We start from the raw sequence: 50,409 nt of genomic DNA on the forward strand, positions 1-50,409 counted from the left end.
CCGTGCTCATGGGCGGCCACGGCGACACGATGGTGCCCCTGCCCCGCTACACCACGGTAGGCGGCATCCCCGTTACCGAGCTGATCGGCAAGGCGGAACTGGACGCCATTGTGCAGCGCACGGCCGTGGGTGGCGGTGAGCTAGTAAAGCTGATGGGTACTTCGGCGTGGTATGCCCCCGGCGCAGCCGCGGCGCAGATGGTGGAAGCCATTGTACGCGACCAACGCCGCGTGTTCCCCGTGTGCATTGAGTTGCAGGGCGAATACGGCATCAATGGCGTGTATTTGGGTGCGCCAGTTATCCTCGGCAAAAATGGCATCGAGAAGGTAATCGAGCTGCAACTCAACGACGAGGAAAAGGCCATGCTGGAAACTTCGCGCGGCCACGTGAAAGAGGTGATGGACGCCCTGGACAACATGAGCAAGGCTTCGGCCTAGTTCCAACTTCAGCCTACCAAACAAAACCGGCCGTTCCGCTAATGCGGAACGGCCGGTTTTGCTTGATGGGTGCTTTGCAATACAGTAAACAACGTCGCTCTTATATACCTGCCGCTGACTTCGAAGCTGTTACTCACACCGTAGCCTGCAAGTGCCGGCTTCTGTTAATTTTTCACGAGTAGCTTCCTCTTCAACCACCGCCTCACGGGTTCATCATACAACTTCAGGCAGGCGTAAGCAAGCAAAACAATGGCGGCAAACGTGAGCAACGCCACTGGCAATGCCTGCTGCCAAGTAGGTTTATGCGTACTCACCCAACCCGTATAGGTATAAATGAGGGGATAGTGCGTGATATAAACGGGATACGAAATATCACCCAGGAACTTGCATAGCCGGGCGGCACCCGTACCGGCTAGTTGCCTGCTAGCTCCTAGCCATACAATCAGGGGGAAAATCAATATAATGCTGAGCGAGTCATAAAGCCCATTCAACCATAGGTGCTCGGCCCCGCCCACTCGGGGGAAGGCGAGAACCAAAACCAGCAGCAGGCTGCACCACAAGAAGGCGTGTTTTACCGAGGCCAGGGTGGCCACACGGCAAAGTAACAGCCCGGCAAAAAACGGATACATCATCCGCGTAAAACCAATCCGGAGTTGGATAGGGTCCAGCGACCAACCTCCAATTACATCCCCGGTCGGACTGGTGACAGCTAAGTGAATCAGGGCAGCACCGGCCAGAATTACCAGCACCGACAGCGCAGTTTTGGAAAGCCTCCGGACGCCAAGCGCATACAGCAGATTGGCGATGTACTCGAAAAACAACGACCAAGCCGGTCCGTCGAGCGGATGCATTTCCTGCCAGCCCCGGATGTCCATCGAGACCGGCACCGGCAGTAAGGTAAACCCGATGAGCATCACCAGCAGCGTTTTCCAGACCGGCACTTCACTGATAGCGGGCCACAGGGTGGAATCCTGGGAATAGAAACACAAGGCCCCGATAACCATGCCTAGTACCACCAGGGGTTGCAGCCGGATAAGACGGACGGTAAAGAATTCCTTTAGCGTCATCCGGCTCCACCGGTCATCATAGGCATAGCCGATAACAAAGCCGGAGAGCAGAAAGAAAAAATCAACGGCTAGATAGCCGTGGTTGATAACCTGGTCGAGGTGACTAGTGGCGTGTGCCTCGCACAAATGAAAAACCACCACCACTAAAGCGGCTACCCCGCGTAGCCCGTCCAGAATCGCATAATGCGGTTTGGTGCTTGATGCCGTTGTTTGCTGCTCCGAAAGTAGTTGTGCCTTCATTTGCCACTTCAACAAGTCTGCTGTTTAACTGCAAGCATAAGAGTGCTTTGCCCCTTTAAACATACGGACTCGTTTTTATTTGCGCATTCAACTACTTCTTGACTCCGCCTTGTCTACAAGCCTTTGCAAACTAGTTGCGGCTCCGTTGTTACTAGCCGACTTGTAGAGGCTCTACCTGCTCGCGCTGCTTTATAGCAATTGATAGTTTCGGTACTCGCCAATGCGGTAGCCGGTGAGGCGAAATACCACTTGCTTGAACTTGTCTTTCAGGCGGTAGCGGTTCCGGGTCATGTCGTGGTCGTAGCGCCAATTTTGCTGCCGCACCCGCTCTTGCATCACCGCCGGATGGGTGCCCCGGAAGTGCTGAAGCGAATCGATTTCGCTGTAGTCGAATTCCGCAGCGGGCACTACGTGTTCGGCCATCCACTCATCGGAGTGCCAGAGTTTACCAAAGGTTTCCTGCTTGCGCTGCATGGCGGCAGGCGTTTTCACGTAGCCGTAGTGGTGCACGGTGGCATCGAGCAGCTTTACGCGCAGCTTCAAGTTGCCAACTTTGCGGAAGCCCTGCGCATCGCGGTACGAATAGATGCCGACCCCGGGCCGCACAATGCGGATTTCGCGGCGGTACCAGCGGGGCGAGTCGCCAATATAGTCGTAGCTGGCGTAGAAATGCCGGTAGTTTAGCAGCAAGCCGTCCACTTGCTTGTCGGCTTGCCAGCGCGCCATGCCGGCCCGAATGGCCGGATAGTCGGCCTCGTGGAGCACCTCATCGGCTTGCAAGTAAATAGCCCAATCGGCCTCTGCGGGCACGGCGGCCAGTGCTTTATCGGTTTCCACGGCCAGCACTTTGCCGCCTTCCCGCAGGGTATCGTCCCAAATAGTTTCCAGAATGTGGATTTTAGGCGAGTTCAGACTCCTAATCAAGCCGAGCGTATCGTCGTTGGAATAACCCACGGCCACTACCACTTCGTCGCAGAGCAGCAGCAGTGAATTGATGCTTTCTAGCACCGGATAATCGTAGGTGACGGCATTGCGCACGAAGGTGAACCCGACAACTTTCATAAGAAACCTTAAAACAGACGAACCTAAGGCGAAACCTACTAAGGATTCACGACTTAACAGATGCTACCAGCAGGTCGCGAGGCAGCACACCGGAAACTCGGAACCACAAAAAACGGCCAAGCGAAACGCTTGGCCGATCAACAAACACTTACTTCTGACTTGCTCGAAAGAGCTTTTGCTTTTCGTCTTTGGAAAGACTTTCGTAGCCAGAGCGCGAAATCTTATCTAAGATGGTGTCGATATCGTTTTGCTCGGGCTTGGGCATGGCGCCTTTCTTGGCGGTAGCTGTAGTGCCACCGCTGCGGTGGGTAACCCGCAAGCGCGGCCGCCCCGACAGCAAGGCACCCACCCAGTCGCCAACGGCTTGCACTGGCGTGCCTAAGTCGCGGCCCCGTTGTAACTGCTTGATATACAAGAAGCCCAGCAAAGCCCCCCCAAGGTGTGCAATTTCGCCGCCCGCGTTGCCCTTGTCGAGGCTAGCCAGTGATACGAGTACTACCACGGCCGCAATGTATTTGATCTTGACTGGCCCGATAAAGATGACGCTGAAGGTATAGTCGGGCAGCAGCGTGGCAGCACCCACGATTATGGCCACCACGCTAGCCGAAGCGCCGTACAAAATAGAAGGCCGGCCCTGGAAAACGGGCAGCAAGTTGAAAGCCAGCAGATACAGTACCACGCCCGCTAACGCACCCAGCACATAGAGACTAACCAGCTTCCGGTCGCCGAGGTATTCGCGCACCAGTGAGCCAAACCAATACAGGTTCAGCAAGTTGAATAGGATATGAAAAAACCCGATGTGGGTGAAGCTGTAGGTAAGCAGCGTCCAGGGGCGGGTGAGCAGCCGCATCGGCTCCGAAGGCACGGCAATCCATTCCAGGATTATGCCTTGGCTGCTAGAGCCCGTGCTCACGAACATAACAGCGCCGAACAGAATCAACACGACGAACACCAGCGCGTTAATCAACAGCAGTTGATTAAGCGCGTTGTCGCGCCGGCTGAAGGCAGTACGGATATCGTTGATAAAACTCATGGGAAGAGAAGCTTAAAACAAAGAACGCAGATTCCGGAAAGTTTGCTGGCGCGAATCCCGCATAACACCTAGTCTCGGGTGGTTACTAACCGGGCTAGTGGCACCTTACTCAACCGTAATGGGTACCATTCCGTTGCCAGATTTTCAACACGATAAAGCCAATCAACATTCCACCCAAATGTGCGAAGTGCGCCACATTGTCGCCCGGCACCGGATGAATGCCTTGGTACAGTTCGTAAGCAGTATAGAGCAATACGAACAACCAGGCTTTGATAGGAAAAGGAAGCGGAAAGATGAAAAGCGTTTGCTGCGGAAACAGGTAACCGAAAGCGAATAGCACCCCAAACAGAGCGCCCGAAGCGCCCAGCATCCCGGCAACTGGGCTGTTCAACGCCTGGTCATAAATGGCGTCAACCGCCTCAGTAGCCATCGATACCAGCTTTTGGTCGTTGGGCGTGCGTTGGAGCTGAGCGGCAACTTGTTGGTAGGACTCGCCGGCACTAGGGAGATTATCGCGAAAAAAATCGGCAAAGGCAATACCCGAGGGCTCCTGATGAAACGCTATGCGGTCCACATTCATCTGGTGCAACTCGTAGTTGCGCACTCCTTCGTAAAGCACACCCGCCCCGATGCCACAAATCAGCCAATACGTCAGGAACCGCTTAGGCCCCCACACGTCTTCCAAAGAAGCCCCAATGAACACCAAACCGAGCATATTAGACAGCAAGTGCCCAATACCACCGTGCATGAACATATAGGTCACGAACTGCCAAGGCTGAAAATACACAGAACCGAACGGATACAACGCCCCTAGCACGGTGAGCTGCGCGCCAAGCTGACTTTGCAAGAAAAATACCAATACATTGATAATGAGCAGGACGCGGACAGTAGGGGTGAGTCGGAACATGAATCGCTGAGTTGCGCTGATTGAATTGATTTCGCTGATTATTTCCCTTACGCTGATTGTCTTGAATTCGTCGGGCCGTAGGCGCTAGCTACAGTTATGAACACCGCCCGCCTGAAACGTTGGAACCAATAAAATCATGCTAACGAGCACTTATCAACGAGTAAAGAAGCTGTGCAACTGGCTCATCTCCAGCATGACCAGGGTACGGCGGCCATCGGGCGTGTAGCCGGGCACCTGGCAGGCAAAGAGCCGATCCACCAGGGCCGTCATTTCGGTGTCGGAGAGGCGGGCGGTAGCGGCGGTGGTGGCTACGCGGCGGGCTAGCGCGCGAGCCATCTGCTCGCGGCGCTCCAGTTTAACCGGACCTGCGCTATTGCGAAATTGTTCGATGAGGCTTTCCAGCAGCTCTTTCTCGTCGCGGGCGGGCACGTCGGCTGGAATGCCTTCCACGGCAATCGTGTTCTTACCGAAATCGGAAAACCGGAATCCAAGGGCCCGCAATGCTTCCTCTACTTCCCGCAGCACAGCAAAATCTTGCGGCGAAAAGGTAACCGTCCGGGGGAACAACAACGTTTGGGACGTGCCTGTTTCGCGCTCCAATTCCTGCGCATACTGCTCGAAAAGAATTCGCTCCCGCGCCGCTGCCTGATCAATCAGCATCAACCCCGACTTAACGGGCACCAATAGATATTGCTGTTGCAATTGCAACACCTTCCCCCCCGTGTTACCGCTGCTTTCACGCAAGGGCAGCTGCGGTGGCGCAGTAGGCGCTGCCGGCAGCACTGGCGCGAGGACCACGGGCGGTTTGGCGGCAACTGGCTCGGGAGTTTCTGCGGCGGTTTGCGCGGCCGTCAAAGCCGACGCCGACGGGACGGGTACGCCGATGGCCGTCGCCTCACGCTCTACATCGGGCACGTTGAGCTGGCTTAGCGACTTGTAGAATTCCTCTAGTTCGCGCTTGGCTTGCTCGGTAGGCTTGGGTGGCATCTGCCGCTCGTGCGCATCCGAGCGAGTGGCGCCGCTACTGGAGTTGCTACCAGTTCGGGGTTCCCGCGGAGTTGATTGTGCTGCCTGCGAAGCTGCCGACGCCAGGGCATCGGGTCGGAAGCTGCTCAGGTCGAAGGTGCTTTTCTGGTTGCCTCCTAAGCTCAGAGGCTGAATGGGCGCAAAGTTCACATCTCCCTCGAAGTCCAGGGACGGGGCCATGTTGTGCAACCCCAAGGACTGCTTCACCGCAGCGCGCACAATGGCGTACACCGTTTTCTCGTCCTCGAACTTGATTTCCGTTTTGGTGGGGTGCACGTTGATGTCAATGGACTTCGGGTCGAGGTCCAGAAACAGCACGTAGAACGGATACGTGTCTTTGGGCAGCAACCCTTCGTAGGCCGTCAGCACGGCGTGGTTGAGGTAGGCCGAGCGTATAAAGCGGTTGTTGACGAAGAAGAACTGGTCGCCGCGACTTTTCTTGGCCGATTCCGGCTTACCGATAAAGCCCCGAACCGTGATGAACGGTGTAACTTCCTCGCAAGCCGCTAGCTGCTCTTTGTAGCCGTTGCCGAGCAAGCTCACAATGCGCTGGCTCAGCTTACCCGACGGCAGGTTGAATACCTCAAGGTCATTCTGAAACAGCGAAAACGCTATTTGCGGATTGGCTAACGCAATGTGCTGAAACTCGTCGAGGATGTGCCGCATTTCCACGGCGTTGCTCTTAAGGAAGTTGCGACGGGCCGGCACGTTGAAAAACAAGTTCTTCACGCTGATACTGGTCCCGTCGGGGCAGGCTACGGGCTGCTGGCTGGTGATTTGGGAGCCTTCCACGAGCAGCAGCGTGCCGGTGTCCTGGTCGCGGGGTTTGGTGCGCAGCTCCACCTGGGCCACGGCCGCAATAGAGGCCAGCGCCTCGCCCCGGAAGCCGAGGGTGCGGATGCGGAACAGATCGTCGGTAGTGCGGATCTTACTGGTGGCGTGGCGCTCGAGGCTCATCCGGGCGTCGGTGGCACTCATGCCGGCCCCGTTATCAACCACTTGCACCAGCTGTTTGCCGGCGTCTTTGATGACAAGCTGAATTTGGGTGGCGCCCGCGTCGACAGCGTTTTCGAGCAGTTCTTTTACCGCCGAGGCCGGGCGCTGCACCACCTCACCAGCCGCAATTTGGTTGGCCAGATATTCGGGAAGCAGCTGAATTATGTCGGCCATGCCAGTGAAAGAAAAAATGTACGAAAGGTGAAAATGAACACGTTAGTATGTGGAAAAATTGCATTACGGCGGTGCTTCTACATCCAGCCACCAAAATTTATCCGTAGATTTGCAATCAACATTCGTGTGGGAAGCGTTGTTCGGACTTCCGAATCAAGGCTTTGGAAAGAGTAGTGGAATGGATGCCGCGGACCCGTCTCGTCGACCGCCGGATGATCTGGGCCGCTTTCTTTTTCTTACACGGATTCAGGCAAAAGTAGGGCGAATTCCGCTTGCTTTCAACCAGAGTATATCACGCCAGAATTACCACGGGAGCCGATGCTCAAGGATTTTCGGATTAGACTCTTCCTGTTGCTCTTGGCCGCGACGGGTCTACTCATTACATCGGCAGTGCCCTACGACGATGTCGCCCGGCCCCGGTCAGTAGCCGAGCAAAACTGGGTGGACAGCGTGTTCACCTCGCTCACCCCCGACCAGCGGCTGGGCCAGCTGTTTATGGTGGCCGCTTATTCCAACAAAGACAAGCGCCACGCTCAGTCCATCGAAAACCTGATCCGCAACCAGAACATTGGCGGGTTGATGTTTTTGCAGGGTGGTCCGCGCCGACAAGCCGTCCTGACCAACCGCTACCAAGCCGCCGCTAAGGTTCCGCTTTTGATTTCGCTGGATGCCGAATGGGGGCTTGATATGCGCCTGGATTCGAGCATGCACTTCGCCAAGCAAATGACGCTCGGCGCCATGGACGACGACCAGTACGTGTACCAGATGGGCCGCGAAATTGCCCTGAAGATGAAGACGCTGGGCGTGCACATCAGCTTCTCGCCGGTGATGGATATCAACTCCAACCCCGACAACCCAGTTATCGGTAACCGCTCGTTCGGCGAAGACAAAGAGCAGGTAGCCAAGCGCGGCGTGCAATACTTGCGCGGCCTCCAGGACCACGGCATCATGGCCGTCGTGAAGCACTTCCCCGGCCACGGCGACACCGATGTGGATTCGCACGTGGCGCTGCCCGTTATCAACTCCGACCTGGCCCACCTAACCAACGTGGATTTGTACCCGTTTCAGCAGGCCATCCAGTCGGGCGTGATGGGCGTGATGGTAGGGCACCTGTACATGCCGCTTTTCGATACGGTACGTTCCGTGAGTGCCACCGTATCCCACAACCTTGTTACGGGCTTGTTGAAGGAGAAGATGGGCTACAAGGGGTTGGTTTTCACGGATGCTCTCAATATGAAGAGCGTGTCGAACCTCTACAAACCGGGCCAGTTGGATGCCCTGGCTTTGCTGGCTGGCAACGATGTGCTGCTTTTCTCGGAAGATGTGCCGGTGGCCTTAACCAAAATCAAGGAAGCTATTGCCGCCGGCAGCATTTCGCAGGAAGACGTAGACCAGCGGGTGCGCAAGATTCTGCGGGCCAAGTTTTGGGCCGGCCTCAACCGTTTCCAACCCATCAATGTGCCTACTCTAATGGCCAACCTGAGCCGGCCGCAAAGCCGCGCGGTGGCACAGGAGATATTCGAGCATGCCACTACTGTTGTCAAGAACGAAGACAACCTCCTCCCCTTCCTGCGCCTCGACACCCTGCGGGTTGCCACCGTTACGATTGGCGCGGGTACGGGCAGCACGATAGGCGAGATTATGGGTAAGTACCAGAGCGGCCCGGTGTATCCGGTAGCCAACCGCTACGCCCCGGACACGACGTTTGCTCGCCTACTGCCGCGCCTAGCGCCCTACAATACGGTGGTCGTGACGCTGCACAACATGAACAACACCCCTACCCATAACTACGGTATCGGGGATGGGGCGCTGAAATTTATCAAAGAGCTGCAAGCCAACCCGAACTTAAAAACGGTGGTGGTAGCCATGGGCAATGCCTACGCGCTGAAGTATCTTGACAGTGCGCGTACTCTTGTTTGCGGCTACGAAGACACTTATCCGGCGCAACTCGTGGTGCCACAGGTGCTGTTTGGGGCTTTGCCCGCCAAAGGTCACCTGCCCGTCACGGTGACGCCGGAACTGAAAGCAGGTACCGGAGTGCCTACCCTCGATTTGCGCCGCCTCCGCTACGCCACTCCCGAAAGCGAAGGCCTTGATTCAAAAGTGCTAGCCCAAATCGACAACATTGCGCTGGAGACTGTTGCGTACGCGGCGGCCCCCGGCTGCCAGGTGCTTGTAGCCAAGAACGGCGCCGTGGTGTTCGATAAGAGCTATGGTTACTGCACCTACGACAAGTCGCAGCCGGTAAGTGCGAGCACCCTCTACGACCTGGCTTCCGTGACCAAGGTGGCGGGCACCTTGCAGGCCATTATGCACCTCAAAGACCAGGGCACGCTGAACTTGGATAGCAAAGTAGCATCCTATCTGCCCGAGCTAAAGCAAACCAACAAGAAGGATATGACGGTGCGCGACGTGCTGCTGCACCAAGCGGGCTTGAAAGCGGGGATTCCGACCTGGGAGAAGACCATCACCAAAACCGGCCCGAAGCCTACTTTCTACGCCAGCACCAGCGCCACGGGCTTCCCGAACGAAGTAACGCCTTCCCTATTCAGCGTCCAGACTGCCGAAGATTCGGTGTGGACCTGGGTGCAACGCTCCAGCTTGTTGCCGAAAGTGAAAGGCAAATACCCAGTTGAGTATAGCGACTTGAGCTTTATCATCCTGAAGCGCGTAGCGGAGAAGCTGCTGAATCAGCCGATTGAGAACTTCCTGGACCGGAACTTCTATAAGCCGTTGGGTTTGGGCACCATGACCTACAACCCGCTGGCCAAGTTTCCGCAGTCGTGCATTGCTCCCACCGAAAACGACACGTATTTCCGCCGTACGCAGCTGCAAGGCACCGTCCACGACCAAACCGCCGCCATGATTGGCGGGGTGGGCGGCCACGCCGGCTTGTTTGCAAATGCCAACGACCTGGCTATTCTGATGCAGATGAACCTGCAAAACGGCCGCTATGGTGGCCACGGCTATTTTCAGTCGCCGGTGGTAACGGAGTTTGCGCGCAGCACAGTGGCCGGCAACCGGCACGGCTTGGGCTGGGACCATGGCGACCCAAGCAAGCCCGAGGGTCCTACTTCCAACCTCTCGCCTGCCAGCACATTTGGCCACACCGGTTTCACAGGCACCTGCGTTTGGATGGACCCCGAAAACAAAATCCTCTACATCTTTCTTTCCAATCGGGTGTACCCCGACGCGGGCAACAATAAGCTGCGTCAGTACAACATCCGCACCCGCATTCACGACGTTATTTACAAGTCGCTGCTCAAATCATGATTTGTTGTTTGACGCTGCATTTACCCTGACCTGCAATAGGCGGTGAGGCATCCAATGGGGATGGCTTGCCGCCTTTTTTGTTTTTTGTTGTCCTTGCCGCGCGAACTGTCCTTCCGACGCAGGAGGAATCCGAGAGAAGACGCTTAAACGAAATACCTCAGATTCCTCCTGCGTCGGAAGGACAGTTCACGCTGACCCGACGAATTTCCCTCTCTCATGAACATAGGTATCGTTTGTTACCCCACCTTCGGCGGCTCCGGCGTCGTGGCAACTGAACTCGGTAAGGCGCTGGCCCTGAAGGGTCACCGCGTGCATTTTATCACCTATAGCCAACCGGTACGCCTCGACTTCTTCAACGAGAACCTGTTCTACCACGAGGTATATATTCCGCCGTATCCGCTGTTCCAATTTCCGCCCTACGAGTTGGCATTGGCCAGCAAAATGGTGGACATCGTGCAGAATGAAAAGCTGGATGTACTGCATGTGCACTACGCCATTCCGCACGCCTCGGCGGCCTACATGGCCAAGCAGATTCTAATTACCAAAGGCATTCGAGTACCCGTCATCACTACCCTGCACGGCACCGATATTACGTTGGTAGGCAAAGATGCCAGCTACGAGCCCGTCGTCACGTTCAGCATCAATCAGTCAGATGTCGTGACGGCGGTTTCAGCGGACTTGCGCAAGGAGACGTATGCTTATTTCGCCATCGAGAAGGATATAGTGGTGATACCGAACTTCATCAACCTCGACCGGTTCAAGAAGCAAGACAAATCACACTTCAAAGCGGCTATTGCTCCCGATGGGGAGAAGCTGCTTATTCATACCTCCAACTTTCGCTCGGTGAAACGAGTGGAAGACGTGGTACGCATCTTCGATGGGGTGCGCAAGCAGGTGCCTGCCAAATTGCTGCTCGTGGGCGACGGCCCGGACCGGCCGCGCATCGAAAAGCTTTGCCGCGACTTAGGCTTATCTAGCCATGATGTGCGTTTCTTGGGCAAGCTCGAAGCTGTAGAGGAAGTACTCAGCGTGTCTGACTTGTTCTTGATGCCCTCCGAAAAAGAAAGTTTCGGCCTAGCCGCTTTGGAAGCTATGTCCTGCGAAGTACCTGTCATCAGCACCAATGCTGGCGGCATTCCCGAGTTGAACGAGCACGGCATAACCGGTATGGTTAGCAACGTGGGCGACATCGCCGATATGGTAAAAAACGCGTTGTACGTACTGGAGGACGAAAATCTCCCTCGTTTCAAAGCCGCCGCCCGCGCCCACGCCGAGACCTTTGCAACCGATAAGATAGTACCTCACTATGAAGCCTGCTACCAACGGGCTATCGATGCGCAGTTGGCAGTAGTGTAAGCAAGAAGTTGCTGGAAATTAGTAGCTGCTCAATTAAAAGTTCGCGCGCCACTTTTACCCTCAGTTAGAGTAGAAGTGGCGCGCGAACTTTTAGCCTCGATTGCCAACTATAGAAATAACCCCGCTATTTCCTGCCAGTTATGTACGCGCCGGTAGCGAGTTTCGTGGGCGTTGTGCGGCGCATCGAACAAAAGACCTTCGCCGCGAAAGCCGTCGAAGTTGAAGGCATTATCGTCGATGAGGTAATCGGCATTGATGATGCTCTTGTCGCCGCAGAACACGATGTTGCGCCAGGGAATGAAGTCGAAGTGCTGCTTGAGCCAGTTGTACTTATCGACAAAAGAGTTGGGAAACTCCATGGCGGCCGTAGCAATGAACAACTCGTGACGCTGGGCTATTTCGCGCAGTACGCGCTGGCTGTCGGCAATGATAGGGAGGTCCTTGAAGAAGCCGGGCCGGTTGGGGTATTCGCGGAGGGCCGGCCGGTGCTCGGGGGCTACGATATCACGCATCTTTTTGCCGTGCAGCTGCTCCCGCGTTATGATGAGCTCGAAGTCTGTCCCATACCATTCCTGAAACCGGGCGATGGAATCGGCAATTACCTCGTCCATATCCACGGCAATACGTGATTTGATCATAAGTTGAGTTTAAATACAGAGCCCAGTTAGCATAGCAGCTAAAGCGCTAAAACAAGCCTGCCGCTTCGCGCTTCACCGCTTGCAAAGCGCGTTCCGTCGGATCAACCTCCTCGTTTATCAGGTTTTCAAGCACCCGTTTGGCTAGTTCAGTACCGCGAGCCTGCTGCGGCTGCGGTAGCATCTGGTACGACTTGTTGATGACGGTGAGGATGTGCTCTTTGGCACCCTTGACCTCGGCCCACGTATCGGGGCTCATGTAAAGCTGCTGCGAAAGGTTGTGTTCGTATTCAGCGCGGATTTCCTGGAGCAGAAGCCGATAATAGTCGGGCGCGGTTTGGCCGGCACTGCCCAAGCGAATCAGGATGTTGTTGGGCGTAATGCGCTCTAGTAGCAGCGTGACCCGCTCCAGCGCCTGCAAACGCAAGGGCAACGTGGTTTTGGTTGCTTCGAGCCGTAGTTCGATCAGGCGCCGCTGTTGCTCTTTCTCTAAGTATTGCTGGATCAGATAAAAAATGGAGCCGGCCACAATGAGCGCTGGCAGAATAATTTTCAGTAAGTCGAAGAGGTAAGCAGTGGTATTCATTAGGAGTTGGTAGAAACCAGAAGGTAGCGCGAATGCCGGCCGATGGAAATTACGTCGGGGCGTGGCGTATTGTTAAATCTCGAAAGAGTTAATCGGCGTCAAAGCCATGCGTCAACACGTCCCACCAAGTTTTCGGCCGCGCAAAGATACATCGTGAACCGTGGGCGCGGCTACGTTGTTGTTGCTATTGAAGACCCTATTGGGGGTAGTAGTATTTCGGGAAGCTTGTCCATGCAATACTACTCAACTTCGTATCTTTGCTGACATACTTCCCCAAACACGAACATACTATGGCTACCGCCGTTGCTAAGCTTGCTCCTATCAACCTCACGCCCCGCGCTTTGGAAGAGGTTCGTATTATTCTGCGCGAGAAGAATGTGCCAACTGAGTACGGCCTGCGCGTAGGCGTACAGGGCGGTGGCTGCTCGGGCATGAGCTACCTGCTCGGCTTCGACAAAGCCAAGGAGCAAGACGAAATCTTCGACCTTGATGGCGTACTGCTCATCATGGATAAAAAACACGCCATGTACGTAATGGGCATGGAAGTCGACTTCCAGGATGGTCTCAACGCCCGTGGTTTCGTCTTCAACAATCCCCAAGCTAAAAGCACTTGCGGCTGCGGCTCGTCGTTCTCGGCGTAAACACGACTTTCACAGGTAACTGATTTAGGTCGGTATCATCTATAAAAGCAATGAGCCCTGGCTTAACGGTCAGGGCTCGTTGCTTTTACCCCGTGTAGAAGCGCTTACTTTCCTGCTAGCAGCGCTAGTACGGCCGCAGGATCTTCCACTTCCACAATCAGTTGGTTGTATTCACTATGCTCTAGCTCGATAATGACGGCCCTTTCGAGCTTATGCACATCCCAAAAGACACGTTTGTCGTGCTGATAGAAAGTACCTGCGGTTATTAAACCTGGGATATGCGTGCCGGGCGCTTTAAAGCCATGCCACCAACCTTTTAGCGATTCTGCATCTTGGCGGGCACTACGGATATGCTCCATCGGAATCTGGATCTGGCTTTTGAAGGCCCATAGCTTGTGCATCCCTTTGACTTCAAACACGGCGTTATTGCCTTCTACGGTTACTTCGACCATTCTGCCTTTGGTGTTGAGGGGATAAAGGATATTGCTGGTAAGTTAGCGTTTCATTGTTTGGGTGACCTAGCTAAGCTTTCCTTCTCTTTCTACCCATTTGCCTGATGCGCTACTTCATTGCTCTCGGTATCTTTTTGTTTGCCTTCGAGGCACAGGGCCAAGTCTTTACTTCCGCTGAAACAGCCCGCTGGCAGCAGCAAGCCAAGCAAGTAACTATTGTGCGCGATAACTGGGGTGTGCCGCACATCTACGGCAAGACGGATGCCGACGCCGTCTTTGGCTTGCTTTACGCACAGTGCGAAGATGATTTTGCCCGGGTCGAAGACAACTACATCACCTCCATTGGCCGACTGGCCGAAGTGCAGGGCGAGGCCGCCATTTACGACGACCTGCGCGCCCGCCTGTTTATGGATAGCACCCAGGCTATTGCCATTTATCAGAAGAGCCCCGCCTGGATGAAGCAGTTGCTGAATGCCTTTGCCGACGGCACCAACTACTACCTCCACACCCACCCCACGGTGCAGCCCAAGCTGCTGCGCCGGTTTCAGCCATGGATGCCCCTGATGTTCAGCGAAGGCAGCATTGGCGGCAACATCAGCGTGGTATCCGTGGACCGGCTGAAGGCGTTTTACAGCCAGAAAAAGTCGTCCTCATGGCTGCGCAATGATTTAGAGAAGCTGGACCGAGAGCCAGTGGGCTCGAATGGCTTCGCGGTGGCGCCGGCCAAAAGCGCCAGCGGCCACGCGCTGCTGCTCATCAATCCGCACACTTCGTTCTATTTCCGGCCCGAGGTGCAAGTCACCAGCGAAGCCGGCCTGAATGCCTATGGGGCCGTGACGTGGGGGCAATTTTTCGTGTACCAAGGCTTCAACCCGAACTGCGGCTGGATGCACACCTCCAGCAACGCCGACTCTATGGACGAGTATTTGGAGACGATAGTAAAGAAAGACGGCAAATTCTACTACCGCTACGGCGCTAAGGAACGACCCGTGCAGGTGGCTACCGTATCGATTCCCTACAAGAAGGACGGCAAGATGGCACGCAAAGAATTCATTACCTACCGTACTCACCACGGCCCCGTGGTGGGCCAGCAAGCCGACAACAAGTGGGTAACGGTGCGCATGATGGATACGCCGCTGGAGGCGCTGGAGCAGTCGTATCTGCGCACCAAAGCCAGTGACTACGCCAGCTTCAAAGAAGTGATGAAGCTAAACGGCAACGCCTCCAACAACACCGTGTTTGCCGACAGTAAGGGTACTATTGCCTACTGGCACGGCAACTTCATGCCCAAGCGCGACCCGCAGTTTGATTGGAGCCAACCCGTAGACGGCAGCAACCCCAAAACCGAGTGGAAGGGCTTGCATAAAGTAGAAGAGCTAGTACAAGTAATGAACCCGGCCAGTGGCTGGATTCAGAATTGCAACTCCACGCCGTTCACGGTGTCCGGCCCGAGTAGCCCAGCCAAGCAGAAATACCCAACCTACATGGCCCCCGATGCCGAAAACTACCGCGGCATCAATGCGGTGCGCGTGCTGAGTGGGAAAGCTGTTTTCACGCTCGATACGCTGATTGCTGCGGCAAAAGACCCGTATCTGGCCGCTTTCGAGGAGTTGATTCCGGCCTTATCGAAAGATTTTCAGTTTGTGGCCGATGGCACAAACCCGCCGGAAGGAGAAGTGGTGGAGGCTATGAAGTTGCTGCGTACCTGGGACAAGCGCTATAACAAGGCTTCGGTAGCGCAAACAATAGCCATCTACTGGGGCGAGAAAATCCAGCGCCTCGCCCGTACCCGCGTAGCCCCCGAGCAGCGCCTCGACTACATCAGTCTCTTGGCTTTTACCATCGCCAAAACCACTCCGCAGGAAAAGGTAGCGGCGCTGCAAGAAACGCTCGACGAGCTGACCAAGGATTTTGGCACTTGGAAGATGCCCTGGGGCGAAGTCAACCGCTTCCAGCGCCTCACCGGCAACATCCAGGAAACCTACGACGACCAAAAGCCCAGCTTGCCGGTTGCTTTCACGTCTTCGGCTTGGGGCTCGTTGGCCGCTTTCGGGTCACGCACGTATCCGGGAACCAAAAAGCGCTACGGCTACGTCGGCAACAGCTTTATTGCAGTGGTGGAGTTTGGCCCGCGCCTCAAAGCCCGCTCCGTACTGGCCGGCGGCAACAACAACCAGCCCTCTTCCCCCCACTTCACCGACCAAGCCGCTTTGTATGCGGAAGAGAACTTCAAAGACATACTCTTCTATCCCGAGGATGTGAAGAAGCACGCGGAAAAGACGTATTCGCCGGGGCAGTAGCTGGTTCTGGGTACTATCAACAGTAAGATCTCAACCTTTTCGGGGCTCGAAATTTTAGTATACTAAAATCATGTAAGCAGGCGGTTGTTACACTCAGAACTTCAGCCGCTGCCCCTGCTCCGGGAATAGCAACTTCACTCCAAGCTTATTGCCTTCCTTTAGCTGTCTTTTGATGGCGGCTTCATTGGCTGCTGTAGGTTTCACGTGCGTGACCACAACTGGCAAACCGCGCAAGGCTTTGGTACCTGTTAATTGGCTAAGTACGGTTAGCTCCTGCATTAGGCGGGCAGGCGTCAAGTGACCGAATAGCTGGTTTTCGGGTTGCTCGTTTGGGTAGGAGGCCTCGATGAAAATGGCTTTGAGCTTGCCGGCAACCACCAGCGGCTGAATGGCGTGCCACAGGTCAAGTAAGTGGTGGGATTTCTCTAACTCGTCGGCTCCCGTATCACCCAAATACAGCAGATACGTTTCCTGACTCCTGAGCAAGAAGGCAGCGCTTTGGTAAGAAGAGCCATGGCTCAACGGGAAGCATTGCACGCTCATGGGAGTACGTTCGATGGCGGTTTCTTGCCGCGGCACTAGGCGCTGATACTGATATTTTTGCAGTGCTGGCTGGCTGCCTTCGTTGCCAAAGTTCGGCCAAGCCTGCCAGTTGAAATAGCTGGTTTGCAGTGCTGCTATGCACGCTGGCAGCGCGTAAATAGGCTTGGGAGCATCGTCGGGCGCATTAAGCAGTAGGCCGGCTACATGGTCGAGGTGGGCGTGTGAGATTAGATAGCCTTTGATGTAGCGGCGCAAGACCGTATCGGCTTCCACTGAAAACACCTTGTTGGCAATAGCTTTTGCTATGCCTTGGTGCAGACTGCCCGCGTCGAGGCAAACGTAGGAAGTGGTGCCGGCCGGAGCTACCAGATACGCCGAGAGGTTGCCTTCGTTGAGGCCACCTTTCACTCCAAGCGGAACTACAGTGAAAGCGGGCTGCTGCGCAACCGCTTGGTGCGTGAGAAAAATCAGCAGTAGCAGGAAGTTCCAATGAAAGACGCGCATAGCTGTTGCACAATAGCGGTTAGCTGAAACGAGTAGACTGGTTCTGCCACTCCTCTTTGGTCATTTCAAAGCGCACCTCACCGTTGGCCGTCCGGCCGGACTCTCGCCATCCTTGGCGCCTGTAAAATTCCTCGGCGCGGGTGCCGGGGCCCGTGCTTAGCCATATCGTTTCCAACGTCTGGGCAAAGTACCAGTCCAGCAGCAGGCGGTGCAGACGCTTCCCAATACCGTGGCCAACGTATTCGGGGCGCAGGAACAGGGCCCAGATGCTGTGGTCTAGCAAATCGGTAATTCCAAAACCGACTATTCGGTTGTCTACTTCACAAACCCAGCCTTTGCCCCGGCGGGTAAGGTAATCCTCGGTATCCGCCACGGTGACGAGTGCTCGGTTGCGGAGCACGTTTTCGGTCACGGAGTACCGAACGTCAAATAAGGCCGGAATGTCGGTGAGTTGTGCTTCGCGGAAGTGCATGGCTGAATAGGCGCGAGAACTGTTGGCTGGCGGCGTTGCACCCGTTGCCCGCTACCCAGGCTAGCTGAAATCGTAGGGGTAGTCGATTTCTTGCAGGTCGGTTTCTAGTTGTAGCCAGTCGTCTATTTTGTCCACGATGGCCAGCACTATGGCTTTCGTCAGCGTTTCGCCTTGGTAGATTTGGGAAACCGTAGCAAGGTCCATGGTTTGCTTGGTTTCGTCTTCATCGAAGTACTCGCTGGCCCACTCCACATAGGTCTGCGGCTGTCCGTCGAAGATGTAGAGCAAATCTTCGGAGCCATCTTCTTCGTTTTCGAGAGGGCCGGTTTGCCAGCCATAGCGTGGGGTGTACCAGAGACAGAACGTGGTACCGATAGAATTTACTGGCTCACCAAACATAAATTCATCGAATACCTCGGGGAGTCCGCGCGTTACCCGGGCTTTGTCGGGCTGTTCCAGGCCGTCGGCATACCCGTTTATCACGCAGCCTTCTTTTCGGAACAGCACCACCATTTGGTCGCCTTCTCCGTCGTTCATTTCAAAGAACTCCTCTCCCTTATCCCATTTTGCATCGTAGGAATGGTAGCGGTATTCGGCCTCGGGCGAGTTGATAGCATCGAGTACGGCCAGCGCTTTGCAGAGGCGTTGCAGGGCTTGGTTGTTAAAGAGTGCGGTGTGGTTCTGAGTTGAAAGTATGGGTTGCATGGGCTATAGAGCTTGTGCTGACATTAAGGTTGGCAGACTGTTCTAGTGCCGGCTCTCGGGAAAGTCGCTGAAGCTTGTTGTAGAAGCGCAGTAAGTTACCGGACTCTCCACCAAAGAAGTGGCAGGCTAGTACTACCTGGTTAATACGTTTTGGTCATGTCGGCAGGTATCACCAACACAAAATCCGCTTTCTGCTTGTTCTCCTCGTCCAACTTGCTTAGCTGCTCCTGCGAAACGGTGCTAATGGTGAGCACCTTCAGCTTGGGATTGGTTTGACGCAAGTAGGCGATAATGCCGTCGTGGTTGTCGGAGTGGTAGCTGCCGTTGAGGTGGAGCAGCAGCTGGCCTTCGGCGCGGGCCTGGGCGAGGAAGTGGGCCATGGTAGCGTCTTTCAAGGCCTGCGCCTGAATGATGTTCTGCACCCCGGCGGCGTGGGCCGCGTCGCCCCCAAACATCTTCGCCATGTTTTTGTAACCGGGCAGCTCATAATCGACGGTGATGGGCAACGGTGCCATCCAGGCTTTTTCCTCGGCGGGCAGCTCATTGAGGGCTATCAGGCTGCCTTTGGCCACTTGAGAGGCGTAGCGGCGCGGCACGTTGGTACCGACCACTCTGAATTTCTGCTGCTTTGCTAGTTGCAGCAGCGGCTTATAATCGGTGCTGTAATTGGGCCAGGGGCGGCTTTGTTCCTCGAACGCCTTGTCGTCTAGCTCGTTGGTAGTATACTGATCGACCAGGGGCTGCACGTCGCGCTCTAGCATCTCCATGCCCAGCACGAACTGCCCTTGTTTGAGGCGGGCCAAGTCTTTGGTGAGTTGCAGCTCCAGCCAGTGCCCCATCGGGTCGTTGTGCTGCTCGCCGAAGAACACCACATCGGCCTGCGCAAGCTCCCTCAGCATCTTGTCGTAGTCAGCGGCTTTGCCAGCGGCAGTGAAAAGGCGGTAAGCGGGCTTATCGGCAGCAACGAAGCTGGAAAGGAAAACAACCAGCCAGATGGCAAGTGGCCGCAGAAACTGTTGAACTCGGGGTTGTGCGCACATACACGAAGATACCCGCCGACTGCCGGAAATGTTATCAAACAGGCCGGGCTATACACAACGAAAGCCCCGGCACCAATGGTACCGGGGCTTTGCGTTTGTTTCGGTTTTCGTATTACACGAAACCTGCCTTATCCTTTATAAAACATCCAGCGCGACAATTCGCGGTAGTTTACCTTCTTGCCGTACATCAGCACCCCGACGCGGTAGATGCGGCTGGCCACCCAAGTGGTAAACACGAAGCCTCCAACCAGCAAGGCGGCCGACAGCAAGAGTTGCCAGAACGGCACCCCGAAAGGCAAGCGCATGACCATGGCAATAGGCGAAGTGAACGGAATCATCGACAGCCAGAAAGCTAGCGGGCCGTTCGGGTCCCCATTGATAATTACGTTGATGCTGACGATATAACTTAAAATCAGCGGAATAGTAACCGGAAACATGAATTGCTGCGCATCCGTCTGGTCGTCAACTGCGGCGCCAATGGCCGCGAACATCGACGAGTAAAGCAAGTAGCCCCCCAAGAAGAAGAACAGGAAACCCCCAATGATAGTAGCAACCGGCAGACCATCGAGGATGCTCCAGGGGCTGCTGGCTACGGCGGCAGTGGGTGCTTCAGTTGGCCCAGCATCGAGCGTAGCGGTAGCCCCGGCGTTACGAGCCGCAGTTGCTTCCTGAATTCCGGTTGCCGCGGCCGCGGGCGGCGACTTGCGAATCGAGTCTTTGAGCAAAGGTGCCGCCAGTGTTGTCAGGCCCCACGATAACACTATCCACAAAGCGAACTGCGTGAATATCACCGCCGCAATGCCCAGAATCTTGCCCATCATCAGCTGAAACGGCTTCACCGAAGACAGCATCACCTCCATAATTCGGCTGGATTTCTCTTCGCTCACGCCGCGCATCACCTGCACCCCGTAGATGAAAATAAACATATACACCAGAATAGAGAGGATGTAAGCAGCCCCAGTGGTGGCTCCCACATTGTTTTTGCGTCCTCCCTGCTGCGTCAAATCCACAGCATCCATTTCCACATTGGCCTTTAGGTTATCGATGGTGGTTTGATTGAGGCCGGAGCGGCTCATTTTCAATTCTCCCACGGCTTTGTTTACTGCCTTCTTAATTGTGCTTTGGCGCTTCAGGCTCACGTTGCCGTCGGCTAATAGTTGCACGCCGCTGGTGTTGTCCATCGAAAAGCTAGGCGGGAAATAAAGCAGCGCGTTTTGCTTGGGCTTCGCTTTTTTGAAAGCCGTTGTGGCTTCCGATAGCGAGTTACCCGTGGCGGGTACAAACCGCACGTCGTCGGTGGCGGCGAGTTGCTGCAACAGGCGTTGCCCGCTCTCGTCGCGGACGGCTACCACATCGGTATCCGAAGAGCCCGACAGCTTGGCGATGCCTACCGTAGTACCCGCCAGCAGCAGCGGCGTCAGCAATGACATGATCAGGAAGCTTTTTTTCCGCACCCGCGTCAGGTATTCGCGCTGCAGAATCAACCATATTTTATCCATGAGTACTAGCGTGTAATCGTTGAAATCAACTTGAACAAGAAGGGAATGCTCTATACCGGAACCGTTTCCACTAAGCTCTCAGGCATGGTTTCCTGCACCCGCCGAATGAAAATGTCGTTGATGCTCGGAATCTGCTCTCGAAAAGCGTGTACCTCCACGTTGTTGATGAGGTAGCGCAGCAGGTCGTTGGGGGTGGTATTGGCGTGCAGCTTTATGCGGTCGTAGAAGTGGCCGTTCTCACGCTCCTTGTGCTCGAGCACCTCGAAATCGGGGTGCGTTACCATGAGGCGGCCGCGCCCTTCCACCACGTAGGTTTGGGTTTTGAAGGTGTTTTTGATGTCGCGGACCGAGCCATCGAGCACCTTGCGCGAGCGGTTTATCAAGGCAATGTTGTCGCACAACTCCTCCACCGATTCCATGCGGTGGGTACTGAAGATGATGGTGGCGCCCCGCTCACGCAACTCCAGAATTTCGTCTTTAATGAGGTTGGCATTGATAGGGTCGAAGCCGGAAAACGGCTCATCGAGAATAACGATGCTGGGCTCGTGAAGCACGGTGGCAATGAACTGCACCTTTTGCTGCATGCCTTTGCTAAGGTCTTCCACATTTTTGCTTACCCAGGGCCGCAAATCCAGCCGATCAATCCAGCTTTTGATGCGCTGGGTGGCGTCGGCTTTGGAGAGGCCCCGGAGCTGCGCTAGGTACAGAAGCTGCTCTCCTACTCGCATCTTCTTGTACAGTCCCCGCTCTTCTGGCAAGTAGCCGATTTGGCCGATGTGCCGAGGATTGAGCTTTTCGCCCCGAACGCGGATTTCGCCGGAATCAGCGCCCGTAATCTGGGTGATAATGCGAATCAGCGAAGTTTTGCCGGCCCCGTTGGGACCGAGTAGCCCGAAGATGCTGCGCTCCGGAATGTCGAGGCTAACGCCATCGAGGGCGACGTGCGCGGCGTAGGCCTTGTGCACATCAATAGCTTGTAGAATGGGTTGCACGGCTGGAGAAGGGAGTATAAGATGTGAACTTTAAATGTAGGGGTTTTACTATGCTTCCGACACTCGAAATGCGTTAAGCGGCCTCTTCAGTCCTCTAATTCCTGCAAGAGACTTTCCAGCCGGTCGAGGTGCTGACCGTAGAGGCGCTGCAAGTACCACCTGGTAAACCTGCTCATACCCCAATACGTCAGGGCACCCACCACACCGCAGACCAAGCCGAGCACACCCAGACTAAAAAGTAATTTTTGCCCCGTGAACTGCTGCGCGATGCGTCCGCCCAGGAATAGCATAGTAATACCAAGCGACATGGGCACCGACCACATTGTGGCCGAGTAGTAGAGCTGCACCAAGCTGCGCAGCCGGTGTAGCTGTTGCCCCGCGTACTCGCGCACCGCCCCGCCGCTGGCGTCGCCAAGGCTACGCAGCAACGTGAGCTTGCGGCGGAAATAGAAACCGCTGAGCAAGCAGACAAGCCCGAGCCAAGCCACCATGGCAAGATAATAGGGATCCTGCCCCATGGCGGCCGCGGCAACGCAGCCAGCTAAGCATACTACCACTACCCCAATTTCAACCCAAGCATTGCGGCGCATCTTGGCTACTGGGGCCCTAGAGCCCCGGGCTAGCAGCCGGGCCACAGCAGTAGCATCAAAAACAGATGGCGCTTCAGTCGGCGTGGACTGCTGCCACTGGCGGCGGAGGTCATCAAGTTCCATTAGGCAGGTTGGGTAAGCAATTGGCGAAGCTTGTCTTGCACGCGGTGCATTTTCACGCGCACATTATTCTGAGTGATACCGAGAATTTCGGCCATTTCTTCGTAGGTGCGTTCTTCCAGGTAGAGCAACACGAAAGCCTTGTCTACTTCCGACAGCCGATTGATGGCCCGATACAGGGCCGCCATTTCCTCGGGCTCGTAGCCAGCGGGCTCGGTAGCTTGTGTTAAATGCACCGCCTCTCCTTCTAAGCCAGCCGGCTGCGGCCGACGGGTACGCTGCCGCAAGTTGCTAATGGCCACATTCAGCGCGATACGGTAGAGCCAGGTACTGAGCTTGGCGCCAACTCGCGGCACGTAGTTCGGCCAGGCCCGCCAGAGTTGCAGCACCACTTCCTGAAACAAGTCCTGCCGATCATCGGCATTTGCACAATACAAGCGGCACACCCGCCGTAGCAACGGCTGGTACTCATTGACGACGGCAACAAAATCGGTAGAGGGCGCGGCGGGGTCCATGCAGGCAACAGTTTCACAACATATATCGATAGCCCAGCCACGGCATTACAAGCAGCACCACTTTATTTTATAAAATGCAATATTATACATACTGTTCTTGTATAAGTATAATTATAAATGATTTTGCTTACAAAACAATCTTACTTCAGATCATGAAGCTACGTTCAGCAAGTAACATCAAGCTTTAAGCTAGTACAAGCCGCATTCATTATGCGTTTTATACTACTCGAATTCTATATTTTGCATGCATCTCTACCACTATTTATTTATAATTTTAAACTTCAACATTTCTCATACTTATATGAAACACTTATTACGCATTGTACTTACCACTACTTTACAGATGGTGGCTATCAGCACCTTTGCACAAGGGCAGCGGCCTGCTCATCTACCCAAGCTTCAATTTGGCCACGAACACCACTCTGCTTCCAAACGAGCAAGTCACGATGCTGGCCATGCCGCTCGCAACGTTAATTCAACAGTAGTTGTGCCCGGCCGTAATGTGCGGCACCGGTGGGATGATCAAACCAACACTTGGAACAACGGCACAGTCAGTGTCTACACCTATGATGTGAAGGGAAATCCCACTCAAATTATAGAAACTGACTCCGCCACTAGCGTACCACTGCACAAAGAGATACTTAGCTACAACGGGCAAAACCAAGTAACTGAACATGTCTATCAGCAATGGAACGGGACAGCATACGTCAATGACAACCGCGAGCAGGTTACGTACGACGCGCAAGGTTATGAGACCTTATATTACTATCAGGTGTGGGAAAACAACGCCTGGACGATAGATACTGGGTACCGCACTACTACTACCTACAATCCGGCTGGTGTACTTATCAGTCAGGTTTATGAGAATTATAATGTTGATTCCAACACTTGGGAGCAGGATGGTCGTCAAACCTTTACTGTTAATGCCAGCAACCAATGGACTGATATTGTAAATGAAGCTTGGAGAAATGGGGCTTATATAAATGAGTACCGTATTCGCAATATCACTTGGTACGACTGGGCAAAGTTGCAGCCCTCTTACCTTGAAGAACAGGAATGGAATAGGCCTACCAGCACTTGGGGAGAAGATTCGCGTTCTACTTTCACTTTTCAACCGAATGGTAGTTACATTTTAATTGCGGAAGATCTTGTTGCTCCTAATACCTGGGTCAATGCGTTTCGCAGCACCAACACCTTTGATAACTTCGGCAACGAAACCTTATATCAAGACGAAGAATGGGTCACTAATACTTGGGTGACTGAGTACGGCTACCGCTATCTGTTCTCGTACACTGCAACCAATCAGGTGCGGCGGGCCGTAGAGCAAGACTATAGTACTACCACGAATCGATACGAAAACTATTCGGTTGACACCTACGGCAACTTCCTCACGCTAAGCAACCGCAAAGCCACCGGATTGGAAGCAACTGCTTCGTTGGCTCCAAACCCAACTTTGAGTTCAACTACTATCACCGTATCGGGTTTGCGTGAGCACGGCACTGTGCAAGCCGAAGTACTGAACACGGTTGGTCAGGTAGTAACCACAATGGCACTGCGCTCACAGCAAGGCACTATCAAGCAAGAAGTGAATTTAGGCGCTTTACCAGCGGGCGTCTACACTATTCGCCTGCACACCACTGAAGGCACTATTGCGAAACGTGTGGTGAAGCAGTAGCCCGTATTATTCCGGGTCTCGCAGTTAACAATCAGCATAAAAAAAGCCCGCTTGGCATATTGCCAAGCGGGCTTTTCTACAATCAGTGAAATCTATTCAGGTTCTTTATCTACTGGAAGTACTCCTTCACTTTCTCGAAAAAGCCTTTGTCATTTTTCCCAGGATTTGGTGTGAAGTTCTGCGCGTTGCGTAGCTTCTCCAGCAATTCCCGCTCTTCGCCAGTTACATTCTTAGGCGTCCAGACGCTGAGGTGAATCAACTGGTCACCGCGGCCATAACCGTTGAGGTCCTTAATGCCTTTGCCGCGCAGGCGCAGGATTTTGCCTGGTTGCGTGCCTGGGTCTACCTTGATTTTCACCTTACCTTCAATAGTTGGCACCTCAATGCTAGCACCAAGTGCGGCATCCACAAACGAGATATACTGCTCGAACATAATGTTGTTGCCGTCGCGCTTGAGTTGCTCGTGCGGCTCTTCCTCAATTTGGATGAGCAAGTCGCCGGGCACGCCACCCCGCTCGGGGTAGTTGCCTTTGCCGTTCATGCTTAGCTGCATGCCTTCCGCAACACCGGCCGGAATGTTGATCGGAATAACCTCCTCGTGCAATTGCCGACCTTCTCCTTGGCAAACGTCGCACTTGCTGGTTACTACTTTGCCTTCACCGTCGCAAGTAGGGCAAGTAGAAGCACTCACCATTTGGCCGAGCATGGTGTTCACTACACGCTTCACCTGCCCCTGCCCCTGGCACGTGCCACAAGTTTTGAGGTCGGTGCCGTTTTTGGCGCCAGTACCAGAGCAGGTGGTGCACGCCACGTAGCGCTTCACCTTGATCTTCTTCTCAACGCCATTGGCTACTTCTTCTAGATCTAGCTTCAGCTTGATACGCAGGTTCGAGCCTTTACGCACCCGGCGTCCTTGCTGCCCACGGCCACCGCCGCCAAAGAAGCCCTCGAAGCCCCCCTGACCACCGCCACCGAATATGTCGCCGAAGTGGCTGAAGATATCCTCCATGCTTGGGCCGCCGCCGTTGCCGCCCACGCCCTGATGACCATACTGGTCGTAACGGGCACGCTTATTCTGATCCGACAGCACCTCGTAAGCTTCAGCAGCTTCCTTGAACTTGTCTTCCGCCGACGGGTCATCGGGATTTTTATCGGGGTGATATTTGATGGCTACTTTACGGTAAGCCTTCTTGATTTCATCCCCGGCAGCATTTTTAGCTACGCCCAATACCTCGTAATAATCTCGCTTCGTTGCCATGTCTCGTAGTAGGTAGTGGTATTGGATACCAGGTACTATGCTTGCTTAAGGCAGTGGTTGCGTTCTTGTACCACCTAGCACCCGATATCGATTACCAGGTAATTACTGGCCCAATACCACTTTCGCGTGGCGGATCACTTTGTCGCCTAAATAGTAACCACGTTCAACCTCATCCACGATTTTGCCTTTCAGTTCCTCCGACGGGGCCGGAATCTGCGTGATGGCCTCATGTAAATCTGGATCAAACGCACTACCCTTTACCTCCATAGGAGCAAGTCCTTTCTGGTTTAGGGTTTTCTGGAGCTTATTATATATAATGTCGATGCTATCACGCACAACAGTAGCGTCTTCGGTGTCCTTAGTAAAATTGCGGGCCCGGTCGAAATCGTCAAGAGCCGGCAGCAAAGCCACCATCAATTCCTGATTGGCAGTTTTAAACAAGTCGGCACGTTCTTTTGTGGTGCGACGCTTGTAGTTTTCGAACTCGGCTGCCAAACGCAAGTACTTATCCTTAAGTTCAGTTAACTCAGCATCAGGCTTGGTTCCATCTGCTTTCGCAGTACCTTCCTCCTCCGTCAAAACGGACGCTTCATTGTTGGTCATTTCGCCAGTCACTTGCTCTGGATCTTCCGCCAAATTGTCGTCCTGGGGTACGTTGATATCGTCAGCCATTTTATTAAAGATTCGTCGGAATGGGTTTTTCACTTTGTTTTAAACCAGATAATGAAAGTTGGTGGCAAGGAGTTTGCCAAAGCTGTTCTTGCTGCCATTGTGACACAAACAAATTCATGCTATCAAATCAGCTTTCTAGTCTTTCACGTAAATACATCCCCCTCCTTATAGCTAGTCCTCTTGTTAGCGCTTAAAGTGGCAAGTTGGACTAGAACAAATTTGAACCTACGTCGAAATCTTATAAAGCGCTAACATTATTGTACCTACACTAATATGTAAATACCATAAATAAGACATATCTTAGATGTTATAAATATAGGAGTAATAATTATAGAAAATCTGATGGAAAATGTTTGAAAGTTTATAAGATCTTGGTAATTTTCAGCGCCCTAAGAGTTAATGGCCTTTATCTTTCTTAAGAGTTTTACTAAATTTTACCCTACTTAACACGCTCCGCATCTCACTCCACACTTAACTTATTTACTACAACATAATGAAAGCAGTAATCTTAGCGGGTGGCTACGGCACTCGAATCAGCGAAGAGAGTGCCGTACGGCCCAAACCCATGGTGGAAATCGGCGGCCGACCGATTTTGTGGCACATCATGAAAATTTATGCTCACCATGGTATTACGGATTTCGTGATTTGCTGTGGCTTCAAAGGGCATCTTATAAAGCAGTATTTCGCCGACTATTTCTTGCACAATGCTGACGTTACGTTTCGCATGGACCGCAATGAAATGCACGTGCATCGAGCCCACGCCGAGCCTTGGACAGTAACATTAGTGGATACTGGCCAAGAAACGATGACTGGCGGCCGCCTGCGCCGGGTGCGCGAGTACATCGGCGACAGCACGTTTTGCCTCACATATGGCGACGGTGTAGGCGACGTTGATATCGCGGCTTCTATCAAACACCACCACGAAGAAGGCGCACTGGCCACTTTAACGGCCGTTCGCCAGCCAGGCCGCTTTGGTGTATTTAATTTAAGTGACTCCTCGTCTTCAGTTCACGACTTTACCGAGAAGCCTATGGGCGGAGAAACGCCTTGGATCAATGGGGGCTTCTTCGTGTTGGAGCCGAGTGTTTTAGATTATATTCACGATGATGATACAGTGTGGGAGAAAGGCCCTCTCGAACAACTAGCAGCAGAGGGCCGTCTGAGTGCCTTCCGCCATGCTGGTTTCTGGCAGCCGATGGACACATTACGCGACCGGAACATGCTAGAGGGTCTATGGCTGGCTGGCAATGCTCCTTGGAAAGTATGGAATGATGCACGTACCCCGCTAGCTCCAGCAACTCAGTCGGCTAGTGTCTCGATACCTAGCGCAAATACTCTCGTAACTAACTAGTTATAGCAACCTACTGCCCTTTTTCTTCTAATTATCTGCTGCCACACTAGCAGAACATCTATTTCGCTTTTAGCTTACTCTTCAATGAATCGCATTCTTATTACTGGTAACATGGGCTATGTAGGGCCCGGTGTAGTTGCGCGTCTACGGCAAGAATTTCCCCAAGCCGAGCTTATTGGCTATGATATGGGTTATTTCGCGCATTCGCTCACCGGTGCAGGCCGCCTCCCAGAAACCCGATTAGACCGCCAAATTTTCGGTGACGTACGTCATTTACCTGATACCTTGCTGCAAGGGGTAGATGCTATTGTGCACCTGTCGGCTATCAGCAACGACCCAATGGGGCAAACGTACGAGGCCGTAACGCTAGAAGTAAACCATGCAGCTGGTATTCGATTGGCGCAGCGCGCTAAGGCCGCTGGAGTACGTTCGTTTATATTCGCTAGCTCGTGCAGCATCTATGGTGCGGGAGGCGAAGGAGCAAAAACAGAGGATTCAACTTTGAATCCGCTTACGGCCTACGCCCGCTCCAAAGTAATGAGCGAGCAAGACTTGCAACCCTTGGCCGACGAGACGTTCTGCGTTACCTGCCTACGCTTCGCTACAGCTTGTGGCTGGAGCGACCGACTGCGCCTTGATCTTGTAGTCAATGATTTTGTAGCCGGAGCAGTATCCGCCGGCACCATCTCTATTTTGAGTGATGGTTCACCATGGCGTCCTCTTATTCACGTGCAGGATATGGCTCGGGCTATTGAGTGGGCTCTGAAGCGCCCAACGACTATAGGGGGCGCATTCTTAGCCATCAACGTAGGAGCCGACGTATGGAACTACCAAGTGCGTGAACTAGCTGAGGCAGTTGCCGAAACTATTCCCGGTACCAAGGTGACCCTGAATGCGGCTGCTCCACCTGATAAGCGCTCTTACCGAGTTGACTTCAGCTTGTTTCGGCGCTTAGCGCCAGATCACCAGCCTGTTCGTACCCTAGCCGATACGCTGGATGAACTCCGTGATGGCTTACTTAGCATCAATTTTAAGGATGCTGACTTTCGCTCTTCGGAACTGATGCGTTTGCGCGTTATTAGCCGCCTGCAAGAAACAGGACAGCTAACGGATGCCCTCACATGGACTCAGCCAGCACAGATATTAGCTGTGCCAGCGCAGGCTGCACTGCATCCGGCTGCTGTGTAGACAGCTTGCTCTACCTTATTTTTCCTTCAAGTCTTATTCAACATGCTATTTACCCCAACTAAATTAGCTGGTGCTTTCATCATTGATGTCGAGCGCCGGACAGATGATCGTGGTTTTTTCGCTCGTTCTTGGTGCGAGGACGAATTTGCCGCGCATGGCATCCATATGCCTCCGCTTCAAGCCAACGTTTCGTCAAACCCGCTTCGTGGCACCCTACGCGGCATGCATTACCAATTACCACCGCATGAAGAAAGCAAACTGGTGCGCTGCACTCGCGGAGCCATTTACGATGTAATTGTAGACTTACGTGAAGAGTCACCAACTTATGGCGAGTGGATTGGCGTAGAACTTACTGCTGACTCATTCCGCATGCTATTTGTACCAGGCCGTTTTGCTCACGGCTTTATCACCCTAGCCGACAATTCCGATGTTACTTATCAGGTGTCAGCTAAATATGCTCCCGGAGCTGAGCGTGGCTTGCGTTGGAACGACCCAACCATTGGTATCCAATGGCCAATCGAACCAGTCCTAATTTCAGACAAAGACCGCAACCACCCTGATTATGTATTCACCCCACGGCAAGTAGCCGCTGTAGATTAGTGAACTATTGGCACTAAATTATCAAAGTAGCATTGCTACGCTGCAGCGTAGCAATGCTACTTTGTCAAGACTATTTACGTTTGCTGTAAGCCACTTAGGAATAAGCATGTAGAGACGGAATATATTGCGCTCTACGCTGCATTATCTCTAGCTCGTCCCACGCCAAGATGCAATACATTGCGTCTATGCCATATCCAAGCTGAACCACACAGCTACTTATCAAGTACCTTTTTGCATCTCCTTTACTTGTTTTATGATACTCGTTGATAAAGCCCTAGAACAACGGCAGAAAGCCGGAAACCCAATTCGAGTGGCCATGATAGGCGCTGGCTTTATGGCCCAAGGCGTAGCGCGCCAAATTTGCTGCTACGTGCCGGGCATGGAACTAGTAGCCATTGCTAATCGCACTATAGATAAAGCTCGGCAGGCGTATACCGACTCCGGTGTAACTAACATTCGTGAGGTAGGCACTGTAGCGCAGTTGGAAGCCTGTATACAGCTGCGCCAGCCCGCTATTACAGATGATGCCTTGCTACTCAGCCGTGCTGCAGGCATTGACGCCATTATCGAAGTGACTGGTGCCGTAGAGCACGGGGCCCATGTAGTAATGGAGGCCATCAAGCATGGCAAGCACATCATCTTACTCAATGCCGAACTAGATGGTACAGTAGGCGCCATTCTGAAAGTATACGCCGACCGCGCTGGCGTGATATACACAGTTTCCGACGGTGATCAGCCTGGCGTGACCCTCAATCTAGCACGCTTTGTAAAAGGCATTGGGGTAACGCCTGTATTGTGCGGTAATATCAAAGGTCTACACGATCCTTATCGGAACCCGACCACTCAGGAAGGCTTTGCCCGGCAGTGGGGTCAAAATCCGAGTATGGTCACCAGCTTTGCTGACGGTAGCAAAATCAGTTTTGAGCAGGCTGTTATTGCCAATGCCCTTGATATGCGCGTCGCCCGCCGTGGCATGTTAGGCCCTACCGTTGATCCTGGCACCCCCATTGCAAAAGCAGCGGAATGGTATCCTCACGAGCTACTGCTCAATGGTGGCCCCGGTATTGTTGACTATGTAGTGGGTGCCGATCCCGGACCCGGTGTATTTGTATTAGGAACCATTAATGACCCAGTACAGCAGCACTATCTCAAGCTCTACAAACTAGGGCCTGGTCCGCTCTACTGCTTCTATACTCCGTATCACCTCTGTCATTTCGAAACGCCAACCTCAGTTGCTCGTGCTGTCCTATTTCAGGACGCTGCTCTGGCACCAGCCGGTCCTATGCGCGTAGAGGTTGTTACAGCAGCTAAGATTCCGCTTAAAGCTGGTCAACAACTCGATGGCATCGGGCACTACCATACTTATGGATTAGCTGAAAACGCCGATGTGACGCGCGAAGAAAACTTACTTCCTATCGGCGTAGCCGAAGGATGTATTTTGCGCCACGATATCGAGCGTGACCGAGTATTAACGTATGATGACGTAATTCTGCCCGAAGGCCGCCTGATAGACCAGCTCCGTGCTGAGCAGGCTGCTCACTTCAGTTATGCAAATACTGCTAACACTATAGCAAACGCCGAATCGATTGCCAGCTAATTATCAAACAGTTAGTTGCATACAGATGCCTTTGTTCCTGTATGCAACTAACTGTTTATGAGTACTACCTTCGCTGATGCCTATAAGCAGAAGTGAAATATCTACTACTTCGGCTTAAGTATTTGTAAACCTTGTCCTCTAAATTTTGATTTAGAGGACAAGTTTATAAGCCTAGTAGAGTCCTAATTTCAAAGCCAAAATGCCAGAACCACAACGTATGTTACGTTGCGGTCTTATTATGACTGAAGTGCTTGCCAAATCAAATCTTTGAGCTGCGAGATATTTTTGTTGGTTAGACTAGATATGAAAATAGTAGGCAGATCAAGAGGTAATGTTTTGCGCATCTCTACTTCTAGCTCTTCATCCAGCATATCGGCCTTGGTAATGGCTAAAAGCCTATTTTTTTCAAGTAGCTCCGGATTAAATTGTTCTAATTCACTGAGCAGTACCTCGTACTCGGCTACAATATCTGGACTGTCGCAGGCTATCATAAAGAGCAAAATAGAGTTACGTTCGATATGACGCAGAAAACGGGTACCTAATCCTTTGCCTTCCGCTGCTCCCTCTATAATGCCGGGAATGTCAGCCATCACAAAGGATTTGTAGTCGCGGTACGCTACCACGCCTAGGTTTGGGGTTAGGGTAGTGAAGGCGTAATCAGCAATCTTGGGCTTGGCAGCGGATACAACGGAGAGCAACGTGCTTTTACCAGCGTTAGGGAAACCCACTAAACCTACATCTGCCAGCAGCTTCAATTCCAGAATCACCCACTCATCAATGCCTTCCTCACCAGGCTGCGCGTAGGTTGGGGCTTGGTTGGTAGCAGATTTGAAATGATCGTTGCCGAGACCACCGCGGCCGCCAGGAGTAAGAATGAGCCGCTGGCCGTGCTCCGTAATTTCTAGCTTTTTCTCGCCCGTTTCGGCGTCGCGGGCGATAGTACCGAGCGGCACTTGAATGACAATGTCGTCACCTTGAGCACCAGTGCGCAGGTTTTCGCCCCCATTTTCGCCAGGTTTCGCAATCAGGTGCTTTTGATATTGCAAATGCAGCAAGGTCCAGAGTTGCGAGTTCCCCTCTAAGATGATATGACCACCCCGTCCACCATCGCCCCCATCAGGACCGCCATTGGGCAGCCCTTTGGCCCGAAAAAAATGGTGCGACCCTGCTCCGCCCTTACCAGAGCGGCAATTGATTTTAACGTAATCTATGAAGTTGTTGGAAGCCATGCCTTTATTTGGGTGTTGGTCACTAGTTTTCAGCTGCTCGTTGTTTGACACTCATTGAGCAGATGACCTGAAACGAGTAGTTGCCTATTCGTTCACTATTTAATGACTGCTTAAAAAACGTTCATCCTGAGTACAGTAAAGTCTCTCATTGCCCGCAAAGTATGCTTCCATCAAAGGAAGCTGCTTTCAGACAACAAAAAGAACCTTCGCTGTACTCAGGATGAGAGACGAATAGGGTTGACGCCTGAAGCGGCGCAGCCACAAAGTTACGCTTTTACTTCATCGGTAGCCTGCCGAGTGTCTTCGGTAGTAGCAGCTTGGTGCTGATCGATGATAGTGCAGATCTGGTGGAAGATGTCCTCAATGGCTCCAATACCATTTAAGGCATGGAATTTTTGTTGAGCTGCGTAGAAGCCGGCTACCTGAGCGGTTTCCGTGTTATACACGGTCACCCGCTTACGAATTTTAGCTTCGTCTTGGTCGTCGATTCGGTTGCTGGTTTTGCCGCGTTCCAGCAGGCGGGTTACCAACTCTTCTTCGGCTACTTCTAAAGCAATCATGCAGGATACACCCGTGTCGTAGCGTTGCATGAGAGCATCAAGACTTTCTGCCTGCGGAACGGTACGGGGGAACCCATCAAAGATAAAACCAGCAGCCTTGGTGTTGCTAGCAAGCTGGCTTTCAATCATGCCAATCACCACCTCATCAGGCACAAGCAAGCCTTCATCCATTAGCTTTTTGGCCCGCAGACCTAGCTCAGTGCCTTGTGCAATTTGAGAGCGGAGTAAATCACCCGTTGAAAGATGCACTAGATTGTAGCGGGCAATTAGCTTCTGGCTTTGCGTTCCTTTGCCAGCGCCGGGCGGGCCGAAAAGCACGATATTTAGCATAGCGTGTGGGTTTTTACAGGAAAAAATTAGATGGGGTTGAGAAAGATAAGCAAGTAAAGCCAAAGCCTATATGCTTGTCAGCGAATTTTAGCTACTGTGTTTAGCTCTTCCGCTATACGGCTTTATATACGTCGGGGTAATTGCGCCCTAAACCGTCAAAGTCGAGACCATAGCCAACAATAAAGTCATTGGGAATGCTAAGCCCTACATAGCGAATAGGCAACTCGTATTGCAAGCATTCGGGCTTTATAAATAAACTAGCTACTTCGAGTGAAGCAGGCTGCTTCGCTCTCATTGTGTCGAGCAGCATCCGCATGGTATGCCCCGTATCGACAATGTCTTCGAGGATGACGACGTGACGGTCCTTTATTTCTTCGGTTAGGCCCAGGACTTCCTGCACCTTACCGGTGCTGCTAGTGCCTTGATAGGAAGTCACCCGAATAAAGGAAATTTCGCAAGGAATGTGTAGCGCTTTCAACAAGTCGGCCGCGAACATAAATGAGCCATTGAGCACGGCCACAAACAAGGGGGTTTTGGCCGTGTAGTCTTGGTTGAGCCGGGTGGCTAGCTCTTCAATAGCGGTTGCAAGATGGGCAGCCGATAAATAAGGCTTGAACTGCTTGTTATGCAGTGAAATATAATCCGGGTTCATCCGTATGGGGTTGAGCCGCAGGGGAGCGGGCTGCCAAAGGTAATAGAAAAAGCCGCCTCCCGTACCGGGTAGGCGGCTCTTCCTTCATGGTTTCAGTGTTGACTACCAGTAGCTAATTACCGTTCGATGGACTTACATAACCACGACAGCTAGCAACTATCAATACCCGAACGGAACTGTACTGCTAGAGTTGCTGGCGGAGCAATGCATACACTGCCTCGGTAGCTTTCTCGGTGATGTTGGTGTAGCGCACGTAAGGACGAGTTTGCATCTCGGTTTGAAATTTGCCTTGTGCCGGCGCAACGTCGCGTTCTGGAGCGGCAATGTGCGGGGCAATAACCAGCGAAACGATGCTCATCAGTTTGATGAGGATATTCATCGATGGCCCCGACGTATCCTTGAAGGGGTCACCAACCGTGTCGCCGGTAACGGATGCTTTGTGCGCATCAGAGCCTTTGTACTGCATCACCCCATCAATCATTACGCCTTTTTCAAACGACTTTTTGGCGTTATCCCAGGCCCCACCCGCATTACTTTGAAAGATGGCCATCAGCACACCGCTCACTGTCACGCCGGCAAGCGTACCACCAAGTACCTCAGGGCCGAAAGAGAAACCGATGATGATGGGCACAATCAAGGCAATGGCGCCGGGTAGCATCATCTCCCGAATGGCTGCCTGCGTGGAAATAGCCACACATTTTTCGTATTCAGGCCGGCCCGTTCCTTCCATGATGCCAGGAATCTCGCGGAACTGCCGACGCACTTCCTGCACCATCGCCATGGCGGCCCGGCCTACCGCCGCAATAGCCAGTCCCGAGAAAATAAATGGAATCATTGCTCCCACAAACAAGCCCGCCAGCACGCGGGCATTGCTGATATCGATAGACGTGATGTTGGCGGTACCCATGAAGGCCGCAAACAGGGCCAGGGAGGTTAGAGCGGCAGAGGCAATAGCAAAGCCTTTACCGGTTGCGGCCGTAGTGTTGCCTACGGCGTCGAGAATGTCTGTCCGCTCGCGCACTTCTTTGGGCAGCTCACTCATTTCGGCAATGCCACCGGCATTGTCAGCAATCGGCCCGAAGGCGTCAATGGCCAATTGCATGGCGGTAGTGGCCATCATGCCAGCAGCGGCAATGGCTACTCCATAAAGGCCGGCGCACTCGAAGCTAAGCACGATGCCGGCTGCCAGCACAATAATGGGCAGCACCGTCGATTCCATGCCTACCGATATGCCGCCAATGACGGTGGTTGCATGGCCTGTACTACTTTGCCGCACAATGCTTAGTACTGGCCGCTTGCCCATAGCTGTGTAATACTCGGTGATGATGCTCATCAGCGTGCCTACCACCAAGCCAACTACTACCGCCCAAAAGACGTCAAGCGAGGTGAAAGGAACCGAACCAGGCCGGCCAATAACCAAGTCGCCGGCCGGCAGCATCCAGCGGATAATGAAATAGGAAGCCACTGCCGATACCACTACCGACACGTAGTTGCCAAAATTGAGCGCGGCCTGCACGTTACCGTTCTCCTTCACGCGCACCAGCAGAATACCGATTAGCGAAGCGACAATGCCCATACCGGCAATCACCATGGGCAGCAGAATGGGCGAAAGGCCCTGGAATTGGTCGCCGCGCGCTACTACCTCGCGGCCGAGCACCATGGTAGCTAGAATGGTAGCTACGTATGACCCAAATAGGTCGGCGCCCATACCGGCTACATCACCGACGTTGTCGCCGACGTTGTCGGCGATGGTAGCGGGGTTGCGCGGATCGTCTTCGGGAATACCAGCTTCTACTTTTCCAACCAGGTCGGCTCCGACGTCGGCGGCTTTGGTGTAAATGCCCCCTCCCACGCGCGCAAACAAGGCAATGCTTTCAGCGCCAAGTGAAAAGCCGGTTAGCACTTCAAGTGCCGTCTCCATTTCGATGCCATTGGCCCCGCCGCCCTTGCTCACCACAAACAGTTGGTAGAAGACAATAAACAAGCTTCCAAGACCTAGCACCGCCAAGCCCGCCACGCCCATACCCATGACTGAGCCTCCCGAAAAAGACACGTTTAGTGCTTGGGAAAGACTGGTACGAGCTGCCTGTGCCGTGCGCACGTTGGCTTTCGTGGCGATTTTCATTCCAATAAAACCGGCCGCAGCCGATAATAATGCCCCGATAATGAAGGCAATAACAATAACAGGACTAGATTTTTCGCCGGTGCTGCCCAGGTAAAACAGGAAGGCACTGGCAATAAGGCCGAAAACGACCATCACTTTGTATTCGGCTTTTAGAAAGGCAATGGCGCCTTCAGCAATATATCCTGCAATGGTGCGCATCCGCTCGTCGCCGGCATCCTGCCGACTTACCCAGCCCGAGCGTAGCCACGTGTACACCAAAGCCAGCACCCCCAAAGCGGGCACTACGTAGAGAAAATTCATCATAAAGCAGCAGTAAAGAGTGGGAGTTTAGGTTGGCAGGAAAACAGAATTGCCCGGGTAAAATAGAGCTTTTACCTACAACTCCAACCACCTCATTTCCCAGTCTTTACCGACACGCCGCACTTTATAGGGATAATCAACAAGCACGCGTTCTGTCATACCACACAGAAAATGCTAGGGCATGACAAGGAAGCCATCGAATAAGCAGTGCTATGCACAAGTGGTTTATTAGCTAGCTAAGACTACTGCCGGCGCCTGACAAAGGAAAGCATGCGTATGGTGCCCGAAATTGCGCGCCCTATTGCTGTGCAATTGGCTTACTATTCCCCAACTATCAATTACTGGTGCCATTTTTTACAACTCTTGCATAAGTACTTGGTACAAGGCCAACATACTCTCAATGTCGCGCTTATCCACTAGCTCATCAGGGGAATGCACATTATCTTCAGGCGCGCCAACGAAGCCCCAATCCCATGGCTGCGCGCCGTGCTGTAGCTCTTTGGCATCGGAGCCCCCACTGCCTTCCACTTCTAGCTGATGCGGAATGCCGGCAGCAACGGCAATACGACGAATACGCTCGACGTAAGAGCGGCGCGGAATCAACGAGTCACGCAAGGAGATAACTACACCTTGGCCCGGCCGCACACCGTCGCTTACCCACGTAATATCAGAAACCAATGCTTGCCGCACCCCATAGGTCTCTTGTATGTACTTGGCCAAGTAGGCTACCGAACCACCACCGTGCTCTTCCCAGCAGCTGAAGGCGATAATGCCATTTTCTAAAGTTTCACAAAGGCGCAACGCATTCCAAACCCCAAGCCGGTTGTCTAAGTAGCAACTCTGGACGGTGGTATCGGTTTCTCGAAAGTTGCAGTAAAACGTCAGTTCGGTGCCTCGCTCTATCTCCCGCTTGAACTCATAGCCTACTTCACCGGTTTCTTCGTCTATGGTCAGAGTACAGTCAATTTCGCCCTGTGTATCGCGCCCCACGAGGCGGCAGCCTGCTTCCATTACTGGCCCGCCAATCCGCACGAGTTGTTGACCATAGCGAACAGTGAAGCCAATACTATCTAGATGGGCAAATACGGCGGTACGTGGTGCCCCAAAGACCAGCATAATACAATCTTGCCACTCGTTGCCAGCCAACACGGTAGGCTGCACCCGCCAACTGCTTTTGTGCTGCTCGATGTATTCCAACAGATACTGAGTAAGTGGGGCTTCGTTTCCGGAAGGAGCCGCAATACGACATAAGGTGTGTAAAAGCTTCATGACAAGCAGTTATTTATTTAAAACTAGGACAAAAGCCATACTTTAGTTCTCCCGATGGGAGGCGCTGCCTAGGCTTTTGCCGAATCAGTACCTGCAAGTAACCGTGTCTATGATTCTCCGCCTCCGATTTGCCCTTTTATTACTGCTGCTACCCTTCCTGGCCCTGGCCCAGCAGCCTGCTGATACCGCTCGGTCTTCGTCGCCCATCCGCAATATCCAAACCGATAATGTTGATGTGATGCCCACCGCCAACACCAAGGGTTGGCTCTTGCTGGACAAGGATATTCAAACAGAATTAGAAGGGGCTGTTCAGAACCTGTACAACTGCAAATACGACCGGGCCGAGAAGCAATTTCGCTCGTTACGCCGGCGTTATCCCAACCACCCTATGCCTTATTTTCTGATGGGGCTAAGCCAGTGGTGGAAAATTGTACCAACCAATATCAAAACCAAGCAGTACGATAAGCTCTTCTTCGCTTACATGGATACCACCATCAGGAAAGCGGAAACACAGTTTGATACCGACAACAAGAATTACGAAGCCTGTTTTTTCTTGGCCGCCGCTTATGGTTTCGATGGCCGCTTGAACGCCGAACGGTCGAACTGGCCTAAGGCAACTGTTAGTGCCAAGCGCGCTCTTAAGTATTTAGAGCTAAGCAAAGAGGCGAATGGGCTTAGCCCCGAGTTTTTATTTGGGCAGGCGCTCTTCAACTATTACGCCGTCTGGATTCCTACCAATTACCCGCTGCTCAAGCCGGTGCTGCTTTTGTTTCCTAAGGGCAACAAACAGTTGGGCCTCCAGCAATTGCGGAGCGTAGCCGACAACGGGTTCTATGTAGGGCCAGAAGCTAAAGTATTCTTGATGCGCATCCTCAACAACGAGGAAAACAACTGGGAGGCCGCCGCGCCTATTGCCCGTAGTCTCGCCAAAACCTATCCCGACAACGGTTATTTCCAGCGTTTCTACGCCTTATCGTGCTTCAATCTTGGTGACTTCAGAGAATGTGAACGGCTTAGCTTGGAGATTTTGACTAAGCTCAATCAAGGTATGCCAGGCTACGAAGCTACCAGTGGGCGCTACGCTACTTATTTCCTGGGTTGGCTGATGCAAAACCGCTACAAGGACTACGGCAAGGCGAAGGACTATTATGAGCGGTGCATTGTTTTTTCTGAGCTTACGGATGAAGTGAAAGGGGGCTTTTATCTGCACTCCAACTATAACCTGGCCCGCCTGGCGGATAAAGAAAAGGATACGGCTACAGCCCGCCGGTACTACACTGTCGTGCGTGATATTGCGGACAACAAGTCGGCTGCCTACAAAGAGGCGAAGGCCTACCTGAAGAAGAATAAAAAGTAGGCTTACCTGCTTCGCCTATGCAACTCCAAGATCTATTTATTACCCCATTCTATCTTGCGCTCTTCTACGCGCTGGCCTATGCTGTACGACCGAAAGTCACGAACATCTACACCAAAAAGTATTTTATCCCGGCTCTAACGCTCAAGTTCGTTGGAGCTATTGCGCTGGGGCTTATCTACCAGTTTTACTATAACAGCGGCGACACTTTCAATTATTATTACCATGCTACGCTCATTCACGATGCTTTCAACGAATCGTTTGGTACGGGCCTGAAGCTGCTTACGGCCACGAAAAACTCGCCGGATATAGCTCGCTATACCGCTAATATGTTTTGGTTTGGTAGTACCGGGGGGAACAACACAGAATTTTTTGTGGTGCGTATTGCGGCCTTTCTTGGCTTATTCTGCTTTAACTGCTACACCGTTATAGCTCTATTATTTGCCTTGATCAGCTTCACGGGTGTTTGGGCGATGTACACTACTTTTCTGCGGCTGTATCCTGCCGCTTATAAGCAATTAGCTGTTGCCGCTTTCTTTCTGCCCTCCGTGTTTTTCTGGGGCTCAGGCCTTATGAAGGATTCGCTGTGTTTAGGCGCCTTAGGATGGGTGTTTTATGGATTCTATTATGGACTTATACTGAAGCAAAACGTCCTACGCTCCTTTCTATTAGGGGGTTTTGGAGCCTATTTATTGATTATGATTAAGGTATATATCCTCATGTCCTTTTTAGCTCCGGCTTCCCTTTGGGTGTTCAACGAGAACAGCCAGCGCATCAACAATGCCTTGTTGCGTAGCTTACTCAAGCCATTCTTCATTGCCGTTGGATTAGCTGTGGGCTATTTTGGCTCCGTTAATTTAACCAAAGGAGATGAGCGTTTTGACGTAGAGAAAATAGGTGAGCGAAGCAGAATCACCCAGCAGGCTCTATTCAGCCGCACCAAAGAAAACGGCTCAGCTTACGACATAGGAAAGTTGGATGGTAGCTTGGGCAGTATTATTAGGGTCGCTCCACAAGCGGTATTTGCAACCCTTTACCGGCCCTTTCTCTGGGAGGCTCGCAACCCAGTCATGCTGCTTTCAGCCGTTGAATCCTTGTGCTTCACCTGGTTTACAATCAGCATCTTGTTTCGAACTGGCTTAACGCGCAGTTTGCGGTTGATTGCGGCGCGGCCAGTTCTACCTTTCTGCCTCATCTTCACTTTGATCTTCGCAGTTGGTGTCGGCGTTAACAGTGGCAACTTTGGCACTTTGGTACGCTACAAAATCCCGCTGATGCCTTTCTACTTATCGGCCTTGTACATACTTCACGCAGAGGCTACTCGCAAAACTCAGCCCACTCGCGCCCGAACTAGAGCAGCCGCCTAAGGCAGGCAAGTAGTTGGGATGGTAGTTGTTGTTTGTTGATAGTTAAGAGTCAGGAGAAGAGCAGTAAAAAGTTTTGCTGATTTGCCAACACAGAATACCGTTCTACCACTGTCGCCCGGGCGGCTTCACCAAGCTGAATGCGTAGGTCAGGCTCAAGCAGCAATGCTTCAAGTGCCTGTCGCCACTCGGTTGGTGTATTACAGACATAGCCATTCACACCCGGCTGCACTACTTCCGTATTCATACCCACTGGTGATACCAAGGCCGGAATACCAAGCGCCATATATTGCAAAGCTTTGAATGCGCATTTGCCTTGCGCCCAAGGATCATCTTCGAGCGGCATCAACCCAACATGCAAGCCTGCTAAGTCCTCGATTTCGGTTTCTTTACGCCACACCTGAAACCGTAACGACTGGAGGGGTAGAGTGGGCGGCTGGTTGGAAATTACCCGGAATTCGAAATTATAGCGCTTCTCCAACTCTGCTATTACCGGCACAATCTGTTCCAAGTATTTAAGAGTGGAGTGGGTTCCCGTCCAGCCAATTACCATGCGGCCCGCAGCGCGTTGGTCGCGGATGCGGTTGTGCAGATGTACTGTGTCAATAGTAGTTGGGTTCACTACTGCCGCACCATTGAACTGGCGGGCGTAATCGCGCAGATAGGTGTTGCCGCAGCTAATCTTATGGGCCCAACCGCAAATGCTTGCTACTTTGTGATGCCACTTTATGCCAGCTACTATTTTATTGGCTTCCGAGGTATTAGGAATCCAGATAGCGTCATCGAAATCATAAATCAACTTCTTGCCGAGCACTTTAGTGATAATCCACTCGAAAACTGGGGGCCCAATAGGCGCAGCCTCACGGTGGATGAACACGTAATCGTAAGCAGGCACAGCGAAAAGCAGACCCACCCGACGCAGGAAACCACCCACAATACCTAGGGCTTTGGCCCCTGCCCGGCCTGGCTTGTAAAGGATAGCCCAGGTGGCATCAGAAAGAAAGGGAGCCAGACGATAGGAATGCCCCGCCTGAGTAAGGATATCCAAATATTGCTCGAACCGAAACCGCTGCGAGGGGGCCTTGCCAGGCGGGTACGGAACGATGAAAAGAATGCGCATACGCGGCAGAAGAGCAACCAGAAAAACTTACAAGACCCGGTAGAAGCGCAAGACGGCACGAATAATTCGCTGTTGTTGACTTACCTCTAATGCGGTGTACAAAGGTAACCGAACCAAGCAATCGGCGTAATGAGTTGCCCAGGGTAGATCCCGCCCATCGTGGCGAGGGGCGTAGTAAGGGCTGCTGTGCAGGGGCTGATAATGAAATATGGCCGTAATGTGTTGCTCTTTCAGAAAAGCAATCAACGCGGTTCGCTCGGCCAGGGTACAACACACCAGGTAAAACAAATGGCCATTCTGGGTGGAGTAGTCGGGCACGACGGGCAAGCCCACACCAAAGGCGGCCAGCGGCTGCAACTGCTCGAAATATTGCGCCCAAATAGCTTGGCGACGTTGCTGAATAAAGTCGAGTTGCTCTAATTGGGCCCACAAGAAAGCCGCGTTTATTTCAGCAGGCAAAAACGAAGAGCCAACATCCACCCAGCTGTACTTGGCTACTTCGCCTCGGAAGAAAGCCGCTCGATTGGTGCCCTTCTCGCGTAGAATCTCGGCGCGCGCCATTAGCTGCGGGTTATTCACGGCCAGCATTCCTCCTTCGCCGCCGGCCGTTACGTTTTTAGTTTCATGAAACGAGAAAGCCGCCAGCGCCCCGAGCGTGCCTAGTGGTTGCCCCAAAAAGTTGCCGCCCAGCGCCTGGGCAGCATCTTCTACTACTACTAGATTGTGTTGTTCGGCTATGGTTTGTACCGTGGCCATGTCGCAGGCGACACCGGCATAATGCACGGGTACAATAGCGCGGGTGCGGGGCGTGACCAAGGCCGCTAGCTGAGTGGCATCAAACGCAGGGCTGCTGGCCGTGCTATCGACAAATACCAGTCGCGCACCACGCAGAGCAAAGGCTGTGGCTGTGGAGGAGAAAGTAAAGCTGGGAAGCAGTACTTCGTCACCTGGCTCTAAGTCGAGCAGCAGGGCAGCCAACTCCAGCGCATCGGTGCCAGATGTGGTAAGTAGTATGCGGGGCACCTCTAGCCGGGCTTGCAACCATTCCTCGCACCGCCGCGTGAACATGCCGTCACCGGACAGCTTACCAGACCGCACTGCTTCTTCGATATAGCGGGTTTCGGTGCCGACGAAATAAGGTTTGTTGAACGGAACAAGCATAAACTAAGGTCGGCTACCGCCTAACGGGGCAACAAAACTAGTAGGATTCCGGCGAAAGAGGGTCGGGAGGAGCGGCAGAAAGCGGCAGGTGCCGGGCGGGCACGCCCACATAGGTACCCGGAGCGTTGGCATCGTGCACCAGCACGGCCCCGCCACCGGTGCGCACGTCGGCCACAAGCGTACGAGAATCAATGACAGTGGTACCAACACCTAAAAAACACCGCTCCCCTACCCTAACCCGTCCGGCCAGTTGAACGCCGGGTGCTAATATGGAGTGCGCACCTATCTGGGTATCGTGGGCTACTATGCACCCGGGATACAGCAAAACATTAGCTTCTAGTCGCACATTCAGGTCGAGGACGCACCCTGGCGAGACAAACACCCCTGGTCCCAGCGTGGCGCTAGCATCAACGTAGGCGGCTGGGTGTACAAACTGCGCGAACGGTACGCCAGCCGCGGATAACTCCTCGAATAGCTGCTGCCGCCGGCCCATATGATGATAGCCAATGCCAAGCAATAAGTTGTCGAATTGGCTTGCTGCGTACGCCGCCGCCACGTCAGCTATTTTCACTTTACCAAGGACAGGTTCTGCTCCTGAGCTGGTTGTGTGCCAATCGTCGAAAAAACCGGCTACTTGCCAAGATGCCGTCTGACGCAAGTGTTGGGCGAGCTGCTGACCCAACGCGCCGGCTCCAATAATAGCAGTGCGTCTTGGTGGTTGCATCATAGCGGTTTGCTGGTTGCCATCCTGATACCGGAGGAATCGAAGTTGTTATTGGGTTCCTCTGCCCCGATTTCTCTAGCCTCGGAATAGGCAGCTTAAGGTGGGCTACTCCAACGTCTCTGCTTCAATATAATCGGGGCGACGCGTGGTTTTGAGATTGATGCGGTGAATATATTCGCCCAGAATGCCCATGCCCAACAGTAGCAAGCCCACTCCGAAGCCAATAGCAATAATCAGAGAGGCGAAGCCCGGCAACAAGTCATTGTAAAGCAGCTTGCGCAGCAAAATGTAAACGGAGTATACGGTAGTCAGGGTGAATACCAGCAGGGAGGCATACGAAAGCAGCCGCACCGGCAACTCCGAGAAAGTGACGAATATGTTGATAGAATGCCGTACCAGTCGGCTTACTGTATACGTACTAGGGCCCGAAAGTCGTGCCTGGTGGGTGACCGGTACGCTAGTCACGTTGTTCGTCACCCAAGTCAGATACCCGTCCAGAAACGTATAGGAGTTGCGCATTGCCAAGCAATGACGGGCTATAGGCGTCTTTAATAGGCGAAACGCCGAATAATCGGGATGCAACTCCGGAATACCAACGCGGAGCATTTGGCGGAGCAGCGCCGAAGTGAAATTGCGCCAACTTGCGTGCTGCCGCGCCGCATAGCAGCCATACACTACATCAAAGTTGCCTTCTGCCTGCCGCTCAATAAGACGGCCAATGTCCGCCGGAGAGTGTTGCAAATCTTCGTCGAGGGTAACAATAAAACGCCCGTTGGCGTGGTGAAAGCCGCATAACAGCGCGTTGTGCTGCCCGAAATTACGCGAGAGCCGGATGGCTTTCACCTTGGCAGACCCTAGCTCCTGCCGCAACTGCACTATCACCTCCCAAGCTGCCGCTTGGCCGCCATCGTGCACAAACACTACTTCATAGGAATACCCGCCTTCAACGAAAAAGGCTTGTAAGTGCTCCACCAGAAGGCGCAGGGTATCCTGCCCCTGAAAAACCGGCACCACCACTGAATAATCTACTGGCCAAGCTGCGGCTGTTAAACTCATGTGCCAGCTATTACCGGGCGGCTGGCTCGCACATAGCGCGAAGCGGCTGAACCCAGATTAAACAACAGATCAACAACGGATACAGCCGGGTCGAAGGGCTCGCCATGGACCTGTGGATACGCCGCATACGTGCTGTAATCCATCCACTTAACTTCGATGGCGGCGGTCTTCATTTGCTGTAAATCTAAGTATTGCCGGGCTGCCGGTCCGGAAAGGTAGCTCGTACTATTGGCAGCCTGTAGCAACTGCACCAGCCGCGTCGTACGGTCCGCAAGCATATCGTAAGGATAGTGGGCGGAAGAAGTGATGCGCGTGTGAATACCCAGCGAGTTGCAGATCGTCTTCAGGAAAAGCAGATTGATTTCACTTAAATAATCGAGCGAAGCGGCTTCGGTGTAAAGAGCTGCCAGCACTTCGCAGCCGAACTCGAAATGCGGCGCCCGGGCGTATGTCTGGCTGAGGGTGCGCCAGTGCCGTGCTGCCCAGCGCCGGTCCATTACCTGCGTATCACGAATGCGCTGTTGCAGCTTGGTGCGGCGCACGGGTATGGTCAGCCACTGCGTTCCGTGCGCCGTACGGATACGGTTGCGGTTGCGCCAGTCGTTTTTGGTGTATTGCATATCATCATAGACAATGAATTCGTCTACGCTGGCAATCAAGTCGAAATACCCCCGCCAAGGAATGTAGTTGGACTGTAGAATGGCAACCTTCTTGTTGAAATCGGACACCGGTCGGAATTACTACAAGCACAAAAAAATGTCTACCTCACGCATGCTGCACTGCTAGTGGCAATAACAACTGTTCGTACGCTTCGGCGGCCCGTGCCACGGTGCGATACCGAACCGCCAAAGCCCGAATAGTTTCTCGGCAACCGGGCTGCTGCAACAGCAAAGCAATCTGCTCTAACGCGGCGGGCACGGTAGCCGGCTCGTTCAGGTTGAATACGGCGCCGCCACCCTCCTGTTTGATGATGTCGCTGTCGTCGCCAACGCCTTCGGTGAGCAGGACGGGCAAGCCCGCCGCCCAGTACTCCCCCACTTTGATAGGCGAGCAAAACCGGCGACACTCGGCCGGTTTGATGGTGGCGAAAGCAAAATCCGCGGCCGACAAATAGCCTGGCACCTCGGCATGTGGAGCTTTGGTGACAAACACTTGCTCGGCAGTGAATCCTACCTTAGCGAGCTTGGACCGCACCTCAATTTCAGGATTTGGGGTGAGCACAAGCAACCGGAAGTGCGGCCCGAAGTGCGCGGCAGTATCGCGAAACAAATCAAATGCTTCCGCATCATAGTAGATGTCGCCAAACTTGCCCACGTAAATACCTACCGGAGCCTCGGCCCCAATACCCAGGCGGGCCCGTACCTGTTGGCGGCGGTTTGCATCATAGTTGAAATCGGCTACGTTCACTGAGCAGGGAACTGTGACGATGTTTTGCGCGGGAACTCCTTCCTGCACAAGCTTGCGCCGATAATTTTCGGCCACGGGCATCAAGCCAACCGCCAACTGCTTTTGCTTCTTTTCCCAGTAGCGCTGAAAAAGATACCGGGGGTCGTACCCTTTCCACACTCCCGATTCAAGCATATAATCAGCGTGCGGCTCAAACGATTCCACCAGAAAAGGAATCCGGGTTTTCTTCCACACCAAATACGCCAAGGCACCCGCCGGTGCTCCCCGCCCAATTATCACTTCAATAGTATGCTGCTGCACCAGTTCAACCAACTCGTTGGGAAAGCGCACGAAGTCGTCAATCTTATTGAGTAGTAGCAACTGATTTGGCTGGCTGCGCAACGGTGAAAACGTGATTTTATCTGCGGCAAAGCCGGGCACAAATTGCAGCGCCCGGTCGGCTCCTGCTCCCCGCTCGATAGTAACCAATACGATACGTTTCACTTCGGGCAGTTGCTGCAACAGCCGCAAGTGGGGAAACACAGTGGATATAGTGAGTGGATCTTCAAGACCCCAGTAACTCAGAAAAAGAAGATTCATTAGCAAACAGACATAACTGAAATTCAACCGCGGACTCCCTTTACCAGCCCTATCAACCGCGGCCCGGCCAGGATGCGCAAAGTTAGGGGCAGTGCCTTCTGGAGCGGCAGCAGCGGCCAGGCTTGGCGGAGAAACCCTATGGCTTGGCGGCGGTGGTTGTCGGCGTAGGCGTGAATGGCACAGAGGTAGTGGATATGCCCTTGCAATAGCTGGCTTTGAGCTGGCGTAAGTCGTAGGTGCGCCGCCACCCATTGCATCAGTCGTAGCCAGCGTCGGATAAGACCTTGGTTGTCGGCTCGCATGGACCGGGCATCATGGTCGTTCATGGTTAGCGTTACGGCATCCACCAAGTACACCGTATCAGCCTGCATATTTTCCAGCATGAACATCCAATCCTCGACGGCCGCAAAAGAGCGGTCTTCTTCAAATAACTTCAATCCTGGGTTTTGGCGCCGGACGCAGATATTGCAAGCCAGTGCATTGCCCTGCAAGAAAAACTCCAGGCCGTAGCGGCCGGCTGGCACCGGGGCCAAGTCGCTGGCACTGCGCTGACCGTTGCGGTTGAAATCGAACTTAGTGGCAATGAAATTGGGTTGATTTTGTGCTTCAATGGCGGTGTGTAGAGCAGCGAGATGATGGGGGTGCAGCAGGTCGTCGGAGTCTAGAAACAAGACGTACTCTCCTTGCGCACGCGCTAGCCCGTAGTTGCGAGCTACTCCTCGCTCTCCGTTCTCCGTCGCATAATATCGCAGACGTGGATCAGTAAACGACTGCACTATAGCGGCGGTATTATCCTTGCTGCCATCGTCTACAACCACAATCTCGAAGGCTGGGAAGGTTTGGTTTAGAACCGAACGCAAGGTACCCGCAATAAATCCGGCGCGATTGTAGGTGGGAATAACAACACTAAAAAACGGAGCAGGCATGCACAACACAAATAATAGTAGAAGCCCCCAAAAGCAGTCTTAGCGCTACAGAAGAATCCATAGTACATCAGACTTGGCAGGCCAGTCCACAAAGGTAGCTTCCCTTTGGTTACAGAGATCCTACTCCTAATTAGGGCACTATGACACTGGGCAAATAAGTACCTTTGCTGCGCATTTTACGCGGCCTGCGCGCTCTTTTCTGCTATTCCTGAATTCCAATGACTACTGAAGAGTGGATTCTACAATACAACGCACTTAATAACTCATTTAAAAAACGACTGGTATTTCGGCTGGGAGTGGACTCCGGTTTCTTCTCGGAATACAACAATATGATTCTGGCGATGCTCTACTGCCTAAAGCATCGCATTCGATTTGAACTGTATTCCGATAATACACACTTTGCTTTTCGCGACGGCTGGAATGATTTCTTTCTACCGTTTGGCGCTGTCAATACGCACCACATTAACAAGGATTACAGCCTCCGGCCCTATATCATCGAGGAAAGCAAAGAGGCAAAACTGCAAAAGATAGTTAAGTACCGCTATATCACGGCGGCTTATAAGTTTCTGTTTAATGTTGACTACTTGACCCAAGACCTATGGCCCTTCCATCGGGACCAGTCTTTCGCGCAGGCTACCTTTACTATTCCCGAGTTGGGGTTCGAGCAGACTCCACTGCTGGTAGCCACTCAGCAGCTTATTAAAGCTTTCTGGTGCTATAATGCTCAAAGCGCATTGATAGTAGCATCTTTTACAAATTCGATTCAACTGCCTGATGAATACGTCAGCCTTCATGTGCGGGCTGGCGACAAGTTTACAGAAACTAAAATGTATGATTTCAGTGACTACATGATACCAGCCGCTGATTTTTCACCAAATAAAGAAGCGTTTATTCTAACAGATGACTATACGGTAATTGAGCAGCTAAAAGCGCAGTATCCTCAGTGGCGCTTCCATACATTGTGTGCTGCCTCGGAGCGGGGGTATTTTCACCGTGACTTTGTGAAGCAAGACAAGCAATTTAAATATATGCAGCATCTTAAGTTGTTTGCGAATATGGATATCTGCGCAGGTTCAACAAAGTTCATTGGCACCTATAGCTCTAACCCAGGTATGTATATGGGGATGCGCATTGGTCCAGAACGCTGTCATTGTCTGGATTTCGATAAGTGGCTGATATGGTAGCCAACTGCTGTGACGCACTATAGTGCACTTCATTTCGTGGATTACAAAAGCATCAACACAAAGTATGTTCGTGTTGGCAGCTTACATAACAACAGAAACTTTACGGAAAGAAAAGCTCAAGCCCAGTTCGCAAGCCACGCAACAAACTGAAAGTCACAGCTACTAATAACAGGCTGCGCAACGCCACTCTAAGCACAGGCACCTGCAATAAGTGCAAGACATTCATATCAACCAGAAAGGTTATGACGAAGCTGCTGACTCCAAAGAGCAGCATGCCCAGATTAAGGTTATGTAGTTTACTACCCAACAGTAAGCTGCCAGTACGAACTAGCACTAGCAACCCAGTACCTAGCAAAGCAACTCGTTGCCGCTGTAGTACCGCGTACATGGGACTGGTAGCATAGGATGCCAGCTTAAATACGTAGTAGTAGCCTAAGTAAGCTGTGAATACCCCTGCTTGCTCCCAGCGTGCTCCAAATACAAAGCTGAATATCAAGTCGCCGAAAACGGTGATGACACCGAAGGGAAGCAACCCCAAGTAAAACAGTTTATTATAGAGTTCCAGACAAATTTGCTTGAGCCGTTCAGGCTCTTGCTGGTATAGCTCGGCGGCTTTCTGCAGAAATACAGGGTACACAGCATTGCCAATCAAATTGATGGGCAGTTCCAGCAGGCTAGTGGAAAAAGCGTACAATCCTACTGCGCCAGCCCCGAAACCTGTAGTCAGAAACAAGATTGGCAGTTGCGCGGCTAAGGTACTCAGGTATGCTGTGGGCATCACATAAAACGGATACTCGCGGTACTCCCAAGCTACGGCCCGAATCCTGGCCCACGAAAAGGAGCGTCGCAATTCGCCTAGCTGCCAGTGAATACCACTGAAGAGCATGCTGAAAAACATGGTGAGCTTGGAAAATAAGTCGCCAAGCAACAAGCCACCTGGTCCGTGCCCCAACCAACCTAGTCCGAGGGTAAGACTTCGCCCAGCCACAGCCGTGACAATATCAATGCCGGCTCGTTTCCTGAAATCCTTGGTGCGCAAATACCAAGCACTCATCAACACATTCAGGTTGTAGATTACTACTACAAAGGGAATCAGATAGAGCCACCGTCCTAATGCTTCGGCCTTCAACCAGTGCAACAGCTCATCATGCAACAACCCAAAAACCAAACCCATACACACCAGCGCAACCAGACTTAGCAGCAACGTCAGCTGCACGAGTGCTAAGAAGCGCTTACGCTGACGCGGCAACACAAATGCAGGCGCATAACCCAGCGTTGAAAACAGACTTGCGTTGCTGACAATAGCGTTGAATACCGCAAACAACCCGTAGCTCTGCGGATCATATAGCCGCGTCATAAGGGGTGAGACAACAAACCCGAGCAGTGCTACGGCCGCCGTACCAGAGAAAGTAACGGCAATGTTTTGCGCAAAAGAGCCTGTTTGCCGCAGTTGCCAGACATTATCCTTCAAAACACGTTGGACTCGCTTATACAACGGGTGAGGGTATAAATAGAATAGTGGCAGAAACCGTCGTACGGACGCTTCCTGCCACTATTCAAAGC

43 protein-coding genes and 1 pseudogene are annotated in these 50,409 nt (G+C 52.9%); 13 read left to right on the forward strand and 31 right to left on the reverse strand.

The genetic code is table 11. The annotated features are described in order from the left end of the window. Positions 1 to 437 (forward strand): annotated as a pseudogene (locus ACFE7X_RS17870) (malate dehydrogenase); the annotation flags it as partial. 164 nt (positions 438 to 601) lie between these two features. On the opposite strand, the gene ACFE7X_RS17875 reads toward ACFE7X_RS17870, so the two are convergent. The 5 genes from ACFE7X_RS17875 to mutL form a co-directional block, all read right to left on the reverse strand. Further along, positions 602 to 1,744, reverse strand: a complete 1,143-nt coding sequence (locus tag ACFE7X_RS17875) for an acyltransferase family protein (RefSeq protein WP_375437050.1) — start codon at positions 1,742 to 1,744, stop codon at positions 602 to 604. 189 nt (positions 1,745 to 1,933) lie between these two features. Beyond that, positions 1,934 to 2,806: a glycosyltransferase family 2 protein gene (locus tag ACFE7X_RS17880; protein WP_375437051.1), complete on the reverse strand. Its 873-nt coding sequence runs from the start codon at positions 2,804 to 2,806 to the stop codon at positions 1,934 to 1,936. 148 nt (positions 2,807 to 2,954) lie between these two features. Continuing rightward, a complete protein-coding gene (locus tag ACFE7X_RS17885; protein WP_375437052.1) occupies positions 2,955 to 3,839 on the reverse strand; it encodes a rhomboid family intramembrane serine protease in 885 nt (294 codons plus the stop codon). Between the two features lie 109 nt (positions 3,840 to 3,948). Beyond that, the gene (locus ACFE7X_RS17890) at positions 3,949 to 4,746 is read right to left on the reverse strand and encodes a rhomboid family intramembrane serine protease (RefSeq protein ID WP_375437053.1); all 798 of its coding nucleotides are present in this window, start codon (positions 4,744 to 4,746) and stop codon (positions 3,949 to 3,951) included. A gap of 153 nt (positions 4,747 to 4,899) precedes the next feature. Next, positions 4,900 to 6,942, reverse strand: coding sequence for a DNA mismatch repair endonuclease MutL (gene mutL / locus ACFE7X_RS17895; RefSeq protein ID WP_375437054.1), 2,043 nt, complete (start codon positions 6,940 to 6,942; stop codon positions 4,900 to 4,902). 318 nt (positions 6,943 to 7,260) lie between these two features. Between mutL and ACFE7X_RS17900 the strand changes: the two genes are divergently transcribed. Both ACFE7X_RS17900 and bshA read left to right on the forward strand, forming a co-directional pair. Next, a complete protein-coding gene (locus ACFE7X_RS17900; protein ID WP_375437055.1) occupies positions 7,261 to 10,215 on the forward strand; it encodes a glycoside hydrolase family 3 N-terminal domain-containing protein in 2,955 nt (984 codons plus the stop codon). A gap of 216 nt (positions 10,216 to 10,431) precedes the next feature. Next, positions 10,432 to 11,571 (forward strand): N-acetyl-alpha-D-glucosaminyl L-malate synthase BshA, encoded by a 1,140-nt coding sequence (gene bshA / locus ACFE7X_RS17905; protein WP_375437056.1) that lies wholly within the window; start codon positions 10,432 to 10,434, stop codon positions 11,569 to 11,571. Between the two features lie 107 nt (positions 11,572 to 11,678). Here the strand turns inward: bshA and ACFE7X_RS17910 are convergent, their stop codons facing one another. Continuing rightward, positions 11,679 to 12,209 carry a 5'(3')-deoxyribonucleotidase gene (locus tag ACFE7X_RS17910; RefSeq protein WP_375437057.1) on the reverse strand — a complete coding sequence of 177 codons (531 nt, stop codon included), beginning with the start codon at positions 12,207 to 12,209 and terminating at the stop codon, positions 11,679 to 11,681. Between the two features lie 46 nt (positions 12,210 to 12,255). Next, a complete protein-coding gene (locus ACFE7X_RS17915; protein ID WP_375437058.1) occupies positions 12,256 to 12,792 on the reverse strand; it encodes a hypothetical protein in 537 nt (178 codons plus the stop codon). 290 nt (positions 12,793 to 13,082) lie between these two features. Between ACFE7X_RS17915 and ACFE7X_RS17920 the strand changes: the two genes are divergently transcribed. Then, positions 13,083 to 13,433 (forward strand): HesB/IscA family protein, encoded by a 351-nt coding sequence (locus ACFE7X_RS17920; protein WP_375437059.1) that lies wholly within the window; start codon positions 13,083 to 13,085, stop codon positions 13,431 to 13,433. A gap of 104 nt (positions 13,434 to 13,537) precedes the next feature. Here ACFE7X_RS17920 and ACFE7X_RS17925 read toward each other — a convergent pair whose 3' ends face one another. Continuing rightward, complete coding sequence (locus ACFE7X_RS17925; RefSeq protein WP_375437060.1) at positions 13,538 to 13,885, reverse strand: hypothetical protein; 348 nt, start codon at positions 13,883 to 13,885, stop codon at positions 13,538 to 13,540. A gap of 104 nt (positions 13,886 to 13,989) precedes the next feature. Between ACFE7X_RS17925 and ACFE7X_RS17930 the strand changes: the two genes are divergently transcribed. Further along, positions 13,990 to 16,185 (forward strand): penicillin acylase family protein, encoded by a 2,196-nt coding sequence (locus tag ACFE7X_RS17930; RefSeq protein WP_375437061.1) that lies wholly within the window; start codon positions 13,990 to 13,992, stop codon positions 16,183 to 16,185. A gap of 93 nt (positions 16,186 to 16,278) precedes the next feature. On the opposite strand, the gene ACFE7X_RS17935 is transcribed toward ACFE7X_RS17930, so the two are convergent. The 8 genes from ACFE7X_RS17935 to ACFE7X_RS17970 all read right to left on the reverse strand — a co-directional run bounded on the left by ACFE7X_RS17935 (position 16,279) and on the right by ACFE7X_RS17970 (position 23,165). Next, positions 16,279 to 17,232, reverse strand: coding sequence for an MBL fold metallo-hydrolase (locus ACFE7X_RS17935; RefSeq protein WP_375437062.1), 954 nt, complete (start codon positions 17,230 to 17,232; stop codon positions 16,279 to 16,281). A gap of 19 nt (positions 17,233 to 17,251) precedes the next feature. Further along, positions 17,252 to 17,704 carry a GNAT family N-acetyltransferase gene (locus tag ACFE7X_RS17940; protein WP_375437063.1) on the reverse strand — a complete coding sequence of 151 codons (453 nt, stop codon included), beginning with the start codon at positions 17,702 to 17,704 and terminating at the stop codon, positions 17,252 to 17,254. 60 nt (positions 17,705 to 17,764) lie between these two features. Continuing rightward, on the reverse strand, positions 17,765 to 18,409 hold the full coding sequence (locus ACFE7X_RS17945) for a hypothetical protein (protein ID WP_375437064.1): 645 nt from the start codon (positions 18,407 to 18,409) through the stop codon (positions 17,765 to 17,767). A 140-nt stretch (positions 18,410 to 18,549) separates the two neighbouring features. Next, a complete protein-coding gene (locus ACFE7X_RS17950; protein ID WP_375437065.1) occupies positions 18,550 to 19,449 on the reverse strand; it encodes a ChaN family lipoprotein in 900 nt (299 codons plus the stop codon). 128 nt (positions 19,450 to 19,577) lie between these two features. Further along, positions 19,578 to 20,948 carry an ABC transporter permease gene (locus tag ACFE7X_RS17955; RefSeq protein ID WP_375437066.1) on the reverse strand — a complete coding sequence of 457 codons (1,371 nt, stop codon included), beginning with the start codon at positions 20,946 to 20,948 and terminating at the stop codon, positions 19,578 to 19,580. A 50-nt stretch (positions 20,949 to 20,998) separates the two neighbouring features. Further along, complete coding sequence (locus tag ACFE7X_RS17960; protein WP_375437067.1) at positions 20,999 to 21,940, reverse strand: ABC transporter ATP-binding protein; 942 nt, start codon at positions 21,938 to 21,940, stop codon at positions 20,999 to 21,001. A gap of 86 nt (positions 21,941 to 22,026) precedes the next feature. Then, a complete protein-coding gene (locus ACFE7X_RS17965; protein WP_375437068.1) occupies positions 22,027 to 22,653 on the reverse strand; it encodes a hypothetical protein in 627 nt (208 codons plus the stop codon). Further along, complete coding sequence (locus ACFE7X_RS17970) at positions 22,653 to 23,165, reverse strand: RNA polymerase sigma factor (RefSeq protein ID WP_375437069.1); 513 nt, start codon at positions 23,163 to 23,165, stop codon at positions 22,653 to 22,655. Before ACFE7X_RS17970 ends, ACFE7X_RS17965 begins: the two co-directional genes overlap by 1 nt. Positions 23,166 to 23,466: 301 nt before the next feature. Between ACFE7X_RS17970 and ACFE7X_RS17975 the strand changes: the two genes are divergently transcribed. Then, positions 23,467 to 24,840: a T9SS type A sorting domain-containing protein gene (locus ACFE7X_RS17975; protein ID WP_375437070.1), complete on the forward strand. Its 1,374-nt coding sequence runs from the start codon at positions 23,467 to 23,469 to the stop codon at positions 24,838 to 24,840. 109 nt (positions 24,841 to 24,949) lie between these two features. Here ACFE7X_RS17975 and dnaJ read toward each other — a convergent pair whose 3' ends face one another. Both dnaJ and ACFE7X_RS17985 read right to left on the reverse strand, forming a co-directional pair. After that, positions 24,950 to 26,098, reverse strand: a complete 1,149-nt coding sequence (gene dnaJ / locus ACFE7X_RS17980; RefSeq protein WP_375437071.1) for a molecular chaperone DnaJ — start codon at positions 26,096 to 26,098, stop codon at positions 24,950 to 24,952. A gap of 102 nt (positions 26,099 to 26,200) precedes the next feature. Next, the gene (locus tag ACFE7X_RS17985) at positions 26,201 to 26,770 is read right to left on the reverse strand and encodes a nucleotide exchange factor GrpE (RefSeq protein ID WP_375437072.1); all 570 of its coding nucleotides are present in this window, start codon (positions 26,768 to 26,770) and stop codon (positions 26,201 to 26,203) included. A 493-nt stretch (positions 26,771 to 27,263) separates the two neighbouring features. Between ACFE7X_RS17985 and rfbF the strand changes: the two genes are divergently transcribed. The 4 genes from rfbF to ACFE7X_RS18005 all read left to right on the forward strand — a co-directional run bounded on the left by rfbF (position 27,264) and on the right by ACFE7X_RS18005 (position 31,506). After that, positions 27,264 to 28,121, forward strand: coding sequence for a glucose-1-phosphate cytidylyltransferase (rfbF, locus tag ACFE7X_RS17990; RefSeq protein WP_375437073.1), 858 nt, complete (start codon positions 27,264 to 27,266; stop codon positions 28,119 to 28,121). Positions 28,122 to 28,205: 84 nt separating this feature from the next. Next, positions 28,206 to 29,309, forward strand: a complete 1,104-nt coding sequence (locus ACFE7X_RS17995; RefSeq protein ID WP_375437074.1) for an NAD-dependent epimerase/dehydratase family protein — start codon at positions 28,206 to 28,208, stop codon at positions 29,307 to 29,309. 42 nt (positions 29,310 to 29,351) lie between these two features. Next, entirely contained in the window at positions 29,352 to 29,909 is a 558-nt protein-coding gene (rfbC, locus tag ACFE7X_RS18000; protein ID WP_375437075.1) for a dTDP-4-dehydrorhamnose 3,5-epimerase, read from the forward strand. A 253-nt stretch (positions 29,910 to 30,162) separates the two neighbouring features. Continuing rightward, positions 30,163 to 31,506, forward strand: a complete 1,344-nt coding sequence (locus ACFE7X_RS18005) for an NAD(P)H-dependent oxidoreductase (RefSeq protein WP_375437076.1) — start codon at positions 30,163 to 30,165, stop codon at positions 31,504 to 31,506. Positions 31,507 to 31,742: 236 nt separating this feature from the next. On the opposite strand, the gene obgE is transcribed toward ACFE7X_RS18005, so the two are convergent. The 5 genes from obgE to ACFE7X_RS18030 all read right to left on the reverse strand — a co-directional run bounded on the left by obgE (position 31,743) and on the right by ACFE7X_RS18030 (position 37,971). Next, complete coding sequence (gene obgE, locus ACFE7X_RS18010) at positions 31,743 to 32,735, reverse strand: GTPase ObgE (RefSeq protein ID WP_375437077.1); 993 nt, start codon at positions 32,733 to 32,735, stop codon at positions 31,743 to 31,745. A 266-nt stretch (positions 32,736 to 33,001) separates the two neighbouring features. Continuing rightward, on the reverse strand, positions 33,002 to 33,625 hold the full coding sequence (locus ACFE7X_RS18015; RefSeq protein ID WP_375437078.1) for an adenylate kinase: 624 nt from the start codon (positions 33,623 to 33,625) through the stop codon (positions 33,002 to 33,004). Between the two features lie 112 nt (positions 33,626 to 33,737). Beyond that, complete coding sequence (hpt, locus tag ACFE7X_RS18020; protein WP_375437079.1) at positions 33,738 to 34,277, reverse strand: hypoxanthine phosphoribosyltransferase; 540 nt, start codon at positions 34,275 to 34,277, stop codon at positions 33,738 to 33,740. 184 nt (positions 34,278 to 34,461) lie between these two features. Beyond that, a complete protein-coding gene (locus ACFE7X_RS18025) occupies positions 34,462 to 36,705 on the reverse strand; it encodes a sodium-translocating pyrophosphatase (RefSeq protein ID WP_375437080.1) in 2,244 nt (747 codons plus the stop codon). Between the two features lie 351 nt (positions 36,706 to 37,056). Beyond that, on the reverse strand, positions 37,057 to 37,971 hold the full coding sequence (locus ACFE7X_RS18030; protein WP_375437081.1) for a M20/M25/M40 family metallo-hydrolase: 915 nt from the start codon (positions 37,969 to 37,971) through the stop codon (positions 37,057 to 37,059). 109 nt (positions 37,972 to 38,080) lie between these two features. Between ACFE7X_RS18030 and ACFE7X_RS18035 the strand changes: the two genes are divergently transcribed. Next, positions 38,081 to 39,328 (forward strand): tetratricopeptide repeat protein, encoded by a 1,248-nt coding sequence (locus tag ACFE7X_RS18035; RefSeq protein WP_375437082.1) that lies wholly within the window; start codon positions 38,081 to 38,083, stop codon positions 39,326 to 39,328. Positions 39,329 to 39,654: 326 nt separating this feature from the next. Continuing rightward, on the forward strand, positions 39,655 to 40,692 hold the full coding sequence (locus ACFE7X_RS18040; protein ID WP_375437083.1) for a hypothetical protein: 1,038 nt from the start codon (positions 39,655 to 39,657) through the stop codon (positions 40,690 to 40,692). Positions 40,693 to 40,741: 49 nt separating this feature from the next. On the opposite strand, the gene ACFE7X_RS18045 is transcribed toward ACFE7X_RS18040, so the two are convergent. From ACFE7X_RS18045 to ACFE7X_RS18075, 7 genes are all read right to left on the reverse strand, one after another. Further along, on the reverse strand, positions 40,742 to 41,809 hold the full coding sequence (locus ACFE7X_RS18045; protein WP_375437084.1) for a glycosyltransferase family 4 protein: 1,068 nt from the start codon (positions 41,807 to 41,809) through the stop codon (positions 40,742 to 40,744). A 27-nt stretch (positions 41,810 to 41,836) separates the two neighbouring features. Beyond that, positions 41,837 to 42,970 carry a dTDP-4-amino-4,6-dideoxygalactose transaminase gene (gene rffA / locus ACFE7X_RS18050; protein WP_375437085.1) on the reverse strand — a complete coding sequence of 378 codons (1,134 nt, stop codon included), beginning with the start codon at positions 42,968 to 42,970 and terminating at the stop codon, positions 41,837 to 41,839. A gap of 37 nt (positions 42,971 to 43,007) precedes the next feature. Further along, positions 43,008 to 43,697, reverse strand: a complete 690-nt coding sequence (locus ACFE7X_RS18055) for an acetyltransferase (protein ID WP_375437086.1) — start codon at positions 43,695 to 43,697, stop codon at positions 43,008 to 43,010. A 102-nt stretch (positions 43,698 to 43,799) separates the two neighbouring features. Further along, a complete protein-coding gene (locus ACFE7X_RS18060) occupies positions 43,800 to 44,750 on the reverse strand; it encodes a glycosyltransferase family 2 protein (protein ID WP_375437087.1) in 951 nt (316 codons plus the stop codon). Beyond that, positions 44,747 to 45,478 (reverse strand): WbqC family protein, encoded by a 732-nt coding sequence (locus ACFE7X_RS18065; RefSeq protein ID WP_375437088.1) that lies wholly within the window; start codon positions 45,476 to 45,478, stop codon positions 44,747 to 44,749. Before ACFE7X_RS18065 ends, ACFE7X_RS18060 begins: the two co-directional genes overlap by 4 nt. 37 nt (positions 45,479 to 45,515) lie before the next feature. Continuing rightward, positions 45,516 to 46,736 carry a glycosyltransferase gene (locus ACFE7X_RS18070; RefSeq protein ID WP_375437089.1) on the reverse strand — a complete coding sequence of 407 codons (1,221 nt, stop codon included), beginning with the start codon at positions 46,734 to 46,736 and terminating at the stop codon, positions 45,516 to 45,518. 23 nt (positions 46,737 to 46,759) lie between these two features. Continuing rightward, positions 46,760 to 47,662 carry a glycosyltransferase family 2 protein gene (locus ACFE7X_RS18075; RefSeq protein WP_375437090.1) on the reverse strand — a complete coding sequence of 301 codons (903 nt, stop codon included), beginning with the start codon at positions 47,660 to 47,662 and terminating at the stop codon, positions 46,760 to 46,762. A 218-nt stretch (positions 47,663 to 47,880) separates the two neighbouring features. Between ACFE7X_RS18075 and ACFE7X_RS18080 the strand changes: the two genes are divergently transcribed. Further along, complete coding sequence (locus ACFE7X_RS18080) at positions 47,881 to 48,846, forward strand: hypothetical protein (RefSeq protein WP_375437091.1); 966 nt, start codon at positions 47,881 to 47,883, stop codon at positions 48,844 to 48,846. 100 nt (positions 48,847 to 48,946) lie between these two features. On the opposite strand, the gene ACFE7X_RS18085 is transcribed toward ACFE7X_RS18080, so the two are convergent. Then, the gene (locus tag ACFE7X_RS18085; RefSeq protein ID WP_375437092.1) at positions 48,947 to 50,341 is read right to left on the reverse strand and encodes a lipopolysaccharide biosynthesis protein; all 1,395 of its coding nucleotides are present in this window, start codon (positions 50,339 to 50,341) and stop codon (positions 48,947 to 48,949) included. Positions 50,342 to 50,409: the final 68 nt, after the last annotated feature.

Origin of the sequence: uncultured Hymenobacter sp., from assembly GCF_964242765.1 — a bacterium.
Taxonomy (GTDB): Bacteria; Bacteroidota; Bacteroidia; order Cytophagales; family Hymenobacteraceae; genus Hymenobacter.

Coding starts and splice junctions, on each gene's coding strand:
- ACFE7X_RS17875 (WP_375437050.1), bottom strand. CDS start 1,744: ATGAAGGCACAACTACTTTCGGAGCAGCAAACAACGGCATCAAGCACC.
- ACFE7X_RS17880 (WP_375437051.1), bottom strand. CDS start 2,806: ATGAAAGTTGTCGGGTTCACCTTCGTGCGCAATGCCGTCACCTACGAT.
- ACFE7X_RS17885 (WP_375437052.1), bottom strand. CDS start 3,839: ATGAGTTTTATCAACGATATCCGTACTGCCTTCAGCCGGCGCGACAAC.
- ACFE7X_RS17890 (WP_375437053.1), bottom strand. CDS start 4,746: ATGTTCCGACTCACCCCTACTGTCCGCGTCCTGCTCATTATCAATGTA.
- mutL (WP_375437054.1), bottom strand. CDS start 6,942: ATGGCCGACATAATTCAGCTGCTTCCCGAATATCTGGCCAACCAAATT.
- ACFE7X_RS17900 (WP_375437055.1), top strand. CDS start 7,261: ATGCTCAAGGATTTTCGGATTAGACTCTTCCTGTTGCTCTTGGCCGCG.
- bshA (WP_375437056.1), top strand. CDS start 10,432: ATGAACATAGGTATCGTTTGTTACCCCACCTTCGGCGGCTCCGGCGTC.
- ACFE7X_RS17910 (WP_375437057.1), bottom strand. CDS start 12,209: ATGATCAAATCACGTATTGCCGTGGATATGGACGAGGTAATTGCCGAT.
- ACFE7X_RS17915 (WP_375437058.1), bottom strand. CDS start 12,792: ATGAATACCACTGCTTACCTCTTCGACTTACTGAAAATTATTCTGCCA.
- ACFE7X_RS17920 (WP_375437059.1), top strand. CDS start 13,083: ATGGCTACCGCCGTTGCTAAGCTTGCTCCTATCAACCTCACGCCCCGC.
- ACFE7X_RS17925 (WP_375437060.1), bottom strand. CDS start 13,885: ATGGTCGAAGTAACCGTAGAAGGCAATAACGCCGTGTTTGAAGTCAAA.
- ACFE7X_RS17930 (WP_375437061.1), top strand. CDS start 13,990: ATGCGCTACTTCATTGCTCTCGGTATCTTTTTGTTTGCCTTCGAGGCA.
- ACFE7X_RS17935 (WP_375437062.1), bottom strand. CDS start 17,232: ATGCGCGTCTTTCATTGGAACTTCCTGCTACTGCTGATTTTTCTCACG.
- ACFE7X_RS17940 (WP_375437063.1), bottom strand. CDS start 17,704: ATGCACTTCCGCGAAGCACAACTCACCGACATTCCGGCCTTATTTGAC.
- ACFE7X_RS17945 (WP_375437064.1), bottom strand. CDS start 18,409: ATGCAACCCATACTTTCAACTCAGAACCACACCGCACTCTTTAACAAC.
- ACFE7X_RS17950 (WP_375437065.1), bottom strand. CDS start 19,449: ATGTGCGCACAACCCCGAGTTCAACAGTTTCTGCGGCCACTTGCCATC.
- ACFE7X_RS17955 (WP_375437066.1), bottom strand. CDS start 20,948: ATGGATAAAATATGGTTGATTCTGCAGCGCGAATACCTGACGCGGGTG.
- ACFE7X_RS17965 (WP_375437068.1), bottom strand. CDS start 22,653: ATGGAACTTGATGACCTCCGCCGCCAGTGGCAGCAGTCCACGCCGACT.
- ACFE7X_RS17970 (WP_375437069.1), bottom strand. CDS start 23,165: ATGGACCCCGCCGCGCCCTCTACCGATTTTGTTGCCGTCGTCAATGAG.
- ACFE7X_RS17975 (WP_375437070.1), top strand. CDS start 23,467: ATGAAACACTTATTACGCATTGTACTTACCACTACTTTACAGATGGTG.
- dnaJ (WP_375437071.1), bottom strand. CDS start 26,098: ATGGCAACGAAGCGAGATTATTACGAGGTATTGGGCGTAGCTAAAAAT.
- ACFE7X_RS17985 (WP_375437072.1), bottom strand. CDS start 26,770: ATGGCTGACGATATCAACGTACCCCAGGACGACAATTTGGCGGAAGAT.
- rfbF (WP_375437073.1), top strand. CDS start 27,264: ATGAAAGCAGTAATCTTAGCGGGTGGCTACGGCACTCGAATCAGCGAA.
- ACFE7X_RS17995 (WP_375437074.1), top strand. CDS start 28,206: ATGAATCGCATTCTTATTACTGGTAACATGGGCTATGTAGGGCCCGGT.
- rfbC (WP_375437075.1), top strand. CDS start 29,352: ATGCTATTTACCCCAACTAAATTAGCTGGTGCTTTCATCATTGATGTC.
- ACFE7X_RS18005 (WP_375437076.1), top strand. CDS start 30,163: ATGATACTCGTTGATAAAGCCCTAGAACAACGGCAGAAAGCCGGAAAC.
- obgE (WP_375437077.1), bottom strand. CDS start 32,735: ATGGCTTCCAACAACTTCATAGATTACGTTAAAATCAATTGCCGCTCT.
- ACFE7X_RS18015 (WP_375437078.1), bottom strand. CDS start 33,625: ATGCTAAATATCGTGCTTTTCGGCCCGCCCGGCGCTGGCAAAGGAACG.
- hpt (WP_375437079.1), bottom strand. CDS start 34,277: ATGAACCCGGATTATATTTCACTGCATAACAAGCAGTTCAAGCCTTAT.
- ACFE7X_RS18025 (WP_375437080.1), bottom strand. CDS start 36,705: ATGATGAATTTTCTCTACGTAGTGCCCGCTTTGGGGGTGCTGGCTTTG.
- ACFE7X_RS18030 (WP_375437081.1), bottom strand. CDS start 37,971: ATGAAGCTTTTACACACCTTATGTCGTATTGCGGCTCCTTCCGGAAAC.
- ACFE7X_RS18035 (WP_375437082.1), top strand. CDS start 38,081: ATGATTCTCCGCCTCCGATTTGCCCTTTTATTACTGCTGCTACCCTTC.
- ACFE7X_RS18040 (WP_375437083.1), top strand. CDS start 39,655: ATGTTTTGGTTTGGTAGTACCGGGGGGAACAACACAGAATTTTTTGTG.
- ACFE7X_RS18045 (WP_375437084.1), bottom strand. CDS start 41,809: ATGCGCATTCTTTTCATCGTTCCGTACCCGCCTGGCAAGGCCCCCTCG.
- rffA (WP_375437085.1), bottom strand. CDS start 42,970: ATGCTTGTTCCGTTCAACAAACCTTATTTCGTCGGCACCGAAACCCGC.
- ACFE7X_RS18055 (WP_375437086.1), bottom strand. CDS start 43,697: ATGATGCAACCACCAAGACGCACTGCTATTATTGGAGCCGGCGCGTTG.
- ACFE7X_RS18060 (WP_375437087.1), bottom strand. CDS start 44,750: ATGAGTTTAACAGCCGCAGCTTGGCCAGTAGATTATTCAGTGGTGGTG.
- ACFE7X_RS18070 (WP_375437089.1), bottom strand. CDS start 46,736: ATGAATCTTCTTTTTCTGAGTTACTGGGGTCTTGAAGATCCACTCACT.
- ACFE7X_RS18075 (WP_375437090.1), bottom strand. CDS start 47,662: ATGCCTGCTCCGTTTTTTAGTGTTGTTATTCCCACCTACAATCGCGCC.
- ACFE7X_RS18080 (WP_375437091.1), top strand. CDS start 47,881: ATGACTACTGAAGAGTGGATTCTACAATACAACGCACTTAATAACTCA.